The 55910-nt window shown below is 62.5% G+C and carries 54 protein-coding genes (1 of these 54 running past the window's edge); 30 read left to right on the plus strand and 24 right to left on the minus strand.

Annotated features, from left to right (window positions below):
- Positions 1-108: 108 nt before the first annotated feature.
- The 10 genes from FUU19_RS02440 to FUU19_RS02485 all read right to left on the minus strand — a co-directional run bounded on the left by FUU19_RS02440 (position 109) and on the right by FUU19_RS02485 (position 12273).
- Positions 109-2289, minus strand: coding sequence for a carbon starvation CstA family protein (locus FUU19_RS02440; RefSeq protein ID WP_048795356.1), 2181 nt, complete (start codon positions 2287-2289; stop codon positions 109-111).
- 261 nt (positions 2290-2550) lie between these two features.
- Complete coding sequence (locus FUU19_RS02445; RefSeq protein WP_230489544.1) at positions 2551-3435, minus strand: LysR family transcriptional regulator; 885 nt, start codon at positions 3433-3435, stop codon at positions 2551-2553.
- Between the two features lie 27 nt (positions 3436-3462).
- Positions 3463-4155, minus strand: a complete 693-nt coding sequence (locus FUU19_RS02450; protein ID WP_047569513.1) for an MgtC/SapB family protein — start codon at positions 4153-4155, stop codon at positions 3463-3465.
- Positions 4156-4267: 112 nt separating this feature from the next.
- The gene (locus FUU19_RS02455; RefSeq protein WP_230489545.1) at positions 4268-5047 is read right to left on the minus strand and encodes an ABC transporter ATP-binding protein; all 780 of its coding nucleotides are present in this window, start codon (positions 5045-5047) and stop codon (positions 4268-4270) included.
- Positions 5048-5633: 586 nt separating this feature from the next.
- Complete coding sequence (locus FUU19_RS02460) at positions 5634-6716, minus strand: porin (protein WP_230489546.1); 1083 nt, start codon at positions 6714-6716, stop codon at positions 5634-5636.
- 32 nt (positions 6717-6748) lie between these two features.
- Complete coding sequence (locus tag FUU19_RS02465; RefSeq protein ID WP_230489547.1) at positions 6749-7540, minus strand: ABC transporter ATP-binding protein; 792 nt, start codon at positions 7538-7540, stop codon at positions 6749-6751.
- A gap of 15 nt (positions 7541-7555) precedes the next feature.
- Positions 7556-9166 (minus strand): ABC transporter permease, encoded by a 1611-nt coding sequence (locus FUU19_RS02470; RefSeq protein ID WP_230489548.1) that lies wholly within the window; start codon positions 9164-9166, stop codon positions 7556-7558.
- A gap of 594 nt (positions 9167-9760) precedes the next feature.
- Entirely contained in the window at positions 9761-10450 is a 690-nt protein-coding gene (locus tag FUU19_RS02475) for a trehalose-6-phosphate synthase (protein WP_141957852.1), read from the minus strand.
- 13 nt (positions 10451-10463) lie between these two features.
- On the minus strand, positions 10464-10874 hold the full coding sequence (locus tag FUU19_RS02480; protein WP_230489549.1) for a GNAT family N-acetyltransferase: 411 nt from the start codon (positions 10872-10874) through the stop codon (positions 10464-10466).
- A 28-nt stretch (positions 10875-10902) separates the two neighbouring features.
- Complete coding sequence (locus tag FUU19_RS02485) at positions 10903-12273, minus strand: glutamine synthetase family protein (RefSeq protein ID WP_230489550.1); 1371 nt, start codon at positions 12271-12273, stop codon at positions 10903-10905.
- 245 nt (positions 12274-12518) lie between these two features.
- Here FUU19_RS02485 and FUU19_RS02490 point away from each other — a divergent pair, with 245 nt between their 5' ends.
- Positions 12519-12818: a hypothetical protein gene (locus FUU19_RS02490; protein ID WP_197759249.1), complete on the plus strand. Its 300-nt coding sequence runs from the start codon at positions 12519-12521 to the stop codon at positions 12816-12818.
- A gap of 15 nt (positions 12819-12833) precedes the next feature.
- Here the strand turns inward: FUU19_RS02490 and FUU19_RS02495 are convergent, their stop codons facing one another.
- Entirely contained in the window at positions 12834-13235 is a 402-nt protein-coding gene (locus tag FUU19_RS02495) for a putative T6SS immunity periplasmic lipoprotein (protein ID WP_230489551.1), read from the minus strand.
- A complete protein-coding gene (locus FUU19_RS02500; protein WP_025305148.1) occupies positions 13232-13771 on the minus strand; it encodes a hypothetical protein in 540 nt (179 codons plus the stop codon). The genes FUU19_RS02495 and FUU19_RS02500 overlap by 4 nt, the downstream gene beginning before the upstream one ends.
- A gap of 288 nt (positions 13772-14059) precedes the next feature.
- Here FUU19_RS02500 and FUU19_RS02505 point away from each other — a divergent pair, with 288 nt between their 5' ends.
- Positions 14060-14359, plus strand: coding sequence for a helix-turn-helix domain-containing protein (locus tag FUU19_RS02505; RefSeq protein WP_230489552.1), 300 nt, complete (start codon positions 14060-14062; stop codon positions 14357-14359).
- Here the strand turns inward: FUU19_RS02505 and FUU19_RS02510 are convergent.
- Positions 14349-15266: a LysR family transcriptional regulator gene (locus tag FUU19_RS02510; protein ID WP_049272489.1), complete on the minus strand. Its 918-nt coding sequence runs from the start codon at positions 15264-15266 to the stop codon at positions 14349-14351. The genes FUU19_RS02505 and FUU19_RS02510 overlap by 11 nt on opposite strands.
- A 168-nt stretch (positions 15267-15434) precedes the next feature.
- Between FUU19_RS02510 and FUU19_RS02515 the strand changes: the two genes are divergently transcribed.
- From FUU19_RS02515 to FUU19_RS02545, 7 genes are all read left to right on the plus strand, one after another.
- Positions 15435-16133: a CoA transferase subunit A gene (locus FUU19_RS02515; RefSeq protein WP_049212496.1), complete on the plus strand. Its 699-nt coding sequence runs from the start codon at positions 15435-15437 to the stop codon at positions 16131-16133.
- Positions 16134-16144: 11 nt separating this feature from the next.
- Complete coding sequence (locus tag FUU19_RS02520; protein WP_197767065.1) at positions 16145-16798, plus strand: CoA transferase subunit B; 654 nt, start codon at positions 16145-16147, stop codon at positions 16796-16798.
- A gap of 14 nt (positions 16799-16812) precedes the next feature.
- Complete coding sequence (locus tag FUU19_RS02525; protein WP_230489553.1) at positions 16813-17997, plus strand: acetyl-CoA C-acetyltransferase; 1185 nt, start codon at positions 16813-16815, stop codon at positions 17995-17997.
- An 18-nt stretch (positions 17998-18015) separates the two neighbouring features.
- The gene (locus tag FUU19_RS02530) at positions 18016-18939 is read left to right on the plus strand and encodes a 3-hydroxyacyl-CoA dehydrogenase family protein (protein ID WP_043136227.1); all 924 of its coding nucleotides are present in this window, start codon (positions 18016-18018) and stop codon (positions 18937-18939) included.
- A 45-nt stretch (positions 18940-18984) separates the two neighbouring features.
- Entirely contained in the window at positions 18985-20376 is a 1392-nt protein-coding gene (locus tag FUU19_RS02535) for a GntP family permease (RefSeq protein ID WP_033641736.1), read from the plus strand.
- 12 nt (positions 20377-20388) lie between these two features.
- Positions 20389-21159, plus strand: coding sequence for a 3-hydroxybutyrate dehydrogenase (locus FUU19_RS02540; RefSeq protein WP_230489554.1), 771 nt, complete (start codon positions 20389-20391; stop codon positions 21157-21159).
- Between the two features lie 370 nt (positions 21160-21529).
- The gene (locus tag FUU19_RS02545) at positions 21530-22666 is read left to right on the plus strand and encodes a porin (RefSeq protein WP_033641738.1); all 1137 of its coding nucleotides are present in this window, start codon (positions 21530-21532) and stop codon (positions 22664-22666) included.
- Between the two features lie 34 nt (positions 22667-22700).
- On the opposite strand, the gene FUU19_RS02550 is transcribed toward FUU19_RS02545, so the two are convergent.
- Entirely contained in the window at positions 22701-23522 is an 822-nt protein-coding gene (locus FUU19_RS02550) for an AraC family transcriptional regulator (protein WP_230489555.1), read from the minus strand.
- 120 nt (positions 23523-23642) lie between these two features.
- Between FUU19_RS02550 and FUU19_RS02555 the strand changes: the two genes are divergently transcribed.
- The 5 genes from FUU19_RS02555 to idi all read left to right on the plus strand — a co-directional run bounded on the left by FUU19_RS02555 (position 23643) and on the right by idi (position 27043).
- The gene (locus FUU19_RS02555) at positions 23643-24020 is read left to right on the plus strand and encodes a hypothetical protein (protein ID WP_141971165.1); all 378 of its coding nucleotides are present in this window, start codon (positions 23643-23645) and stop codon (positions 24018-24020) included.
- Between the two features lie 10 nt (positions 24021-24030).
- On the plus strand, positions 24031-24906 hold the full coding sequence (locus tag FUU19_RS02560) for a helix-turn-helix domain-containing protein (RefSeq protein ID WP_141971163.1): 876 nt from the start codon (positions 24031-24033) through the stop codon (positions 24904-24906).
- Between the two features lie 232 nt (positions 24907-25138).
- A complete protein-coding gene (locus tag FUU19_RS02565; RefSeq protein ID WP_038878352.1) occupies positions 25139-26059 on the plus strand; it encodes a L,D-transpeptidase family protein in 921 nt (306 codons plus the stop codon).
- A gap of 139 nt (positions 26060-26198) precedes the next feature.
- Positions 26199-26426 (plus strand): non-oxidative hydroxyarylic acid decarboxylases subunit D, encoded by a 228-nt coding sequence (locus FUU19_RS02570; RefSeq protein WP_230489556.1) that lies wholly within the window; start codon positions 26199-26201, stop codon positions 26424-26426.
- Between the two features lie 41 nt (positions 26427-26467).
- On the plus strand, positions 26468-27043 hold the full coding sequence (gene idi, locus FUU19_RS02575) for an isopentenyl-diphosphate Delta-isomerase (RefSeq protein ID WP_230489557.1): 576 nt from the start codon (positions 26468-26470) through the stop codon (positions 27041-27043).
- A 55-nt stretch (positions 27044-27098) separates the two neighbouring features.
- Here the strand turns inward: idi and FUU19_RS02580 are convergent, their stop codons facing one another.
- Positions 27099-27401, minus strand: coding sequence for a DUF5862 family protein (locus FUU19_RS02580; RefSeq protein ID WP_004933246.1), 303 nt, complete (start codon positions 27399-27401; stop codon positions 27099-27101).
- A gap of 542 nt (positions 27402-27943) precedes the next feature.
- On the opposite strand from FUU19_RS02580, the gene FUU19_RS02585 reads away from it, so the two are divergent.
- From FUU19_RS02585 to FUU19_RS02605, 5 genes are read left to right on the plus strand one after another with little or no spacing between them, the layout of a single operon-like run.
- A complete protein-coding gene (locus tag FUU19_RS02585) occupies positions 27944-28351 on the plus strand; it encodes an ExbD/TolR family protein (protein WP_141971157.1) in 408 nt (135 codons plus the stop codon).
- 1 nt (position 28352) lies between these two features.
- Positions 28353-29099, plus strand: a complete 747-nt coding sequence (locus FUU19_RS02590; RefSeq protein WP_141971155.1) for an energy transducer TonB family protein — start codon at positions 28353-28355, stop codon at positions 29097-29099.
- 39 nt (positions 29100-29138) lie between these two features.
- Positions 29139-31379, plus strand: a complete 2241-nt coding sequence (locus FUU19_RS02595) for a TonB-dependent receptor family protein (protein WP_230489558.1) — start codon at positions 29139-29141, stop codon at positions 31377-31379.
- 46 nt (positions 31380-31425) lie between these two features.
- Entirely contained in the window at positions 31426-32076 is a 651-nt protein-coding gene (locus FUU19_RS02600; RefSeq protein WP_230489559.1) for a MotA/TolQ/ExbB proton channel family protein, read from the plus strand.
- Positions 32069-33319, plus strand: coding sequence for a phospholipase D-like domain-containing protein (locus tag FUU19_RS02605; RefSeq protein WP_230489560.1), 1251 nt, complete (start codon positions 32069-32071; stop codon positions 33317-33319). Before FUU19_RS02600 ends, FUU19_RS02605 begins: the two co-directional genes overlap by 8 nt.
- A 37-nt stretch (positions 33320-33356) precedes the next feature.
- Here FUU19_RS02605 and FUU19_RS02610 read toward each other — a convergent pair whose 3' ends face one another.
- The 4 genes from FUU19_RS02610 to aptA form a co-directional block, all read right to left on the minus strand.
- On the minus strand, positions 33357-34466 hold the full coding sequence (locus FUU19_RS02610; RefSeq protein WP_230489561.1) for a DmpA family aminopeptidase: 1110 nt from the start codon (positions 34464-34466) through the stop codon (positions 33357-33359).
- Between the two features lie 2 nt (positions 34467-34468).
- Positions 34469-35845 (minus strand): APC family permease, encoded by a 1377-nt coding sequence (locus tag FUU19_RS02615; RefSeq protein WP_025305170.1) that lies wholly within the window; start codon positions 35843-35845, stop codon positions 34469-34471.
- A 126-nt stretch (positions 35846-35971) separates the two neighbouring features.
- Complete coding sequence (locus FUU19_RS02620) at positions 35972-37480, minus strand: CoA-acylating methylmalonate-semialdehyde dehydrogenase (protein WP_230489562.1); 1509 nt, start codon at positions 37478-37480, stop codon at positions 35972-35974.
- Positions 37481-37490: 10 nt separating this feature from the next.
- Positions 37491-38831, minus strand: coding sequence for an omega-aminotransferase AptA (gene aptA / locus FUU19_RS02625; protein ID WP_230489563.1), 1341 nt, complete (start codon positions 38829-38831; stop codon positions 37491-37493).
- Between the two features lie 135 nt (positions 38832-38966).
- Here aptA and FUU19_RS02630 point away from each other — a divergent pair, with 135 nt between their 5' ends.
- Positions 38967-39896, plus strand: a complete 930-nt coding sequence (locus FUU19_RS02630) for a LysR family transcriptional regulator (RefSeq protein WP_025305173.1) — start codon at positions 38967-38969, stop codon at positions 39894-39896.
- Positions 39897-40031: 135 nt separating this feature from the next.
- On the opposite strand, the gene FUU19_RS02635 is transcribed toward FUU19_RS02630, so the two are convergent.
- The gene (locus tag FUU19_RS02635) at positions 40032-41159 is read right to left on the minus strand and encodes an iron-containing alcohol dehydrogenase (protein ID WP_060434128.1); all 1128 of its coding nucleotides are present in this window, start codon (positions 41157-41159) and stop codon (positions 40032-40034) included.
- A gap of 229 nt (positions 41160-41388) precedes the next feature.
- On the opposite strand from FUU19_RS02635, the gene FUU19_RS02640 reads away from it, so the two are divergent.
- The 3 genes from FUU19_RS02640 (at position 41389) to FUU19_RS02650 (ending at position 43934) form a co-directional block, all read left to right on the plus strand.
- Positions 41389-42147 carry a helix-turn-helix transcriptional regulator gene (locus FUU19_RS02640; RefSeq protein WP_230489564.1) on the plus strand — a complete coding sequence of 253 codons (759 nt, stop codon included), beginning with the start codon at positions 41389-41391 and terminating at the stop codon, positions 42145-42147.
- A 101-nt stretch (positions 42148-42248) separates the two neighbouring features.
- The gene (locus FUU19_RS02645) at positions 42249-43550 is read left to right on the plus strand and encodes an NAD(P)/FAD-dependent oxidoreductase (protein ID WP_230489565.1); all 1302 of its coding nucleotides are present in this window, start codon (positions 42249-42251) and stop codon (positions 43548-43550) included.
- Positions 43551-43568: 18 nt separating this feature from the next.
- A complete protein-coding gene (locus tag FUU19_RS02650) occupies positions 43569-43934 on the plus strand; it encodes a cupin domain-containing protein (protein ID WP_015376517.1) in 366 nt (121 codons plus the stop codon).
- A gap of 46 nt (positions 43935-43980) precedes the next feature.
- On the opposite strand, the gene FUU19_RS02655 is transcribed toward FUU19_RS02650, so the two are convergent.
- The 4 genes from FUU19_RS02655 to FUU19_RS02670 form a co-directional block, all read right to left on the minus strand.
- Positions 43981-44787 (minus strand): alpha/beta hydrolase, encoded by an 807-nt coding sequence (locus tag FUU19_RS02655; RefSeq protein ID WP_230489566.1) that lies wholly within the window; start codon positions 44785-44787, stop codon positions 43981-43983.
- A 96-nt stretch (positions 44788-44883) separates the two neighbouring features.
- Complete coding sequence (locus tag FUU19_RS02660; protein ID WP_167324818.1) at positions 44884-45996, minus strand: class II histone deacetylase; 1113 nt, start codon at positions 45994-45996, stop codon at positions 44884-44886.
- On the minus strand, positions 45993-47180 hold the full coding sequence (locus tag FUU19_RS02665) for an MFS transporter (protein WP_167324819.1): 1188 nt from the start codon (positions 47178-47180) through the stop codon (positions 45993-45995). The genes FUU19_RS02660 and FUU19_RS02665 overlap by 4 nt, the downstream gene beginning before the upstream one ends.
- A gap of 139 nt (positions 47181-47319) precedes the next feature.
- Positions 47320-47967, minus strand: coding sequence for a helix-turn-helix transcriptional regulator (locus FUU19_RS02670; RefSeq protein WP_141971129.1), 648 nt, complete (start codon positions 47965-47967; stop codon positions 47320-47322).
- 482 nt (positions 47968-48449) lie between these two features.
- Between FUU19_RS02670 and FUU19_RS02675 the strand changes: the two genes are divergently transcribed.
- The 7 genes from FUU19_RS02675 to FUU19_RS02705 form a co-directional block, all read left to right on the plus strand.
- The gene (locus tag FUU19_RS02675) at positions 48450-50162 is read left to right on the plus strand and encodes an arylsulfatase (protein ID WP_230489567.1); all 1713 of its coding nucleotides are present in this window, start codon (positions 48450-48452) and stop codon (positions 50160-50162) included.
- Positions 50159-51343, plus strand: a complete 1185-nt coding sequence (locus FUU19_RS02680; RefSeq protein WP_141971125.1) for an anaerobic sulfatase maturase — start codon at positions 50159-50161, stop codon at positions 51341-51343. Before FUU19_RS02675 ends, FUU19_RS02680 begins: the two co-directional genes overlap by 4 nt.
- Before the next feature lie 129 nt (positions 51344-51472).
- Positions 51473-52966: an APC family permease gene (locus FUU19_RS02685; RefSeq protein WP_096242785.1), complete on the plus strand. Its 1494-nt coding sequence runs from the start codon at positions 51473-51475 to the stop codon at positions 52964-52966.
- The gene (locus tag FUU19_RS02690) at positions 52941-53531 is read left to right on the plus strand and encodes a DUF3156 family protein (protein ID WP_096242786.1); all 591 of its coding nucleotides are present in this window, start codon (positions 52941-52943) and stop codon (positions 53529-53531) included. The genes FUU19_RS02685 and FUU19_RS02690 overlap by 26 nt, the downstream gene beginning before the upstream one ends.
- On the plus strand, positions 53524-54306 hold the full coding sequence (locus FUU19_RS02695; protein WP_043136148.1) for an SDR family NAD(P)-dependent oxidoreductase: 783 nt from the start codon (positions 53524-53526) through the stop codon (positions 54304-54306). Before FUU19_RS02690 ends, FUU19_RS02695 begins: the two co-directional genes overlap by 8 nt.
- Positions 54307-54317: 11 nt before the next feature.
- Positions 54318-55115 (plus strand): molybdenum cofactor biosynthesis F family protein, encoded by a 798-nt coding sequence (locus FUU19_RS02700; protein WP_141971121.1) that lies wholly within the window; start codon positions 54318-54320, stop codon positions 55113-55115.
- 4 nt (positions 55116-55119) lie between these two features.
- On the plus strand, positions 55120-55910 hold the 5' portion of the coding sequence (locus tag FUU19_RS02705) for an SDR family oxidoreductase (protein WP_230489568.1). The gene runs 1 nt beyond the window's last position; the window shows 791 of its 792 coding nt (coding positions 1-791); its start codon is at positions 55120-55122; its stop codon straddles the right edge of the window (only 2 of its three bases are visible, at positions 55909-55910).

The following is a 55910-nucleotide window of genomic DNA, read 5'->3' on the forward strand; positions in this document are numbered from 1 at the left end:
TCGCTCACTTGCCGCCTTGCTGCGGCCCGAAATCCTTTGGGTACCGGTTAGCTTTCATGTCGGTACTGCATAACTGATTTTATTATGCAGGGTATCCGTTAAATCACATCAATGCTGGGTCGAAACTTTGACCTCCCCCTCAGTTACGCCGTCTGCGGGCGCGGCCTGCGGCACCGGCACGTAAGGCGTTTCCTGGTCGGTGCGTTTCGGGTTTTTGTGCGCCGCCATCGCGGTTTTCACCCCGTAGAAGATGATGCTGTACACCACCAGCAGGAACAGAATGCTCAGCCCGGCGTTGGTGTAGTTGTTCACCACGATGTGGTTCATGTTGGCGATCTGCTGGGCGCTCAGCTCGGCGCCGCCTTCGGCGATCTTGCGCTTGTACTCGCCGGCCAGGAAGAAGAAGCCTTCCAGCTGCGGGTTGTCGCTGAACAGCTTCAGGCCCAGCGCGTAGGTGGTGCAGATCAGCAGCCACACCGCCGGCAGCACGGTCACCCAGATGTATTGGGCGCGTTTCATCTTAATCAGCACCACGGTGCCCAGCACCAGCGCCACGGCGGCCAGCATCTGGTTGGAGATGCCGAACAGCGGCCACAGGCTCTTCACGCCGCCGAGCGGATCCACCACGCCCTGATACAGCAGGTAGCCCCACAGCCCGACGCAGCCGGCGGTACCGACGATGCCGGCCACCAGCGAGTCGGTTTTCTTCAGAAACGGCACGAAGTTGCCCAGCAGGTCCTGCAGCATAAAGCGGCCGGAGCGGGTGCCGGCGTCCAGCGCGGTCAGGATGAACAGCGCCTCGAACAGAATGCCGAAGTGATACCAGAAGCCCATGTTGGCGCCCGGAATGATCTGGTGGAACACGTGGGCGATGCCCACCGCCAGCGTTGGCGCGCCGCCGGCGCGGTTCAGCACCGAAGGTTCGCCGATGTCGGTGGCGGTCTGCAGGATCTGTTCCGGGCTGATGACGAAGCCCCAGGAGCTGACCGCCGCCGCCGCGTGCACGGTCACGTCCTTCAGCGAAGCCATGATCATCGGCGCGTCTTCGGTGCCCAGGCGATGCAGGTCCGGCATGGTGATGCCCAGCGCCGCCGGCGGGGTGTTCATGGCGAAGTACAGGCCCGGCTCGATGATGGACGCCGCCACCAGCGCCATGATGGCGACGAAGGACTCCATCAGCATCGCGCCGTAGCCGATGAAGCGCGCATCGGTCTCATTGGCCAGCAGCTTCGGCGTGGTGCCGGAAGCGATCAGCGCATGGAAGCCGGAGACCGCGCCGCAGGCGATGGTGATGAACAGGAACGGGAACAGGGTGCCTTTCCACACCGGGCCGGTGCCGTCGACGAACTGGGTGACCGCCGGCATTTTCAGCTCAGGGTTGAGGATCACGATGCCGATCGCCAGCCCGACGATCACGCCGATTTTCAGGAAGGTGGCCAGGTAGTCGCGCGGCGCCAGGATCAGCCACACCGGCAGCAGGGCGGAGACAAAGGCGTAGCCGATCAGCGTGAAGGTGATGGTGGTGTCTTTAAAGGTCAGCGCCGGGCCCCAGTACGGGTCGTGCGCCACCACGCCGCCGAACCAGATGGCGGCCACCAGTAGCACGATGCCGATGATTGACACTTCACCCACGCGGCCGGGGCGCAGGTAGCGCATGTAGATGCCCATAAACAGTGCGATTGGCACGGTGGAGCAGACGGTGAACACGCCCCACGGGCTTTCCGCTAGCGCTTTCACCACGATCAGCGCCAGCACCGCCAGGATGATGATCATGATCAGGAAGCAACCGAACAGCGCGATGGTGCCCGGTATCGGCCCCATCTCTTTTTTGATGATCTCACCGAGCGAGGCGCCGTTGCGGCGCGAGGAGATGAACAGCACCATAAAGTCCTGCACCGCCCCCGCCAGCACCACGCCGCCCAGCAACCACAGCGTGCCGGGCAGGTAGCCGACCTGCGCGGCCAGCACCGGCCCCACCAGCGGCCCGGCGCCGGCGATGGCGGCGAAGTGGTGGCCGAACAGCACGTTCTTGTTGGTCGGCACGTAGTTCAGGCCGTCGTTGTTGACCACCGCCGGGGTGGCGCGGCCGGCATCCAGCTTCATCACCTTGGTGGCGATGTACAGGCTGTAGTAGCGGTAGGCCACCAGATACACCGCCACCGAAGCGACGACGATCCACAGCGCGCTGATGTGTTCGCCGCGGCGCAGCGCCACCACGCCGAGGCAGGCTGCGCCGAGTATCCCCAGCAGCATCCACGGAATGTGCTTTAAAATCCCCTCTCGTTTCATGAGGTATCCTTAATTCCAGTCTGCAAAATATGAATGAACTCATCCGCTTGTAAGAGATGTCAGAGTGGCGCGGTGAGCCGTAGCGTCTTTCCCGAGGTAAGGCGGGTTTAGGAACAGCTCATCATCGCCGGGGGTAAGGGGGGAAGACAGGCGTATTTCGCTCAGCGGTCAGATCCGCCGGGTGAACGGTTGGATTGGCGGGGTGAGCGGTTGGCGGCCTGAGCCAGAGAGTCGGCCGCCGGCGGGCGGCGGCCTGTCTCCTCAAACCGTCTGCATGGCCTGCAGCAGGTGGATAAACGCGGCGCTGAGCGGCTGCGTGGCCGGTTCATGGCGGGTAAAGACGTAAAAGCGCGCGCTGATGTCGATCTCGTGCGTCGGGATTTTCTGCAGGTGCAGCTGCGGGGCGTAGTGCGCGACCACCCGATCGCTCAGCAGCGCGATATAGCCCTGCTGCCTGACCAGGCACCAGGTCGCCAGAAAGGAGTCGGTCTCGACGATCTGGCCGTGCTGCGTATAGCGTTCGGCGATCTCGCGGATGGCGGCATGCCCCACCGAGCAGGAACGCGGCACCACCCATTTGGCCTCGGCCGGCGGCTGCCCGGCCGCGCTAAGGTCGCCTCCCTGATAGAGCGAGAAGCGCTCGCTCTTCAGCGACTGCATCGCCAGATCGGCGCCGCCCGCCGCGCCGTTCAGGCTGCTGACCGCCAAATCCAGCTCGCAGTTTCGCAGCCGGGCCAGCAGGCCTTCCGGGCCGTCCTCCACCACCGTCACCCGGGTATGCGGGTAGCGGCGGTTGAAGCCTTCGAGCACCTGAGGCAGGTAGCACAGCAGCGGATCGACGCTCATCCCCACCCGCAGGCGCTTCTCGCCGTCGGCACTCAGGCCGCGCAGCTCGTCAAACGCGTTGAGCAACTGATTGGTGGCGGCGTCTATCCGCCGGTAAAACAGCTCGCCGACCGCCGTCAGGCGTACGCCGCGGTTGCTGCGCTCCAGCAGCCGCGCGCCGATGGTCATTTCCAGCTCTTTCAGCACCCGGCTGAGCGTCGGCTGCGAGATGGCCAGCTTTTTCGCGGCCTCGTGCAAGCTTCCACAGTGGACAATGTCTTTGAACATCGTCAGATGCGCCAGCTTTGGCATGGTTTTCATGGTTGATCTCCCTGGAAGTGAACGGCATTAGCCGGAGCCGGCGATGCGGCTGTAATAGGCCTGTTTCATCATGCTGTCGTTCAGCAATTTATTGATGGTCTGGTCGAGCACCGGCGTGGTGACGGAAGCCGGCATCAAGGTGGCGGTGATCTCCACGTCGTCGTCGCCAAAGGGTTCGATATCCAGATGCGAGATAAAGCAGTTTTCCCCTTGCAGCACCTGTTTGAATTTGGCCAGCGCTTCACGCTGTTCATGCTCGAAGGCAATGACGCAAATCTGGTAGGTAGACTCGCCGTTAAGGTCATTGAAGGGCTGTTTGTTGACCATATTGACCAGCGGGCGCAACAGGGTATTGGCGGCGAGCACGAACAGCGTGGCGGCCAGCGCATCGCCGTACAGGCCGCAGCCGGCGCAGGCGCCGACCGCCGCGGAGCCCCAGAGCGTGGCGGCGGTGTTCAGGCCGCGGATGTTCATCCCTTCTTTCATGATGGCCCCGGCGCCGAGAAAGCCGACGCCGGAGACCACGTAGGAGATGACGCGCACCGCGCCGCCGCTGCCGTCGATGGTCATGGCCAGATGGACGAAGATCGCCGCGCTGGTGGCCACCAGCGTGTTGGTGCGCAGCCCGGCGGTGCGCTGGCGGAACTGTCTTTCGTAGCCGATGGCTGCGCCCAGGACGGACGCGGTCAGCAGCGTCAGCAGTGTATGAATGAAATGCATGATAATAACTCGATGTATTATCCGCTTATCATGAGCCACCCGTGGCGGGGTAACTCTTGATAAACAGGTAGTTAAGTTGGCGGGGTTCCGTCCCGCCAGGCCAGGGCGGCGCTCAGTGCGCGGCGGCGATCTGCCGGCTGAGCGTCTCGCTGATTTTGTCCGTCAGCGGCTGCATCCCCTCGCGGGTGCGCGCCTCGCGGCGCTGCGTGATGTGATAGCAGCCGTCGAGGGTGCCGGCGCCCAGCAGGAGGATGCGGTCAGACATCATCACCGCCTCCTCTACGCTGTGGGTGACCAGCACGATGGAGCGGGTTTTGATCTGGCGCGTGCTCCAGATACGCAGCAGATCGCTGCGCAGGTGTTCGCCGGTATAGACGTCCAGCGCGGAAAACGGCTCGTCCAGCAACAGCAGCATCGGTTCTACCGCCAGCGCGCGCGCGAAGCCGACCCGCTGGCGCATGCCGCCGGAAAGCTCGCGCGGGTAGGCGTCGCGGTAGGGCGTGAGCCCGACCAGTTCGAGCATTTTCAGCGTCTGGGTTTCGACCACCTGCGGCGGCAGATCCTGCGCCTGCAGCCCAAAGGCGATATTTTGGTAGACGTTCAGCCATGGGAAAATGGCGAAGGTCTGGAATACCATGTTGATCTGCGGATTCGGCCCCGAAACTTTTTTATCCCCCAGCATCACGGTGCCCAGATCCGGCGCGATCAGGCCGGAAAGCATGCGCAGCAGGGTGGATTTACCCGAGCCGGACTGCCCCAAAATGCTGACGACCTCGTTGTCGTAAAGGCGCAAATTGATTTCATTCAGCACCAGACGTTTTTCTTTACCGGTAGGCTGAACGCTTTTGCTGACGTTATTGACCGTCAGCAGCGTGGTTTTTTTTACCATCATGATCCGTCTCCACCCAATTTAAAATATGAGCATGGAAAAAAGGGCCGATATTTATCGCCGGGCAGGCGTGAAATAAATGCGGGTGCAAATAAGCCTGACCGTTATCGGACTGTTAATACGCTTATGCTGGAGGGGGTAGCCCATCGGGCGTGCCGGTGCGGCGTGCGCGCAGGCCAGAGGCTGAAGGGTAAAGCGAAGGGATGCTGTAACTGACTCATATCCTGACACTTTCAGGATGCAATGGGATGACTATTGCTCCTGTGACCTCAGCGATTCCAACAATAAAATAAACAACCAACTGTCGCCGTCCATATCATTCTCCCGTTATTTTTCGTGTGGCCATAATACGCGTGCCATAGCCTATTGTTCAATGTGGTTGCACCGAATTATGGCGGCAAAATGTAATTTAATATGAATGCGGGAAAGATTTTCTTTATTCATTAAACGGGGCGTAAACAGAAAGCGCGATAATGAATATAGGCGTCATTTTATGGAAATATAAACCTGAATTAAACGAGAGAATAAGGGGCGGGCGGAAAGTCGAATCATGAACCGGCCGGAGAGCGCCCTCCGGCCGGGATGAGGATCAGAACTGATACATGATGCCGGTTTCGACGATGTCGTCGGCGCCGGCACCGACGGCGTTCTGCCGTTGCAGCAGGTTGAGTTTGTACTCCACGTAGGTCGACATGTTGGCGTTGAAGCTGTAATTCAGCGCCAGATCCAGGTATTTGACCAGATCGGCGTCGCCAATGCCGGGCAGGTTGCGGCCGCGCGTTTGCAGGTAGGCCAGCGAGGGCGTGACGCCGGAATCGAAGTGATACTGCGCGACCGCCTCGACGGCGTCTGCGCGAGGGGCGAAGCCGGCGTAGCGATCGCCGTCGACGTAGGTCATGTTTTCGGTGCGCGCGTAGCTTGCCGCCAGGTAGAGGTTGTCCTGGTCGTATTTCAGCCCCAGCGTCCAGGCCCGGGCGCGATCGCCGTCAGCCAGGCCGAAGCGCTGTTGTGCCAGCGTGCGCGCAGAGTTGGCGTAGGCGCCGCCCACGTTGAGCCCCACGCCGGTGTCGTAGGTGGCGGAAAAGGCGTAGCCATCGCCGTTTTGCGTCTGGATATCCTTCGCCCGTTGAGCGTCGTCCCCCCGATTCTTCCCCTGATATTGCAGGCCGAGATCCAGGCCGTCGACCAGGCCGCCCAGGCTGCGGTTGTGGTAGGTCAGCAGGCCGTTGGCGCGGCCGGTCATAAAGTTGTCGGCCGCTTCGTAGCTGTCGTTGCCGAATTCAGGCAGCACGTCCGTCCAGCCGGCCACGTCATACAGCAGGCCATAGTTGCGGCCGTAATCCAGGCTGCCCCAGGGGCCGAACGTCAATCCGGCGAAGCCCAGGCGGGTATAGCTGTCGCCCGGCCCGGCGCTTTCCGGCTGATCGAGCCCTGCCTGATATTCCCATTGGCCATACCCTGTCAGCGCGTCGCCGATCTGCGTCTCGCCTTTGAAACCGAAGCGGGTATAGGAGCGGTCGCCGTTATTGTCGGCGTCGCTGCTGAAGTAATGCACGCCGTTCAACTGGCCGTACAGATCCAGTTTATTGCCGTCTTTATTGACGATTTCTGCCCCGGTGGCGGCGGCCGGCAGCAGGATGATCAGCGTCATCAGCACGCTTTTATGGTTCATTTCAGTTCCCCAAGTGGATGAAAACAGGGCCGTTAACCGGCCGATTGCGCTTGCGCGATTTTTTTGTACAGGCAGCTGCGGATCCGATCGGTGAGGTGCCGCAGGCTGTCCCGGTTGCGCGCCGCACGCGGGATATTGACGCTGAATTCGTCGTCGATCCGTTTGCTGGCCGCGTCCAGGATCAGCACCCGATCGGACATCAGCACCGCTTCTTCGACGTCGTGCGTCACCATCACCATGGCGCGCGTGCGCAGCCGGTTGTCTCCCCACAGCGCCAGTAGGTCGCCCCGCAGTTTTTGCGCGGTAAAGATATCGAGGGCGGAGAAGGGTTCGTCCAGCAGCAAGAGGTCGGGCTCTACCGCCAACGCCCGGGCGAAGCCCACGCGCTGGCGCATGCCACCCGAGAGCTCGCGCGGCCAGGCGTGCTCATAGCCGGTCAGGCCCACCAGGCGCAGCAGCGCCCCCAGCCGCTCGGCGATCGTCTGCGGCGGCAGCCGTTGCGCCAGCAGCCCGAAGGCGATGTTGTCGTACACCGTTAGCCAGGGATAGAGCGCGTAGGACTGAAACACCATGCCGACGTTAGCGCTCGGGCCATTGATCGGTTTGCCCGCCAGGGTGAGCGTGCCGTTGTCCGGTGGGATCAGCCCGGCCAGCATGCGCAGCAGCGTGGACTTGCCCGAACCGGATTGCCCCAGAATGGTGACGAACTCGCCGGCGTGCACGGTCAGCGATACGTCGCGCAGCACGGGTTTGGGGCGTTTATTTTCGCCGATAAACGTCTTGCTCAGCCGGCGGGCGCTGATAATTACCTCTTGAGTCACCATGTGGCTCCCCCTTGATCAGTCATATTTGAATTTGGTTTCCGCGATGCGATACAGCGGTTGCCAGACGAAGATGATGCACAGCGCCACCAGCGCGCACATGGCGGCGCAGCCCAGCGCAGACTCCGGGTTCTTGCCGGCGTCGGTGACGACGGAAATGAACGCGCCCAGCCCGGTGGCGCTGAGGGTGGTACTGCCCCACTGGATCACCTCGGCGGCGATGGCGCTGTTCCAGGCGCCGCCGGCGGCGGAGATGATGCCCGTCACGATGTAGGGGAAAATTGCCGGCAGCATGTAGTAGCGCCACCAGCGGAAGCGGCGCAGGCCGAAGGTTTCGCTGACTTCGGTGATCTGTGTTGGAATGGCGGAAACGCCGGCGATCACGTTGAACAACACGTACCACTGGGTGCCCAGCATGATCATCGGGATGGCCCACCAGCCGAGATCCTGATGATAAATGGCGATGAAGGCGGCGATCAGCGGGTAGAAAATGTTGGGCGGAATGGCCGCCAGGATCTGGATGATCGGCTGGAAGATCTTCACCAGCCGCGGATTCATGCCGATCCACACCCCCAGCGGCGTGAAGATCGCCACGCTGAGCAGCATGGCCGCGGCCACGCGCGCGGTGGTGAGCAGCATCCATTCCGGCAGCATGGCGAAGTACTGTTTGGGGAAGTATTCCCACAGCCGGTAACCGAACCAGACGCAGGCCAGCACCACGCCGAGATACCACAGGCTGCGCCACAGCCAGTTCCCCTTGGCGGCGAGCTTGAACAGGCGGTGCAGGCCGAGGGCGTACCACAGCCGCGGCAGCTTGAACAGCCACAGGTCAGCCAGCGCGCGCAGCGTGCGGCCGAGCGCCGCGCCGACGTGCGAGAAGGCCAGGCTGTTGTAGAACCACGGATTGCCGAGCGGGCGATTGGCGGTGACGTCCTCATATTTGAAGCGCGCGGTGTAGCGCACCAGCGGGCGGAAAACCAGCTGATCGAGCAGCACGATGTTGGCGGCCAGCGCGACGATCGCATACAGGATCGCCGGCACGTTCTGCTGCGCCAGCGCTTCGGCGATATAGGAGCCGACGCCGGGCAGTTCGACCGAGCGATCGCCGACCGGAATGGCCTCGGAGGCCACCAGGGCGAACCAGGCGGCGGATTGCGACACCATGGCGTTCCACAGCAGGCCCGGCACCGAATAGATGAACTCCAGCCGCCAGAAGCGTTGCCACGGGTTGTAATTGAAGCTGCGGGCGGCTTCGTCCAGCTCCTTGGGCACGATGCGCAGCGTCTGATACAGCGTCAGCATCATGTTCCAGGCCTGGCCGGTAAACACCGCGAAGATGGCGGTGCACTCCAGCCCCATCACGCTGTGCGGGTAGAGGTTGAGAAAATACACGGTCGTGAAGGTCAGGAACCCCACCAGCGGCACCGACTCCATAAAGTTGACGAAGGGCAGGATCACCCGGCGCAGCGGCGCATAGCGCGCGGCCAGCACGGCGAATACCACAGAAAACAGCAGCGACCAGGCCATGCCGAGGAGAAAGCGCATGCTGGTTCTGAGCGAATAATAAAGCAGGTTCCAGGCATCGAGATTAATGGCAGAGACGTTTTGTTCATTGAAGTCAGCGTGCATGTCACCCCAGGCACGAATAAAAAAGGCAATGAAAAAAACACCGATGGCGATAACGATAAAGTCATTTAAATAAGACTTTTTGAAAACAGATGTACCCCGGTTATTTTGCATAACGCAATACCTTATTTTTCCCATAAGAAATCCGTCGCCGCTCGGGGAATATGCCCGGCGACACCAGATAAATACCGCTGTAGCGGTTGAGACAGACGTTGTTTTCGCAGCGGAGCGATGGGCGGGCAGGCAGAGCGGGAAAACCGTCAGAAGGGGAGCGGATGCCGCATTCTGTGTCTTTCAGAATGCAACGCGGATGGCATTACTGAAAGACGCCCAATAGCATTAGCGTAAAACTAAAACTTTCATCGCCCATGGGGCCCTCCTCGGTTTAAATATGGCAGGGAGAGGGTAATGTGTTTCGCTAATAAAAAGCAATTGGCGGCGTAGGGTTTTTACGGTTGATATGTAACAGGATGAATATTCATTTTTTAATCGCTATATTCATAAAATGAAATAACGCATGGTGATGGCAATAAAAACGGTAAAAATAAATCGCGGCGAAATAAAACGGCGCGCCTGAAGGGGGCGCGCCGCCGTAAATCAATAAACCTGCCTGCCGTTGATGCCGGCGGGGAAAATGCCGGTGGCGAACAGATGCCCGTTGGCCTGGATCTGGTCGTCGGGCAGCATCTCCAGCGGGAACTCGGCCGCCAGGCAGCTGAGAAAGGCGTTGCGATCGTCGGTGGTGGTAAAGCCGATCAGATCGTAGAACAGCAGCGACGCGATCAGCTGGCGATGTTCCGGGATGCGCCGCAGCAGCGCCGCCGACGGGAACGGCAGGTGGAAGAAGAACGCGCAGGCGTTCAGCAGTCCTTGCTCCTTCAGCGCCTGGGCGCAGGGCAGCAGCTGATAGTCGTCGATGCAGACGATGTCGCCGGGGCACAGGTGCTCGCAGGCGATATCGGCAAAACGGAGGTTCAACTGCCGGTAGGCGCGGTAGTTTTCCGGCGTGAAGTGCGCCTTCTCCGGCTGGTTGTGGAACACCGGCCATAGGCCGTCGTGGTAATAGCCCTGATAGTGACGGCGAAACTCCTCGATCGACAGCGGAAAGGTCACCTGATCGTAACCGGCGCGTTGGCGGCAACTGATCGGGCGCTGCGCGAAATTCTGCACGTCGCCGTTCCAGCCGAGCCACAGCCCCGGTTCGGCGTCGGCCGCCAGCGTCTGGCCGGCGCAGGCCAGGTCCTTACCGTCGCACTGCTTGTTGGAAATCAGCACCAAACGAGACATGGGGGTCTCCTTATCAGTGAAGGGCGCGCAGGGCGTGCGCCGCACCGTCGGCGCGCCAGGGCGCCTGCAGCGCGGGCAGCGTGACGCGCAGGCCGCGCAAGGCCGGATGCGCCAGGCAGCAGCGCGTCAGCCAGCTTCCCAGCCCGACGCCGCGGTATTCGGCACTGACGAACAGTTCGCTCACCGACGCGAAGGTGGCGTAATCGGTCACCATGCGGGCGAAACCGAGCAGGTGGCGCTTGCGGTACAGCCCGAAGCACAGGCCGTGGTGCACCAGGCGCTCGGCCGCCGCCCGATCCGGCAGGCAGAGGAAACGCTGGATCGCCTCGATATCCAACAACTGCCGATCGGTGCTGATATGAAAAACGCCTTTGCGCCAGCAAAGCAGCGGCTGCACGGGCGCCCGTTGCGGTTGCATATTCATGATTATCCTTAGGTTAATGAACCGGGGGTTACAGCATCCAGCCGAGTTCGGCGGCGGTGACCTGTTCCTCGAAGCGGCGCAGTTCGGCGCTTTTGCAGGTGTGCCACAGGGTGCAGAACGCCGGGCCGAGCAGCTCGCGCAGCGGATCGCTGTGGCGGAACAGTGCCAGCGCTTCCTGCTGGCCGAGTGGCAAGGGCGCGGCGTTATCGCTCTCGCAGCCGTTGGCGGCGGGCGGCAGCGGCAGCGGGTTTTCCAGCCCGTGCAGCAGGCCGCCGAGCATCACCGCCAGCGCCAGATAGGGGTTGGCGTCGGCGCCGGCCAGGCGGTATTCGATGCGCTGGTTGGCGCTGTCGGCGCAGGGCAGGCGCAGCGCCACCGTGCGGTTGTTGTGGCCCCAGGAGGCGCGCAGCGGCACGTGCATTCCGGGGCGGAAGCGGCGAAACGCGTTGATGTTGGGCGCCAGGATCGCCATCGACGCCGGCATCAGCGCCAGCATGCCGGCCATCGCCTGCTGCATGTTGTCGCTCAGTTCGCCCGGCGCGCCGGTCAGCAGGTTCTCGCCGTGCTCGTCCTGCAGGCTGATGTGGAAATGCAGCCCGCTGCCGGCGGCGTGGGCGCAGGGCTTGGCCATAAAGCAGGCGTGCTGGAGATGTTGCTCGGCAATCTGCCGCGTCAGGCGTTTTAGCGCCATGATCTGGTCGCAGGCTTCCAGCACGCGCCGGCTGTGATGCAGATTCAGCTCGTACTGGCCGGAGGCGGCTTCGGCCACCACGCCGGTCAACGGCAGGCTCTGCAGCCGCGCGTGCCGTTCGATGTCGCTCAGCAGCGCATGGTGGCGCTCGGGCGCATCCACCGCGAAGCTCTGCGTTGGGCAGGTTTCCGCCTCGGCGGGATGCTGCGGATCCTGCAGGTAGAACTCCAGTTCGGCCGCCACCACCGGGAAGCAGTTGCGTTCGTGCAGGCGCTTCAGCACCCGTTGCAACACCACGCGCGGCTCCAGCTCACAGGCGCCGCCGTCGGCGTTTTGCATCGTCAGCAGCAGCTGGGCGTGGCGTTCGGGATCGCGCGCACAGGGGCGCAGCGTGCCGGGCACCGGCAGGCACAAGCGGTCCGGCTCGCCCGCCCGTTGCCCCAGCCCGCTTTCTTCAATCACCCGGCCGTGCAGATCCAGGGCGTAGATCGACAGCGGGAAGTAGCAGCCTTTTTCCAGCCCAAAGGCTTCGGCGATCGGCAGCCGCTTGCCGCGCAGCTGGCCGTTCAGATCGTGCAGATAAATATCCAGCTGTTCGGTCTGCGGATAGCGCTGCAGGTAGTGTTCCAGCTCTTTGTGGAAGGCGCGCGTTGGCGAAGCGGGCAGCTCCGCCAACAGCGGATTGAAGCCGATGATATTAGCATGCATGGCTCGCTCCAGAACGGCGACCGGTCACGGCCAGAGGCAGGGATAAACGCATGGGACAACTCTCTTGTGAGGCCATAGTGGCGATGTGAAAAGGGTATCTGCGGCGGCAAAAACTGTCTGTAAAAACGCCGTAACGTTAACGGGGCGCGGAATAAAAATGCCGTAAAGAGCGCGGCGGCGTTGGCGGGTTGGCCGCGCCGGCACGGTCTATACTGGCGAGATGGGCCGTTGAAGGGGAGGCAATGATGAAGAGAATAGGGCTGCTTATCGCCGCGCTGGCCGCGTTCAACGCCACCGCGTCTTCCCCGCAGGCGTGGGCCGAGAGCGAACGGGCGATGCGCGCCGCCTGCCTGAAAGCCAGCGGGCTAAAAAACGCCAGGGTGGAAGGGGCGATCGTTCACTACGGTGACGACGTCGGCTATTCGGCGCTGTTTATCGGCGGGCGCTACCCGCAGCCGTTTATGAAAAACCAGCCGGGCAGGGAGCTGTGCTTATATCAGCGTGCCACGCAGAAGGCGGCGGTGCAGGCTGTGGAGGGGGAATAAATAATCCCAGTCTCCTTACTGTAGCTGTATTTCTCCCTTGGGATTAATTCTTAAGTTGAATTCTTTCATGTATTTACGCCTTTCCGTATCGTTATTCATCGAGACGCCGAGCAAGACCGAGTATTCTCCCGCAGCCCAGTTTACCTGCGGATAAGTGACGCATTGTCCTGGTTTCAGGTCAGGCAACGGAGTGATTTCTGGTGAGGTCCAGACGATATGCCATCGCCGTTGTTCCTGTCGTGAGACGAGCACTCCCCGGTTTTGCAGGCTGTCGCCGCTGCGAACACTGTTGATAGGCACTGCAAAGCAAGGTTGGTTGTCTTTTAGCGAGACATCCAACGGATGGTACCAGGGTTGAGTGGATTGACAGCCGTTCAGTAGCAGTGCGCACAGTAACGAGAGATAAAGTCTTATCATGACAAGGTGTTCCGGTTCTTTGGATTGTTCAGGAAAGCTCGCAATACCCATTCATAGCGTTTTTTGATGTCTGGCCCAATAATGCCGCTGTAGTTGGTGATTACTTGAAAGCCATTGCGTCCGAATTTAGTTAGGTAGAAATAGTCAGCAATGATACTTGCCTGTGCCTCCATTCCATAATCGGATAGAAGATGATAATTGGGCAAGGAATACTGATAGGAAACCGCCCAACTAGCCAACCCGCGCAGGCGTACGTTCATGCCTAATTGATATTGCCAGACATGCGCCATTTCATGGATAAACCAATGCTGATCGTAGGCGTTTGCCGTGGCAAAGTCTTCTTGAAAGTGTTTGGGCATAAAATAGAGCGTGCCATTTGGTGTTACGGCCGTATCTTCATGCTGTAAGCCGAAGGGGAAATAGCTGCCGTTATGGACGCGAACGCGGGAGTAATCGACAGCATTTTTGTAGAGCAGTCTAGCCAATGTGATTTCACCGGCCGTAAGTTTTCTGGCGTTTCCTTGAGTTGTGGCCATGGTTTTAATCCGTTAAAACATGAAAAAAACACCATAGCGAAAGTTCAGACATGATTAACCCACTTTGTCACAATCTTTTGCGTTCGCTCACAAGACGGAAAGGCAAAGGCGTGCTTGGTGTAATTAATTGATTGATATGGAGAATGATTTATTATTTTTATATTAATTCATAAATAAAAAATCGGGTTGCGTGCTTCATTACCTCGCCAAATCCGCATGTTTTCTTCTCTGCCCATCGCGGATGCGCAGTTCACCCAATATTTGATGTGTTATTTCAAGGAGTAACCCATGAGTACCTTAAAGCAACTGCTGGCCTCCCGCACCGCGGAGAGCCGCCGGTGCATCGAGGAAATGGCCGAAGAGATGCTGTTTGAAGCGCACCTGCATCAACTGCGGGAAGCGCTGAATATTTCCCAACAGGAATTGGCGAAAACGCTGGGTATTTCCCAGCCTTCGGTCGCGGCCATCGAAGGGCGCGGCAATGAGCTGAAGATTTCGACCCTGAAACGCTACGTGGAAGCGATGGGCGGCACGCTGCGCCTGGACGTTGAACTGCCGAACGGCAAGCACGTCGGATTTACGGTTTAAGCGCAGGCTGCCCGCCACTCCCCGCCATTTCCCGTTCGATCACCGTCGCCAGCGCCTGCGCGGCGGAAGAGAGTTGGTGCTGCGCCAGGCGGATCAGGCCCACGCGCCGTTCGATAATCGGGCCGATCAGCGGCACGCAGACCGCCCCCAGCTCATCCATCTGTTTCTCGCACAACGCCGGCACCGCGCTGGCGCCGAGGCCGTTGGCCACCATGCGCCCGACCGTCACCAGCTGGTGGCTTTCAAACGCCACCTCCAGCGTTCGCCCGCTGCGGGCCAGCTCCTGCTCCAGCAGCAGCCGCACCGCCGATGGCCGCTGCAGGGTGATGAAATCCAGCGTCAGCAGCTCCTTCCAGCTTACCTGCGCCTTGCGCGCCAGCGCCGAATCCTTCGGTACCACCGCCAGAAAGCGATCGCGGCACAGCGGGGTGAAGTGCAGGGTGTCGCTCGGCTCCGGCTCGAAGGCGATGCCCATCTCCACCCGCCCTTCGCGGATCATTTCAAACACCTGCTCGTTGATGACGTCGTGCACCGCCACGTTGATGCCGGCGTAACGATCGCGAAACGCCTTGAGGATCGGCGGCAGCGGGTTGCCGGCGAACGACGGCATGGCGGCGATCGCCACCTTGCCCATCTGCAGGGTGAAGCGCTGGCGCATCGCCTCTTCCGCGTTGTCCCAATCCGCCAGCAGCTGGCGCGCCATCGGGAAGAAGGTTTCCCCCTCCGGCGTCAGCGTCACTCGGCGGGTGGTGCGCAACAGCAGCGGCCCGCCCAGCGCGTCCTCCAGCCCACGGATCGCCAGGCTGAGCGCCGGCTGAGAAATATTCAGCCGCTCGCTGGCCTGGGCGAAATTCAGAGTGTGAGCTACCGCTAAAAACGCGCGTAACTGTTTGATGCTCATTTTCATTTTGGCTTTCGTTAACTCTTTGTTAATTGTCGGTTAACGACTGATTAATAAAAATTCTAAATGAATGCGGCATAAAAACAAAATTAACAAATCATTTTTGTGACCTGAAGATGCCCTCACGCAAGCCAGGGCATTTCGCCCTGCGCCGCAACATGCAGGGGCAACGATATGGCAGGGCTCGACAAACGCGTCGGCAGCTACCAGGAAGCGCTGGCAGGCCTGACGGACAACATGACGGTGCTGGCGGGCGGCTTTGGCCTGTGCGGTATCCCGGAAAATCTGATCGAAGAGATCCGCCGGCGCGGCGTGCGCGGGTTGACGGTGGTCTCCAACAACTGCGGCGTCGACGGGTTCGGTCTCGGGCGGCTGCTGGAAACCCAGCAGATCCGCAAGGTGGTGGGATCTTACGTCGGCGAAAACGCGCTGTTCGAGCAGCAGGCGCTCAGCGGCGAACTGGAGGTGGATCTCACCCCACAGGGCACGCTGGCGGAGAAGATCCGCGCCGGCGGCGCCGGTATCCCGGCGTTCTTCACCGCCACCGGTTACGGCACGCCGATCGCCGAAGGCAAAGAGGTGCGCGAGTTCAACGGCCGCCCTTACATCATGGAAACCGCCATCACCGGCGATTTCGCCATCGTTAAGGGCTGGAAGGCCGATCACTTCGGCAACGTCATCTACCGCCACACCGCACAGAACTTCAATCCGCTGATGGCGACCGCCGGGCGCATCACGGTGGTGGAAGTGGAAGAGATCGTCGCGCCGGGCGAGCTGGATCCGGCGGCGATCCATACCCCCGGCATCTATGTCGATCGGTTGATTCAGGGCACCTTCGAAAAGCGTATCGAACAACGCACCCTGCGGGCATAAGGAGAATTCGCATGCTTACCCGTGAACAAATGGCGCAGCGCGTGGCGCAAGAGCTGAGGGACGGTTACTACGTCAACCTGGGCATCGGCATCCCGACGCTGGTGGCCAACTACGTGCCGGCGGGCATGGACGTGATGCTGCAGTCGGAAAACGGCCTGCTGGGGATGGGCGAGTTCCCGACCGAGCAGCAGCTGGACGCCGACATGATCAACGCCGGCAAGCAGACGGTCACCGCGCGCCTCGGCGCGTCGATCTTCGATTCGGCGCAGTCGTTCGCCATGATCCGCGGCGGCCACGTCGATCTGACCGTACTGGGGGCGTTTGAAGTGGACGTCGGGGGCAACATCGCCTCGTGGATGATCCCCGGCAAGATGGTCAAGGGCATGGGCGGCGCGATGGATTTGGTGGCGGGGGCGGAGAACATCATCGTGGTGATGACCCACGCCTCGAAGGGCGGCGAGTCCAAGCTGCTGCCGCGCTGCACGCTGCCGCTGACCGGCGCCAACTGCATCCGCAAGGTATTGACCGATCTGGCCTATCTGGAAATTGAAGACGGCGCCTTCGTGCTGCGCGAACGCGCGCCGGGCGTCAGCGTGGCGGAGATTGTCGCCAAAACCGCCGGCCGGCTGATCGTGCCGGAGCATGTGCCGGAAATGCGTTTCTGAAACGGGAGGTGAATGTGCAACAACGTGAAGTGGTGATTGTGGCGGCGACGCGCACGCCGGTCGGCAGTTTTCACGGCGCGCTGGCGCCGCTGACGGCGGTGGAACTGGGCACGGCGGCGGTGCAGGGGCTGCTGGCGCAAAGCGGCGTGGCGCCGCAGCAGATCGATGAAGTGATCCTCGGCCAGGTGCTGACCGCCGGCTGCGGGCAGAATCCGGCGCGCCAGACCGCGCTGAATGCCGGGCTGCCCGTGACGACGCCGGCGCTGACCATCAACAAGGTGTGCGGCTCTGGTTTGAAGGCGGTGCATCTGGCGGTGCAGGCGATCCGCAGCGGCGACGCCGAGGCGGTGATCGCCGGCGGCCAGGAGAGCATGAGCCAGTCGCCTTACCTGATGGCCGGTGCGCGCGCCGGCCTGCGCCTCGGTCACGCGCAGATGGTGGACAGCGTGATCCACGATGGCCTGTGGGACGCGTTCAACGACTACCACATGGGCATCACCGCCGAGAACCTGGCGGAGAAATTCGCCATCAGCAGGGAAGAACAAGACAGGTTCGCGCTGCGCTCGCAGCAGAAGGCGCAGGCGGCGCAGCAGGCCGGGCGTTTTGTGCAGGAGATCACGCCAGTGACGGTGCCGAAGCCGAAGGGCGAAGCGTTGCTTGTTAAGCACGACGAACAGCCGCGCGACACCAGCCTGGAGGCGCTGGCGCGGCTGCGCCCGGCGTTCAGCAAGGAGGGCACGGTAACCGCCGGCAACGCCTCGTCGCTCAACGACGGCGCCGCCGTGGTGCTGCTGATGAGCGCGGAAAAAGCCGCCGCGCTGCGCTTGCCGGTGCTGGCGCGCATCGCCGGTTACGCGTCGTCGGGCGTCGATCCGGCGATCATGGGCATCGGCCCGGCGCCGGCCGCGCGCCGCTGCCTGGAGAAAGCCGGCTGGCGGCTGGAGGAGGTCGATCTGATCGAAGCCAACGAAGCCTTCGCCGCGCAGGCGCTGGCGGTGGGCAAAGAACTGGGCTGGGAGGCGGAGCGGGTCAACGTCAACGGCGGGGCGATCGCGCTGGGGCATCCGATCGGCGCGTCCGGCTGCCGCATTTTGGTGTCGTTGCTGTTCGAAATGCAGCGCCGTGGGGTGAACAAGGGGCTGGCGATGCTGTGCATCGGCGGCGGGCAGGGCGTGGCGCTGGCGGTAGAGCGCCCGTAAACAACCGAGGAGGGCACCATGCAGTCATCTGACTATGCGGTACTGGGCGCCGGGCTGATGGGGGTGGGTATCGCCACCCACTTTATTCGCCACGGCCATGAGGTGCTGCTGTATGACCCGGATCCGCAGCGGCGGGTGGAAGCGCCTGCGGTGGCGAGCGGCATTCTGGCCGAGCTGAGCGACGTCGGGCAGTTTGATAACGCTGAGCGCGATGCGGCGCTGGCGCGCCTGCGTGTGACCGGCGATCTGAACGACGTGGCGCGCGCCCGGCTGCTTATCGAGGCGATCCCGGAACGGCTCGAGCTGAAGCACGCGCTGTATGAGCAGTTGGAAGGGCTGATCGCCGACGACGCGGTGATTGCCAGCAACACCAGCGGCCTGCCGCCGGACGAGTTGGCGGCGCGCATGACCCATCCGCAGCGCCTGCTGATCGCCCACTTCTGGCACCCGCCGCACCTGATCCCGCTGGTGGAGATCGTGCCCGGCCGCGCCACCGATCCGCGCCATCTGGCGGCGGTGCAGGCGCTGCTCGGCGGGATGGCGTTGGAGGCGGTGCTGCTGGAGCGCGCCGCGCCGGGGTTTGTCGGCAACCGGCTGCAGTTTGCGGTGCTGCGCGAGGCGCTGCACATCGTCCACAGCGGCATCGCCAGCGCCGAGGTGGTGGATCAGGTGATGCGCGCCTCGCTGGGGCGGCGTTACGCCATGGTCGGCCCGCTGGAGGCCGCCGACATGACCGGGCTGGCGACGGTGGCGGACATCGCTCGCCACCTGTTCCCGGAACTGGCGACCGGCGACGAGATGATGGCGCTGGTGGAACAGCGGCTGCAGCGCGGCGATACCGGCCAGCGCAGCGGCCGAGGATTTTATCTTTGGGATGAAGCCCGCAGGGAACGCATTCAACGGCGACGGGCGCATCAGCTGCGCTTTGCGCTGAAACCGTAATTTCGCACTCCGTACCTGACAATAACAACGATAGCGAGGTGTCCGATGAGCGTTTTGATTGCCCTGGCAGCACTGGGATTACTGATGCTGGCCGCCTATCGCGGCTACAGCGTGATTTTGTTCGCCCCGATCGCCGCGCTGGGCGCGGTGCTGTTGACCGATCCCGGCGCGGTGGCGCCGACCTTCACCGGGCTGTTTATGGAGAAGATGGTCGGCTTCGTGAAGCTCTACTTCCCGGTGTTCCTGCTGGGGGCGGTGTTCGGCAAGCTGATCGAGCTGTCCGGCTTCTCCCGTTCGATCGTCGCGGCGGCGATCCGCATTCTCGGCCGGCGTCACGCCATTCCGGTGATCGTGCTGGTGTGCGCGCTGCTGACCTACGGCGGGGTGTCGCTGTTCGTGGTGGCGTTCGCGGTCTATCCGTTCGCCGCCGAGCTGTTCCGCCAGAGTGGTATCCCCAAGCGGCTGATCCCGGCTACCGTGGCGCTCGGCGCCTTCTCCTTCACCATGGACGCCTTGCCCGGCACGCCGCAGATCCAAAACATCATCCCGACCAGTTTCTTCGGCACCAATGCCTGGGCCGCGCCCTGGCTGGGGTTGATCGGCTCGCTGTTCATCATCGCGGTCGGTCTGCTGTATCTTGAACGCCAGCGGCGCAAGGCGCAGCTGAAGGGAGAAGGGTACGGCACCGATCTGCTGAACGAGCCGGAAACCCCGGACGACATCAACCTGCCGAATCCGCTGATCGCCATCCTGCCGTTGATTTTGGTCGGGGTATTCAACCTTGGCTTCACCCATTGGATCCCGCAGTGGTACGGCGCCAGCCACGAGCTGACGCTGCCGGGGCTGGCCAAGCCGATCACCACCGACGTGGCGAAGATCACCGCCATCTGGGCGGTGGAAGCGGCGCTGGTGTCGGGTATTCTGCTGGTGGTGGTGTTCGGCTTTCGCAATATTCGCGGCCGGCTGGCGGAAGGCAGCAAGACGGCGGTCGGCGGCGCGATCCTGGCGGCGATGAACACCGCCTCCGAATACGGCTTCGGCGCGGTGATCGCGGCGCTGCCGGGCTTTTTGGTGCTGTCGCAGGCGCTGTCGGCGATCCCCAACCCGCTGCTGAACGAAGCGATCAGCGTTACCCTGCTGGCCGGCATCACCGGATCGGCCTCCGGCGGCATGAGCATCGCGCTGGCGGCGATGTCCGACAGCTTTATCGCCGCCGCCCATGCGGCACAGATTCCGCTGGAGGTGCTGCACCGTGTGGCCTCGATGGCCAGCGGCGGCATGGACACCTTGCCGCACAACGGCGCGGTGATCACCCTGCTGGCGATCACCGGCCTTAGCCACCGGCAGGCCTATGGCGGCATCTTCGCCATCACCCTGATCAAGAGCGCCGCGGTGCTGTTCGTGATCGGCGTGTTCTACCTGACCGGCATTGTTTAAAGGAGCGATACCATGAGTGTACAAGGCAAAACCGCGCTGGTGACCGGCTCGACCAGCGGCATCGGCCTCGGGATAGCGTCCGTGTTGGCCGCCGCCGGCGCGCGCGTGATCCTCAACGGCTTCGGCGACGTGGCGCAGGCGCAAATGCAGGTCGCGCGGCTGGGCGCCGCGCCGGGGTATCACGGCGCCGATCTCGGCGATGCGGGCCAGATAGCGGACATGATGCAGTATGCCGAACGCGAGTTCGGTGGCGTGGACATTCTGGTGAACAACGCCGGCATTCAGCATGTGGCGCCGCTGGATCAGTTCCCGGTGGAGAAATGGAACGCCATCCTCGCCATCAACCTGTCGGCGGTGTTCCACACCTGCCGATTGGCGCTGCCGGGGATGCGCGAGCGTAACTGGGGGCGCATCATCAACGTGGCGTCGGTGCACGGGCTGGTGGCGTCGAAAGACAAGTCGGCCTATGTGGCGGCCAAGCACGGCGTGGTGGGGCTGACCAAGACGCTGGCGCTGGAGACCGCGCGCACGCCTGTCACCTGCAACGCCATCTGCCCCGGCTGGGTGCTGACGCCGCTGGTGCAGCAGCAGATCGACAAACGCATTGCCGCCGGGACTGATCCGCAGCAGGCGCGCGATGAGCTGTTGGCGGAGAAGCAGCCTTCGCAAGCGTTCGTCACGCCTGAGCAGCTCGGCGAGCTGGCGCTGTTCCTGTGCAGCGATGCGGCGGCGCAGGTGCGCGGCGCCGCCTGGAACATGGACGGCGGCTGGCTGGCGCAGTAGTGAATTCTCTCTCCCGGAGCGCGCGACGCGCTCCGTCGTTATTTCCCGCCTTTAGTTAATTCCCCTGCGTGACGGTTTACCTGCGGCAATAATATTTATTTGTTATTTGCTATTTTTATTCCCGGATAATCACGCCGGGTTATTTTGGGTGAAACGTGCGGATTGGTTTATTTTGTGCTGCGGTTATTGCATTATTTTTCTTCGCGTTACAGATGAACACGTTTTTGCTGAAATTAAATCCAACCTGAAATAATGACAGGTTATGTCGTGAATTTTTATATCTTGCGTGCGCTGTTTACATCGGGTAATTATTTCCGCGTGGCTTAAGACCACCGTGTTTATAACAATAATTTTTCGGGCAGGGGTAATAATGAGAAAAAATACAACGCCAATATTCATTGGCGGCGTCTTGCTGTCGGCGTTATCCGCCGGCGCACAGGCCGAGATCACCATTCTGGATAAAAACCCGCAGAGCAATGTGTTGCTGGCGCCGCTCAGTGTCAAGGTGGGCGGCAGCATTCGCCCCGAGTGGATCTTCAATAACGGCCCGGAGCCGGGCTATGACAAAAATGGCCACGACGGCGGCACGCGTTTTCGCTTCAGCGGCGACTATGCGCTGACGCAGGACACCTCGATCATCGGCTATTACGAGTGGGGCGTGGATCTGGCGCACGCGCTCAGCTGGGACGGGCACTATAACGAAGACGGCAAGCGCGACTATCAGCGCCAGCTGTACGCCGGTTTCAAAGACGATCGTTACGGCACCCTGACCTACGGCCATCAATACGGCATCTATTATTCGGTGGTCGGCATCAAAAGCGACGTCTGGGATAACGATGGCCATGCGGGCGGCACCGGCATCGGTATTTCCGGCGATTATGACGGCGGCAATAAACCGAAAAACAGCCTCAAGTACACCAATGATTTCGGGCCGGTGACGCTGTACGCCAACTATTTATTGCCGGAAGACGATCTGCACACTGCGGATAACCTGATTTATCGCCGCAAGGGCGGGGGTGGGTTGGGCTTCGATTACAAGGTGACGAAAGACTTCACCTTCAGCGCGGCCTACAGTTATACCGACGCGAAGATCAAAGACAATCTGTACAGCGAAAAGGATTATCACCAGCAGCTGTCCGGCACCGCGTTAACCTGGCAGCCGAACAACTGGTACATCGTCGGCACCGCCAGCTATTACAAAGACTATGTGCCGAGCACCCGCCAGCGCACGCTGTCGCACTTCTTCGCCGGTGACGGCTACGGGCTGGAAGGCTTTGTCGGTTACACCTTCAATATCGACAAGCCGTTCCTCAAATCCGTCCAGCCTTACGTGGCGGCGGACTCGCTGCGGCTGAAGGGGGACGAGGCGTATCACGCCAACCACGTCTATCTCGGCGCGGGCACCACCATCGGTTACGGCCTGTCAGTGTATGTGGAGCGCACGCTGGCCAACAGCAGCGACAACGAGCCGGATTCCACCTGGATTACGGTGTTCTACGACTTCTGATCGGTGTCTTGCCGGGCCGGCATTCGCCGGCCGTTCACATGCTGATCGCGCCGCCCAGGGGTTGCCCAGAGGCGTTGCGTTCCGCCAGATAACGCGCCGGCGGTTTGCCCACTGCCTTTCTGAACATGGTGACGAAGCCGCTGGCGCTTTCGTAGCCCAGATCCAGCGCCACCGTCTGTACGCTCTCACCCTGCGTCAAGCGCTGCAGCGCCAGCATCACGTGTAGCTGGCGCCGCCAGTGGCCGAAGCTCATGCCCATCTGCTGTTGCAAGGTGCGGCTGAGGGAACGCTCGCTCATGCCGATGCGCTGCGCCCACTGCCCGAGGGTGGATTTGTCCGCCGGGCTGTTCAGCATGCCTTCGGTCAACTGCCGGATGCGCGCGTCGTCGGACACCGGCAGGTGCAGATTCTCGATCGGCGCGGCCACCAGCTGATCCAGCAGTACCGCCGTCAGGCGTCCTTCGGCGCCCTGTTCGTCGTAGAGCGGCTCGAAGGTGGTGGCCTGCAGCAGCAGTTCGCGCAGCAGCGGCGAGACCGACAGCGTGCAGCAGCTTTGCGGCAAGCCGGCGACGACGTGTTGATCGACGAACAGGCAGTAAGCCTCGCTCGAGCCGGCGCCCTGGGCGTTGTGCAACACGTTGCCCGGCATCCACAGCGCGCACTGCGGTGGCACCAGCCACAGGCCGTTTTCCACTTCGCAGCGGATCATGCCGCGCACGGTATAGATCAGCTGCGCCTTTTGATGACGGTGCGGCTCGACTTCCCAGTCCTGTTCGATAGTGGAACTCTGTACGGCGAACAGCGGGCGTGGCACCTGATCGATATCGATATTGCGGCGAGGGATCTGTACTTTCATGAGAACAATTCTCAATTTGGCGGAATTGAAAAGTATTATGTCCTGATTGCGCAATGTGGTCTAGCGCCGGTGCCGATAAAGTAAGCGCCAGTCCTAAACCCTTTCGCGAGGAAACTGATTATGTCACTCGATACCGCCACTTTTCCGCTGGTGTGGATGCGCCGCAACGGGCGCGATACCCAGGCCGAGCTGGCTGAATTCAGCGCGCTGTTGGCGCGCGCCGAACCTTTTGTCTTGATGACCGACCGCAGCGTCGGCGATGAAGGTGAAGAACACGATCGTGATGCTCGCACCCAGGTGGCGCTGTGGAAACGCGATAACCGCGAGGCGCTGAAGCTGTGGGTGAAAGGCATGATCATGCTGGAGCCGGACGATGCCAAACGCGCGGCGGCGGAAGAATTCGCCGAATACGGCGCCAAATTCTGGGGCTATCCGATACTGGTGGCCGCCGATGAGGCCGCAGGCCGGGTATTGGCGCAGACGTTACTGTTAAAATAAGGGGAATACCATGCACCAGCAACAGGTGATTGAACAGCTGCTGGCCTGGATCGAGCAGAGCCTGGATCAGCCGCTGACGCTGGACGACATCGCCGCCAAGTCCGGCTACTCCAAGTGGCATTTGCAGCGGATATTCAAGCAGCATACCGGCCATATTCTCGGCACTTACGCGCGTCGCAGAAGGCTGACCGCCGCTGCGCGCGAACTGCGCCTGACCGGCACCAGCGTGGCCTGCATCGCCGATACTTACCAGTTCGATTCACAGCAAACCTTCACCCGTTGCTTTCGCAAGCAGTTCGGTCTGCCGCCGGCCAGCTATCGCCGCAGCCAGGATTGGTCGAGCTATGGCCTGCAGCCGCCGCTGCGGCTGACCGAGGCGCCGTTGCCGCAGGCCGACATCGTGACGCTGCCCGCCATGCAGCTGGTGGGCAACACCCAGCGCCGCAGCTTCACGCTGGGGCAGTTGGCGGATTCCAAATGCGAGCTGCGTCGCCATGCCTGGCGGCAGCTGCTGCGGCCGCAAGCACTGCCGGAGGTGGTGTACGGCCTCACTAGCCTGGAGGTCGACAGGCAACGCCGGGGCTGCCCGCGCATGGCCTATACCGCCGCTCTGCCGGATGAAGGGGCGATGGGAGAGCGGGTGACTATCGAACAGGGGGAGTATGCCCGTTTCACCTATCAAGGGCTGGCGGAAGGGTTACAAAACTTTATCGTGCGGCTGTATGACACCGCGATGCCACAGATGAACGCCATCCGCCGGCCGGGGCAGGATATCGAGCGTTTCTACCCGGCGCAGGAGGGCAGCTGCCCGCTCGGCGGCGCGGCGATCCGCTGTGAATATCTGATCCCAATCCGGCGGGTGGAAGCGTTGGCCGCCGCCAGTTAGGCGGCGGTTCTCGCAAAAAATCGCCTTCGTGGCGCGTCAGGTTACAAAAAATTGCGATATTACATCGGTAATGGTTCACACTTTGATTGATGTGCACATATAATGCGCATCCGGTCAAACCCCCCTGGCTTTTCAGGCCGCAGCGCCGTTGGCTGCCGGCTGAAATTCAGCGGGGCAAAGTGGCCGTAGAAACCGATACCCATAATCGCCAGTGGCCTTGACCAACACGAAGATGAAAATGAGCATTCGCGCGTTACTAACCCTGTTTACGGCACTGGTTGCATTCAGCCAGGCTGCCTTCGCCGTCGTCTACCCGCTGCCGCCAAAAGACAGCCGTTTGGTGGGCGAGAATATCCAAATCACCGTACCGGAAGACAGCAAACTGCCGCTGGAAAGCTTCGCCGCCCAGTATCAGATGGGGCTGAGCAACATGCTGGAGGCTAACCCGGGCGTGGATCCGTTCCTGCCGAAGGCCGGCAGCACCCTGACCATTCCGCAGCAGCTGATCCTGCCGGACGCGCCGCGTGAAGGCATCATCATCAACAGCGCCGAGATGCGTCTGTACTACTACCCGAAAGGTTCCAACACCGTGGTGGTGCTGCCGATCGGCATCGGCCAGCTGGGTAAAGACACCCCGCTGAACTGGACCACCACCGTGCAGCGCAAGAAAGACGGCCCGACCTGGACGCCGACCGCCAAGATGCGCGCTGAATATGCGGCTGACGGCGAGATCCTGCCTGCGGTGTTCCCGGCCGGCCCGGACAACCCGATGGGGCTGTATGCGCTGTATGTTGGCCGCCTGTACGCCATCCACGGCACCAACGCCAACTTCGGTATCGGCCTGCGCGTGAGCCACGGCTGCGTGCGTCTGCGTGCCGACGACATCAAGTACCTGTTCGAGAAAGTGCCGGTCGGCACCCGCGTGCAGTTCATCAACGAACCGATGAAAGCCACCGTCGAACCGGACGGCTCGCGCTACGTGGAAGTGCACAACCCGCTGTCGGCCAACGAAGAGCAGCTGCAATCCAAAGATCCGGTGCCGCTGACCATTTCCGCCCCGGTCGGCAAAGTGCTGATGGACGCCGGTGTTAACCAGAGCGAAGTGGACGCGGCGATCAAAGCCCGTTCCGGTATGCCGGTGAAAGTGAACTGAAAGCCTTCCGGCCCCAGTGAAAATGCCAAGAAGACGCCTGCGGGCGTCTTTTTTTATGATTTTTGTACCCTCTGATGAGGCCGGCCTGGGGGGGATACAATTGACCGCCATGCCGGCTAACCGTCCTTAAGGCGATCCTATGATTTGCCCTTGTCGGGCCGATAAACAGACAGACATCATGATACATTCACCGATGAAGGGCGTAGGGACGGTATATCAATGCCAGCACTGTCTTTATACCTGGCGGAATACCGAGCCTGCTGGCAGAACGGAACGGGAACATTATCCGCCTGAGTTTCGCATGACTCAGCAGGATATCGATAATGCGCCGGACGTGCCGGCCATTCCTCCTCTTCTGACGAAATGAGACTGAAGGCGGGCAAGCATCCGTCTTTTATGGAAATCGCAATGATGAATAACGAAGACGTCGTTTTGCTCGATGCCGCCTGGCAGCCTTGCGGAACGATGCCGAAAAATCAGGTGCACACGCACCATACGCCGCTGCATTTGGCCTTTTCATGTTACCTCTTTACCCCAGAGGGCAACGTGCTGGCCACAAGGCGCGCATTGAGTAAAACCGCGTGGCCGGGCGTTTGGACCAATTCCTTTTGCGGCCACCCCTTGCCGCAAGAGGCGCTGGCACAGGCGGTGAGGCGCCGCGCCCAGGTTGAACTGGGCACGGAGGTGGAGCAGATAATGCTGTTGAGCGAGGCATTCAGCTACCAGGCTACCGACGCGTCCGGCGTGATGGAGAATGAAGTTTGCCCGGTATTTGCCGCGCAAATTAAAGGCACGCTCCATGGCAATCCGGATGAGGTTGCGGATTATGCCTGGGCCGAGCTCAATCATTTAATGGCGGCGGTAAAATTAACGCCTTTCGCTTTCAGCCCGTGGATGGTTTCGCAATTGAATACCGAGGCGATAACCTCAGGCTTGAAAGAATATCGGGATGCGATAATGATAACGCGTTCAGCGGGCGCGTAGGGTGAGGTTGGCAATAAAATAAATAGCCACCGCGAGGGTGACTATCTATTCGTGCTTATAGGCTGCCGCCGACCGAGGTCGAGGTGGAGCCGATAGTTTCGCGGAAATGTTTTGCGTAGTCCGCCACTTCCTGCTGCGTATGCGTCAGGCCATACAGCCCCAGCCCCACGCCGCCTGCGACGCCGCCGATAATGGTACCGACCAGTTGGCCGACGGCGCCGGCAATAAAGCCGCCGGCCCCTGCGGATTTGCCTGCAATCAGCGCGCCGGTCATAGCGCCGTCCAGCAACCCATCCCAGGCCGCGTTCAGATCGCCACCGCTAACGTACTGCTCTTCATATTGACTAAGTACTTTCATATACAATCCTTATAAATAAAAGGGTGACTTAGTGAGTTTAATTAATACCGAAAATAACGCTGACGCGCTATTTCAATTTAAAAATATAACAGCTGATAAGCCGTTGGCAATAATATATCCAACGTGGAATATTGTTTGGTTATATATGCGAGTATTTATTTTCTGTCGATATTTTTATGACGGGAATTGAGAATCTTCTTGGCTAAAAAAGGTGATATCACTGGAGGCAGCGGTGGAAAGCATCATAATGCCCTTATTGCGGACGGGCTGAGGCGATTTCTTCTCGTCGTTGCCCTGGGCCCGGTGCGGCTGTCACTATTTTCACATTTCAGGCTCTGCTACCCGTTAGGCGAGTGCGTCCGTCCTGTGATTATTCCATTAAAAACTATAGCTAATTAATAAGTTATATCTTCTTCGTTATCGCCTGCCATTGAAAGAATTCTCGCAAAAAATCCACGCTGTGAAAATAAGATCACACAAGCGTAACAAAAGGTAAACAAACCCCTCCTATATTGGCTGCTTCGCTTTTGGGAGGGAGTGTCATGCGTAACTGGAACGAACCGAAAAAGAACAAAGCGCACATCGAGCTGATCCCGATGATCGACGTGATGATGTTTTTATTGGTGTTTTTCGTCTTGATTAGCCTGAACGTCATTCCGGCGCTCGGGCTGAAAACGCAGCTGCCGTCTGCCGGCAGCGCGCAGCAGCTGAAACCGCAGAAAAAAGCGATCGTCACGCTGGGGGCCGACGAACAGCTGCAGCTGGATGGCCAGCCGATCGCGCTCGACGCGTTGGTCAACACGCTGAAGCAACAGCAGCAGGCCAACCAGACTACCACCATCATCGTCAACAGCGACAAGGGCGTGTCGGTCGAGCGGCTGGTGGCAGTCATGGACAACCTGCGCCAGGGCGGTTTCTTCTCCGTCTCCATCGCGACACGGAAGCTGTGACATGTATCTGCTCTATCGCTCACGTCATCTTTTCAGCTGGTTGCCGGCGCTGATTGTCGCCGGTTGCCTGCTGTTCGCCAGCCAGCAGGCGGCGCTGAAGATCCAGCCGCGCTACGACGAAACCGCCATCGAGCTGGCGCTGGTGGAGCCTGAACCGGCGCCTGAACCTCAACCGGAAACGCCGCCGGAACCCCAGCCCGAACCGCCGCCGCCCGAGCCGGAGCCGATCCCCGAACCGGTGGTGCCGGCGCCGGAACCGATCGTGGAAGCCAAGCCGGTGCCGAAACCGCAGCCGAAGCCCAAACCCAAACCGGTGAAAGAGAAAGCCAAACCGGTAGAGAAGCCTAAACCGACGCCGGTGCCTGCTGCACCGCGCGCGCTGGTCAGCAAACCGGCGACGCAATCCGCACCGGCTGCCCCGGCGGCGCCGAAGGTGAATGCGCAGGCGATTGAAAACGGCTATCTGCTGGCCTTACGCCGCGAGCTGGAACAGCGCAAGCGCTACCCGAGCGGGCGTCAGGCTTCGCTCGAGCGCCCGCAGGGCAACGTCGAAGTGTGGCTGGAGGTCGATCGCAGCGGGCGGGTGCTCTCTTCCGGCATCGCCAACAAAGCCGCCAGCATGCTGCTGAACCGCGCGGCGATGGGCAGCTTGCAAAGCATCAGTTCAGTAAAGCCGTTCCCGAGCGAGGCATTCGCCGGGCAAACAACCAAAAGATTTACCGCGACGTTCAATTATCAGGCGCCTTAGCGCAAGGGTTAATCGTTTGATTTTTATGGGATGCACACAATGAAATCGTTTAATCGTTCTGGGATCTATCTGGCGGTGATGTCGGCGATGCTGCCGGGCGCCGCGCTGGCGGCCGACGCCACCGATGTCGGCACCATCAGCGTCAAGGGGCAGTCGCTCGGCGGCGGCATGATGGTGCAGGATGACAGCGCCAAGGCGCGTTCTACCGTCACCAAAGAGGCGATGGACAAAATGCCGTCGGCGGCCAATGCCATCGATAAGCTGAAATACACGCCGGGCCTGAACGTCAACAGCAACGACGCCAGCGGCCTGAGCGGCGTGGACTACACCATGCGCGGCATGAACTCGGATCAGATCGGCCTGTCGATGGACGGTATTCCGATCAACGACTCCGGCAACTACGCGGTATACCCGAACCTGCTGGGCGATGCGGAGAACCTGGAAGAGGTGTTCGTCACCCAGGGCTCTTCCGAAGCGGACGGCCCGCACATCGGCTCCAGCGGTGGCAACATCGGCCTGGTGACGCACCGCCCGGCGAAAGACTTCGGCGGTTTCGTCAAGCAGACGCTGGGCAGCAACAGCCTGAGCAAAACCTTCGCCCGCCTCGAGACCGGCGAGTACAACGGCTTCAGCAACTGGCTCTCCTATTCGCACACCGAAGCGAAGAAGTGGCGCGGCGAGGGGCGACTGTATTCCGACAAGTTCGAGATGAACTCGCTGTATGAAGACGGCAACGGCAACAGCAGCAATCTGGTGATGAAGTACAACCGCCAGAACAACACCAACTACAACACCCTGAGCAAGGCGCAGTTCCAAAACGACGGCCGTGACACCGACTACGTCACCACACCGGAGTACAACAACAAAGGGCAGTTGAACAAGTATTACAAGATTGAACGCAACCCGTTCGAGAACTTCACGCTGTCGTTCACCCAGAAGCTGCAGTTGCGCGATAACCTGTCGCTGACTCTGCAGCCGTATTACTACTGGGGCAACGGCGGCAGCTTCAACGGCCAGACGGCCTCGGTGCTGTCCAGCACCTCCAGCAAGGCCGGGCAGTACGATCTCAGCAACCTGAAGTCCAACACCTACTACCGCCCGTCGTGGACCCAAACCTGGCGACCGGGCATCACCACCAAGCTGAAGTGGGACATTAACGATCAGCACAGCCTGGATATCGGCTACTGGTATGAGCGCGCGCGTCAGCTGCAGACCCAGCCGTTCATCAGCATCAAGGGCGACGGCAACCCGTCGCAGATTTGGGGGCAGCCGGGCGGTTCCGATCAGGTGAAAGACGCCAACGGCAATACCGTGCAGGGGCGCAACCAGTACACCATCACCCCGGCGCAGAAGGTGTGGCTGCAGGACACCTGGTTCGCCACGCCGGACTGGACCTTCGTCGGCGGCCTGGCCTATCAGTACGTGGAGCGCAAAGGGGACAACCGCGGCAGCCTGTACAACGTGCCGGAGAAGCGCAAAGCCACCTATCACGAATTCCTGCCGAACTTCAGCGCCAGCTATAAGGTGAACCAGGAAAACCAGGTGTTCTACAACCTGACGCGCAACATGCGCACGCCGCCAAACTACGTGCTGTACAACGTCGGCGACTCGCTCAGCACCAAGCCGGAGCTTAGCTGGAACCACGAACTGGGCTGGCGTTTCCAGCAGGAAGACATGCTGCTGAGCGCCACGCTGTTCTACATGCGCTACAGCGATCGCCAGATCTCCACCACCAACTCGGCCGGCGACTACGAGATGATGAACATCGGCAACGTGGAGAACAAAGGGCTGGAGCTGGAGTGGAGCGGCCAGCTGCCGCATAACTTCAACTACTACACCTCTTATACCTACACAGAGTCGAAGCAGAAGAGCGACATCGTCAGCAACGGGCTGCCGCTGCCGACCTCCGGCAAAGAGGTGCCGAACGTGCCGAAAAACCTGCTGAACATGACGCTGGGTTATGACGACGGGCTGTATTACGGCAGCGTCAGCGGCAAGTATGTCAGTTCGTTCTACGGCGATCTGACCAACGACGAGAAGATCGGCGGCCGCACGGTGTTCGATCTGGCGGCGGGGGTGCATCTGCCGGTGGACAAGAAAATCGTCAAGAGCGCCGCGCTGCGCTTTGGCATCAGCAACCTGTTTGACAAGGAATACCTGACCTCGGTGCGCACCACCACCTTCAACGCGGCGCCTTACGGCGGCGTGAAGGCCAGCACGCCGTATTACAACGTCGGCGAAGAACGCACCTTCAGCGTCTCGCTGGAAGCCACCTTTTAACTGAATACCCCGCCGCCTGCCCGGCGGCGGGGAAGAGGAGCCCTGTATGGACGCCAATCTGTTGCACGACATTATTTTCTACGTGATGTACGCCGCGTTGGCGATCGCGCTGGTGATCATCATCGAACGCACGCTGTACTTCGCCTATACCCAACGCCAGGCGCGCCGGCTGGAGCAGGCGCTGACGCCGGACGTGCGCCGCGCCGCCGATCTGCCGGACGAGCTGACCCAGCGCAACAGCCTGCCGATGGCGGTGATCGCGCCGGTATTGGCGCAGAAGCACCGCGCCGGCGATCGTGAAACGATCGGCGATCTGATCGACGCCCAGTACCTGCTGAGCAAGCCGCCGATGGCGCGCGGCCTGTGGCTGCTGGAAACCGTGGTCACCGCCGCGCCGTTACTGGGGTTGCTCGGCACGGTGATGGGGATCATCGAAACCTTCAAGGCGCTGGCCGCCTCGGGGGTGTCCGAGCCGAGCCTGGTGTCGGCCGGGATGGGCACCGCGCTGTATGCCACGGGGCTGGGCATAGCGATCGCGCTGCTGTGCCTGGTCGCCAACAACTTCCTGCAGAGTCGCATGGAGCGCATCAACGAGCTGCTGAAGGTACTGCTGATCCGCGCCGGCCAGCCGGCCAGCCGCCCGGAGAACGGCAGCGGCGAACAATGGGTTGACAGCGGAGCGCCGCGCTATGCCTAATGGCCATCCAGTACGGCGGCCGCTCGGCCGCCTTTATACGGCATTGTGGGGCGGTTGTTTGTTGATGTTGAGCCAGAGCGCTGCGGCGCGTTTTGCGATTCCCGGCTATGAGCTGGTGTACACCGCGCCGGTGGAAACCGCGCTGCAGGCCGACGACCTGCGCAACACCGCCGAGGTGTGGCGCGAGATGTTCGACGCGGCGAAAACCCGCATCGATCTGGGGCAGTTCTACGTGGCGAATCAGGACGGTTCGCTGCTGGACGGCGTGCTGCAGCACCTGAAGGCGGCCGGCGAACGCGGGGTGAAAATCCGCTTTTTGGTGGAAGAGAAGGGCATTCGCATTTCTACCGCCGAAACGCTGGAACAGCTGAAGGCAATCCCCAATCTGGAGTTGCGCATTATTCCTTACCAGAAGCTGAGCGGCGGCATCCTGCACGCCAAGTATCTGCTGGTGGACGGCGAGCAGGCGTTCGTCGGCAGCCAGAACTTCGACTGGCGCGCGCTGGAGCATATTCACGAAACCGGGCTGCGCATAAGCGACGCCAAAGTGGTGGGACAAATTCAGGCGATCTTCGAACAGGACTGGCAGGCGCAGGCGCTGCTGGCGCAGGATAAGCCGGTGCCGCCGCTGTCCGATTCGCCGACGACGGCGCCGACGCAGGGCAACTATCTGGTGGCCAGCCCGCGCGCCTACAACCCGGCGGGGGTGATTGACTCGCAGGCCGAGCTGCCGCGCCTGCTGGCCGGCGCCAAGCGGCGGGTGCGGGTGCAGGTGATGGACTACGCGCCGCTGTCGTTCGGCCCGGAACGCAGCCGCCCCTTCTACGCGGTGATCGACAACGCGCTGCGCGGCGCGGCGGCGCGCGGGGTGCAGATCGAGCTGATGGTGGCCAACTGGAACACCAAAAAGCCGGATATCGCCTGGCTGAAGAGCCTGGCGCTGGTGCCGAACGTGCAGATCAAAGTGGTGACCATACCACCGGCCAGCAGCGGCTTCATTCCGTTTGCCCGCGTGATCCACAGCAAGCTGATGACCATCGACGATGAGATTGCCTGGGTGGGCACCAGCAACTGGACCGGCGGCTATCTGGACAACTCGCGCAATCTGGAGCTGGTGATGCGCAGCGCGGCGATGAGCGGGCGGTTGGACCAGCTGTACCAACAGCTGTGGAACAGCGTCTACGCTGAACCGCTGCGGGTGGATTACGACTACCCGACGCCCAAGCCGGGCGGCGAATCCTGATAAGCAGGGCGCGGTTAATCCCCGCGCCCTGTGTTTTTTACCGTCGCCAGCCGGCCTGCTCCAGCGCCGTCACCAGCTGCTCGGCGCTCAATCCTTCCGCCCGGTGGCCGTTGCCGCTGACGGTATTGGCCGCCAGCAGCGCATTCACGATCGCCTCTTCCACCGCTTCCGCCGCCGCGGCGAACAGCGCCGAAATGTAGTCGTTGTTCACCATGCGCAGCGGCGTGGTGAAAGCGCCTTTATTGGCGTAGTCGGCGGGCGGCAGGCCGTCGTTGCCGGTGGCGAAGGCGATGAAAATGTCGCCGCTCGAGTCCTCGGTGCCGCCGCCGGTGCGGGCGATGCCGATGCTGGCGCGCTGCGCCAGTCGCGCACACTGGTGCGGCAGCAGCGGCGCGTCGGTCGCCAGCGCCACCACGATGGAGCCCATGCCGGGATGCGGCAACTGCGGCGTGAACGGCGAGGGGAGATGCCCCAGGTGCCGGCCTACCGGGTAACCGCCGACCAGCAGCGACTCGCGCTTGCCGTGGTTGGCCTGCACGATGGCGCCCACCGTCCAGCCGCCCTGATCGGCGGGCAAGCGGCGCGACGCGGTGCCGCTGCCGCCTTTGAATTCATGGCAGATCATGCCGCTGCCGCCGCCGACCGCGCCTTCCTGCGGTAAGCCGCCCTGGGCCGCCTGCTGCGCCTGGCGCACGTGCTCGGCCTTGACGTGAAAGCCGTTGATGTCGTTGAGCAGGCCGTCGAAGGTTTCCATCACCACCGGCATATTCCAGTACACCGCATTGTCGCTCGCGGGCAGCGCTTCACGCTCCAGCGCGATCAGCGCATCGCGCACTACCCCCACGCTGTGGGTGTTGGTGAAGGCGATCGGGCTGGTCAGCAGGCCCGCTTCGCGCACCCATTCCAGGCCGGTGGCGTCGCCGTTGCCGTTCAGCACGTGCACGCCGGCGAAACAGGGGGCGTGGCGGGCGGAGCCGGGGCGCGGTTCGATCACCGTCACGCCGGTGCGCACGCTGCGCCCGTCCGCTAAATCGGCATGCAGGCTGGCATGGCCAACGCGCACGCCGGGCACGTCGGTGATGGCGTTCAGCGGGCCGGGCGTGCCCTGTCCGATGATGATGCCCAGATCCTGAGCGCGCTGCGTCATGGTTATTCTCCTTCTATTGAGGGGGCGGCGAGGGGCGCCGTCTGGCGGCCGCGCAGATGGTTCAGCGCCAGCCCGAAGCCGATGATGCCGGCAATGATAATAAAGTCTTTCAGGCTGCTGGCGATCAAAATCGTCCACAGCACGTACAGGCAGCACAGCAGCGCCACCACCACCGGCAGCGGCCACAGCGGCATCAGGTACGGATGGTGGAAGTGGCGGCGACGGCGACTGATCAGCGCCGCCACCGCCATGATGATGTACACCAGCAGCAACAGGATCACGGTGAACGAGGTCAGCGATTCGAGATCGGAGCAAAACGCCAGCAGCGCCGATGGCACGCCGAACAGCAGGGTGGCGATCCAAGGGGTGCCGAAGCGCGGGTGGATGATTTTCAGCGCCCGGTTGAACGCCGGCAGCCAGAAGCCGTCACGTCCGCTGGCGAACATCATGCGGCTGAACTGCGCCACGATGGCGATAATGGCGTTGAACACCGACAGATAGATTGCGCCACTCACCACCCGCGCCAGTGTCGGGCCGCCGAGCTGGGTGACCACGTAGCCGACCGGATCGGCCTGTTTGGCCATCTCCGTCAGCGACGGCGAGCCGATCAACAGGGCGGTGAACGGCACCAGTTCCACCAGCACCACGATGACCAGCGTCAGCATGATCGCGATCGCCATCGGCCTGCCCTGTTCGCGCATGTCTTCCGCCATGTACACCGCCGCGCCGTAGCCGTTGTAGGAGAACAACGCGACCCCGACCATGGCGACGATCAGCGGCAGCGATACCGGCGCCAGGCTGCCCTGCGCGTCCAGCATCACCGGCGCGGTGAGGATCTCCGTACTCTGATGCGGGTGGCTGAAGCCGAGCCAGGCGATCAGCGCCAGCACCGCCACTTCCACCACCAGGAAGGCGCCGGTCAGCAGGGCGTTGGCTTTGATGTTGAAAATGGCGCAGATACCGCCGACCAGCACGGTGAGCATGCCGGCGGTCGAGGCGTCGAACTGGGTGCCCAGCGCGGTGTTCAGGTAAGGCACCGCGCCGGTGGCCAGTACCGCCGGCACGAACAGCGAGGCGCTGAGGATAAACAGGTAGGTCTGCAACCCGCACAGGGTGCCGAACAGGCGCTTGATGATGCTGTATTCACCGCCGGCGCTGGGGTGTGCGGCGCCGAGCTCGGCATAGCACAGCGCGATGGCGGCGGCGACGCAGGCGGCGATCAGAAACGACAGAAAGGCGCCGCTGCCGGCGTTGGCGATCGCCAGCGGCGCGATAACGAAGATCGAACTGGCCGGCGTCACGCCGGACGCGGTGATCATCACCACGTCGAGGACGCTGAGATTGCCTTTGAAGGTGTGTTCAGGGGCGGACTCTTTCATGGGATAACGACTCCATTAACGTGTGAGTGAGTTATTGTTTTGCTGCACAGGCTGTACGCAGGAATCAAATGGAGCGCGCTAAATGCCGGGGAGCGTTGCTCCCCGGAAGTTTATTGTTCTTATGTGTTACCCCTGCCCCGATGGGAAGCTGAAGCTGGCGCGGCGGGCATCGCCGGAGGCCGGCCAGCGCTGGGTCACGGTCTTGCGTTTGGTGTAGAACCTGACGGCGTCCGGGCCGTAGGCGTGCAGATCGCCAAACAGCGAGCGCTTCCAGCCGCCGAACGAGTGGTAGGCCACCGGCACCGGCAGCGCCACGTTGATCCCCACCATGCCGACCTGAATGCGGCTGGAAAAGTAGCGCGCCGCTTCGCCGTCGCGGGTGAACAGGCAGGTGCCGTTGCCGTATTCGTGTGCGTCGATCATGGCCATCGCCTCCGGCAGCGATGCCGCGCGCACCACGCCGAGCACCGGGCCGAAGATCTCTTCCTGATAGATGCGCATGCCGGGCGTCACGCGATCGAACAGCGTCGGGCCGAGGAAATACCCCTGGCTGGGGCGGCCGTCGGCGCCGATCACGCTCAGTTCGCGGCCGTCCACCAGCAGCTCGGCGCCTTCGGCCACGCCCTGATCGATATAGCCTTTCACCTTCTGATAATGCTGTTGGGTCACCAGCGGCCCCATGTCGTTGCGGTTGTCGCTGCCGGGGCCGACGCGCATGGCGGCCATCTGTTGCCGCAGCCCGGCGATCAGCGCGTCGGCGGTGCCGTCGCCCACCGCCACCACCAGCGGGATGGCCATGCAACGCTGGCCGCAGGAGCCGAAGGCGGCGCCCATCAGCGCGCCGACCGCGCCGGGGATATCGGCGTCCGGCAGCACCACCGCGTGGTTCTTAGCGCCGCCCAACGCCTGCACCCGTTTGTTCTGCGCGCAGCCGGTGTGATAGATGTGCTCCGCCACCGGCGTCGAACCGACGAAGCTGATCGCTTTGACGCGCCCGTCATGCAGCAGCGTCTCCACCGCTTCGCGATCGCCGTTGACCACGTTGAGCACCCCCGGCGGCAGCCCGGCTTCCGCCGCCAACCGGGCGATATACAGCGCGGCGGAAGGCACGCGCTCGGACGGTTTCAGCACGAAGGTGTTGCCGCAGGCGACCGCCATCGGCCACATCCACAGCGGCACCATCGCCGGGAAGTTGAACGGCGTGATGCCCGCCACCACCCCCAGCGGCTGAAACTCGCTCCAGCTGTCGATGCCCGGACCGGCCTCTTTGCTGTGTTCGCCCTTCAGCAGTTCCGGCACATAGCCGGCGTATTCGATATTCTCGATGCCGCGCTGCAGTTCGCCCAAGGCGTCGCTGAGCACCTTGCCGTGCTCGGCGGTGATCAGTTGGCAGATGGCGTCGGCGTGCTGCTCCAGCAGATCCTTGAGCTTCATCATGATGCGCGCGCGCTTCAGCGGCGGGGTGTCGCGCCAGGCGGGATAGGCCTGTTCGGCGGCGGCGATGGCGCGCTCCACCGTGGCGCGGTCGGCCAGCTGCACCTCCTGCGCCGATTGGCCGGTGGCCGGGTCGTAAACCGGCTGGCTGCGTTCGCCGCCGGCGGCAGGCTCGCCGTTGATCCAGTGGGTGATGGTCATGGTTTTCTCCTTATTCGGTGGCGTTGAGGGCGTCGCCCACGGCGTTGATCAGCGCATCGATCTGCGCTTCGCTGCTGATGAACGGCGGCGCCAGCTGCAGGGTGTCGCCGCCGTAGCGCACGTAAAATCCGCTTTCCCAGCAGCGCATCGCCGCCTCGAAGGGACGCCGCGCCGGTTCGCCGGGCCGCGCCGCCAGCGTAATGCCGGCCGCCAGGCCGATGTTGCGAATGTCGGCGACGTGTTTGGCTCCCTGCAGGCTGTGCACCGCGCGCTCGAAGTAGGGCGCCAGCGCCTGTACGCGCTCCACCATCTGTTCGCGCTGCAGGATGTCCAGCGTCGCCAGCGCGACCGCGCAGCTGACCGGGTGGGCGGAGTAGGTGTAGCCGTGCGGGAATTCGAGCTGGTAGTTCGGCTCGCCGCCGTTCATGAAGGTGTGGTAGATCTCCGGCCGCACCACCACCGCGCCCATCGGCTGCGCGCCGTTGGTCACCTGTTTGGCGATGTTCATGATGTCCGGCGTGACGCCGAACGCCTCGGCGCCGGTCATCGCGCCGCAGCGGCCGAAGGCGGTGATCACTTCGTCGAAGATCAGCAGGATGTCATGCTGGGTACAGATTTCGCGCAGGCGCTGCAGGTAGCCGACCGGCGGCACGATCACCCCGGCGGAGCCGGAGAAGGGTTCGACGATCACTGCGGCGATCGTTGAGGCGTCGCGCAGCGCGATGATGCGGCTGAGCTCTTCCGCCAGCTCCGCCCCCTGTTGCGGCATGCCGCGCGAAAAGGCGTTGCCGGCCAGCAGGGTGTGCGGCAGGTGGTCCGCCTCGGCGCCGGCGCCGAACGTCTTGCGGTTGCCGGCGATGCCGCCGACCGAGATACCGCCGAAGTTAACGCCGTGATAGCCCTTTTCCCGGCCGATAAAGCAGGTTTTGCCTGCCTGGCCTTTGGCGCGCCAGTAAGCGCGCGCCATTTTCAGCGAGGTGTCTGCCGCTTCGGAGCCGGAACCGGTGAAGAACACGTAATCCAGCCCCGCCGGCGTCAGTGCCTTGATCTTGTTGGCCAGTTCGAACGACAGCGGGTGGCCGAACTGAAACGCCGGCGAATAATCCAGCGTCGCCAGCTGTCGCTGGGCGGCGTCGGTGATTTCCTGCCGGCCGTGCCCCAATCCGCAACACCATAATCCGGACAGGCCGTCGAAAATCTTTCTGCCGTCATGGCTGGTGTAATACGCCCCCGCGGCTTGAGTAATGATGCGCGGCTGCGCTTTAAAATTACGGTTACCGGTAAAAGGCATCCAATGGGCCTCTAACCCTTCGGCATCGAGACTATTTAGCGGGTGATTTTCAACGGCCATGTTTTCCTCCGAACAGGAAAATAAGAGCGATTAATGAAATAAACCGAGTTGTTAACGAATTGTTGTGCGAAATTGACTATGTACCGCTTGTTCTCTACTGTGAATAATCATATGTCGAAACTTACTTAAGGTTTTATGCAAGTAAAAAAGCGCGCGCTGTTAGGGCAATTGTCGGATATGGATCTGCGTTTGCTGCGGGTATTCAAGGCCGTGGTTGACTGCGGTGGCATGAGCGCCGCCGAACTGGAACTGAACATCAGCCTGTCGACCATCAGCAAACACATCAAGGATCTGGAGCAGCGGCTGGGCCTGACGCTGTGCCAGCGCGGGCGCGAGGGCTTTGCGGTCACCGACGAGGGGCTGTTGATCTACCAGGAAACGGTCAACCTGCTGGCGGCCACCGAGGCGTTCCGGCGCGGGGTGGACGAGGTGCACCAGCGCATGGGCGGGCAGCTGCACGTGGCGATATTCGACCATACGGTCAGCAATCCGCAGGCGCAGATCGGCCGGGCCATCGCGTTATTCAGCGAGCGTGCGCCGGAGGTTTCTTTGCAAATGTACGTGGAGCCGATTAATACCATTGAACGCGGCGTCATTGACGGGCAATTTCAGGTTGGCGTTATTCCTATGCACCGCAGCGCGGAAAGTTTATCTTATCATTCGTTATTCAGTGAGAGGATGTTCTTATATTGCGGCGCGCAGCATGAATTATTTTCCGGCCCCCATGAAACATTAAATTGGGATCTGCTGCACAATTATGCCTTCGCCGGATTAGGCTATCATTCGCCGAATATGGAACTGAGCCTGCAGCAACATTTGCATCGCAAGGCGACGGGGTTCGCGCAGGAGTCGATCGCCACGCTGATCCTGTCCGGCAAATACGTCGGCTTTTTGCCGGATCACTATGCGGCGTTTTTCGTGGCGCAGAATATGATGCGGGCGATCAAACCGGCGCTGTTCCGCTATCACTGCGAATATTCCAGCGTGCTGCGCCGCTCGCCGGTGCCACAGCGGGTGGTGAAGCTGTTCCATGAGTGCCTGCTGGCGGCCCACGGAACAGCGTGACGCTTACTGCTCTTTCTTCTTGCCGAAGATCCTGATCAGCGCGCCGACCAGGATGCCGACCGCGATGCCGGCGAAGATCCAGCCGATGATGCCCATTTTCTTAACTCCTGCTAGTGCGTTGATCTGATTATATAATCATTCGACGCGAAACGCCTCTTCGATCATCCGTTGCCGCTGCGCCGGCGCATAGTCGATCCAGGAATTCTTGCTGTTGGATTTCTCCAGCGCGACCGCCAATTCCTGGCCGGAAATCGGCAAATCGTCCTGCCAGAACGGCGCAATGGCGTGGCGGGTGATGAAATCGGTCAGGTAGCTCTCCGGGCTGCCCTGCCAGTGCGGGTACAGGCGCGCGGCCAGCTCGGCCATCAGTGCGCGTTGCTGCGGCTGCTCGCTGCTCTCCAGCAGGGCGAGGAACGGCAGCAGCAGGCGGCCGCAGACCTGGCCGTGGTGGTAGTCGCGCAGCGCGCCGATCTCGCCGGCTATGCCGTGGATCACCCCCAGCCCGGCGGCGCTCAGCGTCAGCCCCCCGAGGTACGAAGCTTGCATAATCGCTTCGCGCGCCGCATCGCTGCGGTTGAGCGCCGGCCAGGCGGCGAGGAAGTGGCGTATGCCGTTCAGGGACATGTCGCGCGTCATGGCGCCGGCGGTTTTCGACAGATAGGCCTCGAACAGGTGGGTGAAGGCGTCGATGGCGCAGTAGGCCAATACTTTGTCCGGCGCGCCCGCCAGCAGCTGCGGATCGAGAATGGCGGTGTGCGGCACGAAGTTATTGTGGCGCAGCGAGGCCTTCACTTTGCTGACCTGGGTATCGGTGATCACCGCGTTCTGCGTCACCTCGCTGCCGGTGCCGGCGGTGGTGGGAATGGCGATCAGCGGCAGGGTGGCGCCGCTGATTTTGCTGTCGCCGACTTTTTCCATATAGCGCAGCGTCGGCAGCGGATGCTCCACCAGCGCGGAGAACGCCTTGGCGGCGTCCAGGACGCTGCCGCCGCCGATGGCCACCACGCGCCGCGCCTGGCCGCGCCAGCGCGCCACCCAGGCGTCTATTTCCTGCGGCGACGCCTCGTGGCTGACGATCTCAGTGCCGATAAGCAGCGGCGTCAGCGATTCGCGCAGGCCGGCGTACACCGGGCCGTTGAGAAAAGATCGGCAGCTGAACAGCAGCGTCGGCTGCGGATCGGCAAGCAGCAGCGGCGGCAGTTGCTGGATGCTGCCGTGGCCGAACCAGGTCTGGCGGTTGGCGATGATGTGGCTGACGGACATGAGGTCTCCTTGACGACGTTGCAGAGCGCGATGCCACAGCATAAGCCAGCGGGCGCGGAGCGGCCACCGCTTTCCCCGCTGCGGCAACTTGTGAGTTGTTTAACATGTAAACGATCGCGTTCTTGCATTTCGGCGCGCCGGATGCTTTTTTTAACAGTACTGGCCGCCATGCGGCTAACCCCATCCGAAATCGGTAGATTGTTAATGTATTAATAATGGCGAGGCGGGTATGGAAATTCAGGTTGAACGCTTGTCTGCGGTGATCGATGCGGTGGCCAGCCCGCGCTTTTATCCCAGCCTGTTGAATTGGCTGGAGGGGTTTTTCGCCTTCGACAACGCCATCGTCTATGCCTTCGAACGCGGCCGGCCGCCGCGCTGCCTGATCAAAACCGAGCGGGAAAACAGCGATGCGGTCAACCAGATCTACCAACAGGGTGCCTACCTGCAGGATCCGTTTTACCGTGCGCTGAACGACGGCGGTGAAGGTGAGGTGCTCACGCTGCGCCAGCTGGCGCCCTGCGGGTTTTATCACAGCGACTATTACCGCAATTTTTATCGCAAGACCGGCTGGCATGACGAGGCCGGCGTGCTGCTGCAGCTGACGCCGGAGCGCGGGCTGGGGGTATTCTTCGGCTCGGCGCGCCGCACGGTGGCGGTGCGCTACCCGCAGCGGGCGGATCTGCGCAGCGCGCTGACGCTGGTGAAAAGCGTGGCGCGGCTGCACGGCGAAGTGGTGGCGGCACCGGCCGAGGCCGACACGGTGAACGACGACGGTGGGCAGGTGCGTTATCTGCTGACGCCGCGCGAGCGGGAGATTGTCGATCTGATCCTCGCCGGCTGCGGTTCGCAGCAGATTGCCGACCGGCTGTTCATCAGCCTCGGCACGGTAAAAAATCACCGCAAGAACATCTACGGCAAGCTGAACATCGGCTCGCAGGCCGAACTGTTCAGCCTGTTGCTGACCGCCCCGCAGCGGCGCAGCGCGTGAATGTTAATTTTTTGTAGCAAATGTCCCTAAGGGGACATAGCAAACGATCCCACGGCTCCCGATAATCCGATGTCATGGCATAGGCAATCGGGAGTGCGGCAGTGAACAACGAAATCGAGTCCTTAACCTACTACGCGGCGACCAAAAAATACGATCTGCGCTTCCCGACGCTGGAAGAGGATCTGGATGTTGACGTGGTGATCATCGGCGGCGGCTTCTCCGGCATCAACACCGCGCTGGAGCTGGCGGAGAAGGGCATCACCAACATTGCCATTCTCGAAGGCCGCTATCTGGGTTACGGCGGCACCGGGCGCAACGGCGGCCAGGTGATGGCCGGTATCGGCCACGATCTGGAGAAGATCAAGCGCCACGTTGGCCCGGCCGGGCTGGAAACCATCTTCAAAATCAGCAACCTCGGTGCCGGCATTATCCGTGAGCGCATCAAGAAATATGACATCGACGCCGACTTCTGTTTCGGCTACGGCTATCTCGGCAGCAACGTGCGCCAGGAGAAAACCCTGCGCGGCTGGCTGAAGGAGTTCAAGGCGGTAGCGCCGCAGGAGGAAATTGAGCTCTACACCGGGGCGGAGGTGAAGCAGGTGGTGGGCTCCGATGCCTACACCTGCGCGCTGAAACACATGGGCGGCGGCCACGTGCATTCGCTTAACCTGTTGCTGGGCGAGGCCAAGGCGCTGAGCGGCTACGGGGTGAAAATCTTTGAGAACAGCAGCGTGCTCAACGTGGAGTATGGCCCGCGCATCACGGTGCGTACCGCCATGGGCTCGGTGCGTGCCAACAAGATGCTGTGGGCCTGCAACGGCTTCCTCAACGGCATGGAGCCGCAGATCTACCGCAAGACCATCAATACCTACGCCTTCCAGCTGGCCACCGAGCCGCTGTCTGACGATCTGATCCGCCAGATCAGCCCGATCCGCGGCGCCTATAGCGACATTCGCCCGGTGATCGACTATTACCGGGTGACCAACGAAAACCGGCTGCTGTTCGGCAGCGCCACCCGCCTGATCGAATATTTCCCGTCGGATCTCAAGGCCTGGAACCGCAACCTGATGCTGAAGGTGTTCCCGTACCTGAAAGACGTGAAGATCGATCTGGCCTGGGGCGGCCCGCTGTGCTGCAGCGCCAACCTGTTCCCGCAGATCGGCACGCTGCCGGATCGCGACAATGTGTTTTACGTGCAGGGCTACTCCGGCTTCGGCGTGACGCCGAGCCACATCGTGTGCAAGGTGCTGGCGGAGGGCATGAGCGAAGGGTCCGATCGGTACGATCTGATGAGCTCGATCCCGCACGTCAACATCTTCGGCAAGGACAAGCTGCGGCGGGTGATGACCACCGCCGGTAAGGTTTGGCACCAGACATCCGGCTACTGGAAAGGCCGCCGTTAACCCTCAGAGGAGAATCACATGAAACCGTTACTGCTTAAACAACCGCTGCCGGAACTGCTGGAGATCGGCAGCGTCAGCAACCTGGGCGCCACGGTGATCGCCGGCACGCCAAACGTCGGCGTGGCCAGCATTTTCGGCGAACCGACCGACAACCTGAACTGCGGCGTGTTCAGCTGCACCCGCGGCAGCTTCGTGATGGAGTACCCGTTCGCCGAGCACGCCACGGTGTGGGAAGGCAGCGCGACCCTGACCAACGAACGCACCGGCGAATCGGTGCAGTATCAGGCCGGCGATTCCTGGTTCGTCGAGAAAGGCACCCCGGTGCGCTGGGACATCACCTCGGATCGCTTCGTCAAACACTACCTCGCCATCGTCGAGGGCTGACGCCGTCATGCCCCCCTCAGCAGGCTGCATGCCGAGGGGGAGCGCCTTAGCCTAACGCCCGCGCAATAAAATCGGTCACCCGCGTGAGGATCTGATCCTTATTGGTTTCGTTAAAGCTCTCGTGCCGCCCGCCCGCATTGATCATCCGTTCGAAATCGTCGCCCTGCAGACGATCGAGCGCGGTTTGCGTTTCGCTCAGCAGCACCAGCCGATCGTCGTCGCCGTGGATCCACAGCGTGGGCAGCGCGCCGAAGCCCGGCCCGGCGTTGATGGCGGCGAGGATCCGCTGCATGGCGCGCAGGGTGGGGCGCTTGAACGGCCCGTGCCACACCAGCGGATCTTCCTGATAGGCCGCGCCAACCGCCGGATCGCGCGCCAGGGTGGCGGTATCCAGTGGCGCGTCGGGGATCGTCGGCAGTTCGGCCAGATCGGAAATCGCCGTTCTGTCGCCGAGCAGCGGGCCGGACAGCACCAAGGCGCTCACTTCCTCGCCGTGACGCTGCACGTAGCGGGTGGCGATCATGCCGCCCATCGAGTGGCCGATCACCACCAGCGGCAAGGCGGGGTATTGCTGCCGGAAATGGCTGACCACGCGCTGCACGTCGTCGACTACGGCGTCATAATCTTCGATCAGCACGCGTTCGCCCTGCGACAGGCCGTGGCCGAGGTGGTCGGGGCCGAACACCCGCGCCCCCTGCGCCTGCAGCGTACGCGCCACGTATTGATAGCGGCCGAGGTGCTCGCCGTAGCCGTGCACCAGCAGCGCCAGATAGCGCGGCTTGTCGTTGCCCCAGTCGTGCACGGCGATGTCGCCGTGACGGCCTTTGATAAAGCTGACGGTTTGTTCGGACATGTTATTGTTCTCATGGTGGGTAGGGTTGCCCTTCAGCGTAGCGGCTGGCGGCGAGGTTGTCAGGGGCGCCGGGTGCGGCGCCCACAAAGGGGGGGATTACAGGCCGAACTGGCGCGCCAACGCGTCGAGCGCTTCGCGCTGGAAGCGGTTGAAGGCGTCGCGCGGCTGCTGTTGCTGGATGAACGCCAGCAGCGGATCCTGCACTTCAGTGCGCACGCCGCTCAGCTGTTCCATCACCGCCAGCCCGCAGAACGGCACGTAGGATTCGGCGTAGCCGCCTTCATGCACCATCACCAGTTTACCGCCGCACAGCCGGTCGGCGGCGTCCTGCACCAGCGCGGTCATGGCACGGAAGCTGTCGCTGTGCAGCTGCATGCGCGCCAGCGGATCGAGGGCGTTGGCGTCGTAACCGCAGGCGACGATGATCAGCTCCGGCTCGAATTTTTCCAGCGCCGGGATGATGATGCGCCGCATGGCGTGCAGGTAGCCGTCGTCGCCGGCGCCGGCCAGCATCGGCACGTTAACGTTGCAGCCCGCCCCGGCGCCCTCGCCGCGATCCTGCTCGCCGGAATAGCCCGCCGGGAAGCAACCGTCCTGATGCAGCGACAGCGTCAGCACGTCGCCGCGCTGCCAATAGATGTGCTGGGTGCCGTTGCCGTGGTGCACGTCCCAGTCGAGCACCGCTACTTTGCCGAGGCCGTAGCGGGCCTTGGCGCGCTCGATGGCAATGGGAATATTGGCCAGGAAGCAGAAGCCCATCGATTGATCCGGCAGGCAGTGGTGGCCCGGCGGGCGCGACAGCGCATAGGCATTATCCAGTTCGCCCTGCAGCACCGCCTCTACCGCCGCACAGGCCAGCCCGGCGGAGAGTTTGGCGATTTCATAGCTGCCCGGCCCCAGCGGCGCTTCCTCTCCCAGCAGGCCGCCGCCGCTGTCGCTCACCTGTTTGAAGCGCTGCAGGTAGTGGGCGGGGTGGATGCGCAGCAGGTCTTCTTCCGTCGCCGGTTCGGCGCTCAGCAGGGTGAGCTGGCGCGACAGGCCGGATACGTCCATCAGGTTCTTCATGCGCCGTTTGGTTTCCGGCGACTCGGCGTGGCCGGCGCCCGAAGGCGGTTGTACCCAGCCGCCGACCGGCAGGGTGGTGGCGTGCAGGCCGGTGCTGTGCCAGAAACAGCGTTCATCAAACAAGAAACCGGTTGTTCTTTTCACCTTTCTCCTCCTGTTATACGGCGCGGTGCGCGCGGTGAAGCCAGCGAAATCAACAGCAGCGACAGCAGCGCGCAGCCCAGCGCGCCAAACAGCAAGGCGTTGAAACCGCCGGAAGATTCGATCAGAGAGCCGGCCAGCGTCGGACCGATGGCCATGCCGCCGCCGATCACCAGGTTGATGCCGTTCATCAGCTTGCCGTCGTTATCCAACCCGGCGACCCGCGCCAGAATGAACGGCAGCACGAAGGTCCAGGTGAATTTGAACAGCAGGGCCGCCAGGGCGAAGCGCAGCAGCAGGGGCTGGCCCGTCAGCAGCGCCACGCTGGCCAGCAGCAGGGCGTATCCCAGCACGATCAGGCGTCCGCCGCCGAAGCGCGCGCCGATCAGCGCCGCGGCCCCCGCGCCGACGATGCCGAGCAAGGTGGCGACGGCCAGCACCTGGCCGCTGTGGGCCGGCGACAGCCCGGCGCCGGCGGCGATGCCGCCGATAAAGGTCCAGACCGCGCTCAGGCTGATGTAAAAGGTCAGCACCGCCAGCACGGCGCACAGCTTGCGCGCCAGCGAGGCGGCGGGGCCGCTGCGGGCGGTGCGGGCGGCGGTGAAACCGTTGGGGAACGCCGGGATGAGCGGCAGGCAGCACAGCATGATGGCGGCCAAAATCAGGTAGACCGCCATCAGGCCGAAGTGCGCAAACAGCGGTGGCAGCACCAGCAGCCCGACCGCACCCAGCACCAGCTGGCCGAGCACCCAGAAGGCATAGACGCGGCTGGGATTGGCGGTGCCGGCGGCGCAGGTGATGCACAGGATCATCAGGGTGCCGCCCGCCAGCGAGGCGATGAAGCGCAGCGGCAGCAGCAAGGTAAAATCTTGCACCAGCGCCGAAGCCAGGTTGCCGGCGATAAACACCAGCGCCGACAGCGTAGCGACCCGCCGCCAGTTGATGCGCCCGATCCACCACCACGCCGGCAGCGTGGCCAGGCTCATGGCGCCGAGTTCGGTGGAGAACAGGTGGCCGATCTGCGCCGGGCCGAGCTGCCACTGAGTAGCGAGCTGGGCGGCCACGGCGGGGGCAGTCATCAGAATGCCCGGCGCGATGGCGGCGAAGACGATAATGGCGGTCAACAGCCGCGGCGGGCAGGGGAGCGCCGTGCCGACGGCGGGCGCGGAAACCGAATCACTGGACATAAACCTTTTCCCCGAGCGTTGAGTGACGATGAATTATCCCGCCCGGCCCGATTGCGGGCAGGGGGAGGCCGCGCCATAAATGGCGAATACGTTTTGGCGTTATTTTCCGGCCGTCGGCAGCGGCGGCCGTTATCGGGCGTTAACCGTGGGCGAGAAAGCCGCCGGCGACCAGCTCGGTGCGGTTCACCACGTCGGTTTTGGCGAAAATATTGCGCATATGGGTTTTCACCGTGGACAGCGAAATGCCCAGCTTCAGGGCGATGCGCTTATTGCTGGCGCCTTCGCGCACCAGGTTGACGATCTCTTGCTCTTTGGCAGTCAACAGCTGCGCCTCGCTGTCGGGCAGCAGATCGCGCGTCGCCAGCTCGATCAGCGGCAGCACCGCGCGCAGGCGGCCGCGCTCCACTTCGGTAAACGGCGTATCGCGGATCAGCGACACCCCGGCGACGATGCGTTTGCGTTGGCGAATGAAAATCTCCGTCATGTCGCGCATGTCGTTCGGCAGCATAAAGTCGTGGTAATAGCGGCGGTTGCCGGCGATCGCCGCCGGGCTCATGCCGACCATGGTGATGTCCTGGCGATGGAAATTGGCCGGCTGCAGCGGGTCTATCTGTTGGAAGTGGTTCAGGTACTGCTGATGCGTTTTATCGGGCATGCCGTGCAGGATGTAGTGATCTGGCCGCAGGTCGCGATCGACCAGATAAAACACCCCGGCAGACACCGGGATCAGGTGCGCAATAGTCGCCAAACAACTGTTGATAAAGGCATCGGATGCTGTGCTGTGCATGATTCGTGTTCCTCCCTTTATCGTTCAATCTGGAGAATGTTGGCGGTCAATATATGAACGATACAAGCATAGTTGTAGCAATTTGGCAACACAATAAAAACATATTAACAACGTGAGGCCGATTACAATAAAACACATAAATAACAAGATGACACTGCGTTAATCAGGGCTTTTCAGTTCGGATTTATCGCGATTTTCATTAATAGGTTAATGAAATAATTCGCCGCTTTTCCCGCTGAATTTACAGCGCTTTTCACTGCTTGCCTGGACGAAGCCCTCGCCGCCCTGCGCGTGCTACAACCGGCACGACCGTCGCCGCCCCTCGTTCTTAAGAACGATAGCCAGGCTTTTCCGCCGCTTCCTACACTGCGAATTGAAGATAGCGCCAGGCGGCGCCAAACGTATAAGACGAAAAAATGATGACCTTTCTCGGGCTGAGGCGTCGGGTTGTTCAGTCCGCATGACCATACGGGGAACGAACGATGCAGAAAAAAACGCTGGCGGTGGCGTTGAGCGGTGCCTTATCGGGCCTGGCTCAGGGGGCGGACGCCGATCGCCCCAATGTGCTGATCATTCTGGTGGACGACATGGGCTATTCCGACATCAGCCCGTTCGGCGGCGAGATACCGACCCCCAACCTGCAGGCGCTGGCCGAACGGGGCGTGCGCATGAGCCAGTACTACACCTCGCCGATGTCGGCGCCGGCGCGGTCGATGCTGATGACCGGCAACACCAATCAGCAGGCCGGCATGGGCGGCATGTGGTGGTATGAGAGCACCGCCGCGCAGCCGGGCTATGAAATGCGGCTGACCGACCGCGTGACCACATTGCCGGAGCGTTTTCGCGACGCGGGTTACGCCACCATGATGGCGGGCAAATGGCACCTGGGCTATGTCGACGGCGCCAAACCGACCGATCGCGGCTTCGAGCGCGCTTTCGCCTTTATGGGCGGCGGCACCAGCCATTTCGACGATGCGAAACCGCTGGGCACCGTGGAGGCGTTCCACACCTTCTACACCCTGAACGGCAAACGCGTGTCGTTGCCCAAAGATTTCTACTCCAGCAAGGCCTATGCCGATCAGCTGGAACAGTGGATCCGCGATACGCCGCAGAATAAGCCCGTCTTCGCCTATCTGGCGTTCACCGCGCCGCACGATCCATTGCAGGCGCCGGATGACTGGATCGCCAAATTCGACGGCAAATACGACGCCGGTTACCAGCAGGCCTATCAGCAGCGCATTCAGCGCCTGAAAGCGCTGGGGTTGATTTCCGATCGCACGCCGATGCCGACGCTGGCGCTGGATAAGGCCTGGAACGCGCTGACGCCCGAGCAGCAAAAATATGAAGCCAAGACCATGCAGGTGTACGCGGCGATGATTGCTTACATGGACGATCAGGTCGGCGCGGTGCTGAACACCCTGAAGCAGACCGGCCGCGACCAAAATACGGTGATCGTGTTCGCCACCGACAACGGCGCCAACCCGGCCAGCGGCTTCTACTACGGCTCGAAGCCGGAGTATTGGCGGCAGTTCGACAACAGCTACGCCAACCTCGGCCGCAAGGGATCGTTCATCTCTTACGGGCCGCACTGGGCCAACGTCAGCAATGCGCCGTACGCCAACTACCACAAAACCACCAGCGCGCAGGGCGGCATCAATACCGATTTCATCATCTCCGCGCCGCGGCTGAAGGGGCGCGGCGGCATCGACCGCACGCCGATGGCGGTGTATGACATCGCCCCGACGCTGTACGACTATGCCGGCATCGACGCCAACAAACCGCTGAAGGCCAAACCGACGCTGCCGATGGTCGGCGTCAGCTTCAAGCGCTATTTCAGCGGCGAGGCCGACGGCGTGCCGCGCGCGACCTACGGCGTGGAGCTGCATAACCAGGCCGCCTACGTGGACGGCATCTGGAAGCTGCGGCGGTTGGTGAAGGCCGGGCCGACGGCGCAGATGGCGCCGTGGGGGCTGTTCAACCTGCATGACGATCCGCTGGAAACGCGCGATCTGGCCGCCGCCAACCCGGATCAAGTCAAACGGCTGAGCGAGGCGTATCGCCGCTTTGCGCAGCAGGGCATGGTCATTGAGGCCAAAGGCGCAGCGATCGACTACCTCGGTGTTGACGCCAGCACCGGCGACTACATCGGCCTGGATCCGCAGACCCACAAACCGTTGCCGCAGGCGGCGCCATGAACCTGGCCCAGCTGCGCGCGCAGCAGATCCCGGTAGAGAGCGAACCGCGCGCGGCGGCGCCTTTTCATTTGCTGGTGAAGCCGATCGGCGCCGGCTGCAACCTGGGTTGCCGCTACTGTTACTACCCGCAGCGCCAGCAAGAGCGGACGCGCAAGATGGACGACGACCTGCTGGCGGAATTTATCCGCGGCTACATCGCCGCCCAGCCGCGTTACAGCCGCGAGATCAACTTCGTCTGGCAGGGCGGTGAGCCGCTGCTGGCGGGGATCGGTTTTTACAAGCGGGCGCTGGCGTTGCAGCGCCGCTATGCGCCGCCGGGCGTGCGGATCAGCAACAGCCTGCAGACCAACGGTACCCTGCTGAACGACGCCTGGTGCCGGCTGTTCCGGCAGCATCACTTTATCCTCGGCGTCAGCCTGGACGGCGATCGCGAGGTGCAGGACGCCCACCGGCCGGACAAGCGCGGCGGCGCCAGCTATGACGCCGCGTTGCGCGGCATTGCGTTGTTGCAGCGCCATCAGATCGACTTCAACCTGCTGATGGTGGTGCACGACGGCGTCGCGGATCGCGCCGAGGCGATCTACGATCATGCGGTGGCGATCGGGGCGCGTTATCTGCAGTTTCAGCCGCTGATGCTGGAAGGGGATGCGCCCACCGCCGGTTACGGACTGAGCGCCGCCAACTGGGGGCGCTTCATGCTGGCGGTATACCGCCGCTGGCGCAGCCGCGGGCATATCGGCCAGGTCTTCGTGATGAACATCGAACAGGTCTACGCGCAGTATTTCACCCACGTCAGCCTCAGCTGCGTGCACGCCGAACGCTGCGGCGGCAATCTGGTGATGGAGCCGGACGGGAGGCTTTACGCCTGCGATCATCTGATCAATGCGCAGCATCTGCTCGGCCATGCCGATCGCCACACGCCGCTCGCCACCCTGGCGACAAGGGCGGTGGAAATGCCGTTCGGTAAAAACAAGAGCCTGCGCCGCGAGTGCCAACGCTGCAGCGTGAAAAGCGTCTGCCAGGGCGGCTGCCCGGCGCATGTGGGCGAAGATCGCTACAACCGGCTGTGCGCCGGCTATTACGCCTTCTTTTCCGCGCTGCTGGCGCCGCTGCGCGCCTACCCGCGCAGCCCGCAGGGGGCGATGCAATGGCGCGCCGCCGTGAGCGCCACCGCAGGTTGAAACCGTCTCGTCCTTAAGGACGATAGTCAGCATTTTCCTTTCCTCTCTATAGTGAGATTACCGCCGCTGGCGGTGAAAAACCTGCAAGCACCTGCATGCATCAGGCCAAAACTATAAGAGGAAATAACCATGAACCTGTCGTCGCGGTTGCACGCCCACCTGGCTCGAGGCAAGGTCGGCTTTCCCACCACCCTGGCCAGTTCGGTCGGGGTGATCATGGCCAGCCCGGTGATCCTGACGGTCACCAGCGGCTTCGGCATCGGCGGCGACACCTTCGCGCTGGCGATGCTGATCGCCTTCATCATGATGCAGGCGCAGCTCACCACCTTCTCCGAAGCGGCGTCGCTGCTGCCGACCTCCGGTTCGGTTTACGACTACATCTCCTGCGGCATGGGGCGCTTTTTCGCCATCACCGGCGCGCTGTCGGCCTACCTGATCGTGCACATCTTCGCCGGCACCGCCGAGACCATTCTCTCCGGCATCATGGCGCTGGTGAACTTTGAGCACCTCAACACCCTGATGGAAAGCCACAATGCCTCCTGGATGGTCGGCGTCGGGCTGGTAATCGTGTTCGGCCTGCTCAACGCGTTCGGCATCGAGGCCTTCGGCAAGGCGGAGATCGTGCTGACCTTCGCCATGTGGAGCACGCTGGTGATTTTCGGCATCGTCGGGCTGCTGTCGCCGCATGCGGTGCCGCTCGAGGGCTGGTTCGGCAGCACGCTGAGCCTGAACGATCCCTTCGCGGTGTTCAGCCTGATCGGCATGGCGATGTTCATGTTCGTCGGCTGTGAGCTGGTGACGCCGATGGCGCCGGAGATCAAACGCTGCGATCGGGTGATCCCGCGCGCGATGGCGCTGGGGCTGTGCGGCGTGGCGGTGTGCATGGCGCTGTATGGCGCGGCGCTCAGCCATCAGGTGGAAAACGTGGTGATCGACGCCGCCAGCGGCACGCGCCTGCTGGAAACGCCGATGGCCATCCCGGCGTTCGCCGGCCAGGTGATGGGCCAGTTCGGCAAATACTGGCTCGGCGTCGGCCTGTTGTTGGCGGGCGCCGCGACCATCAACACGCTGATGGCGGCGGTGCCGCGCATTCTGTACGGCATGGCGCTGGACGGCGCGCTGCCGCGCATGTTCGCTTATCTGCACCCGCGCTTTAAAACGCCGGTGGTCGGCATTCTGGTGGCGGTGTTGATCCCCTGCGTACACGCCTTCGCCATTCAGGGCAACCTCGACAGGATCATTCCGCTGGTGCTGGCGGCGGTGTGCGCCTGGGGCGTGGCCTACCTGCTGGTGACCTGTTCGGTGGTGATCCTGCGCGTGCGCCGCCCCGACCTGCCGCGCGCCTATAAATCGCCGTGGTTCCCGCTGCCGCAAATCGTCTCCAGCGTCGGCATCGTGCTGGCCATCGTCTACATCACGCCGCCGGGGATGAACCCGAGCGACATCTACATTCCCTTTGGCTGGATGATCGGCCTGACCGCCGCCTATGCGCTGTTCTGGACGCTGTGCGTGCAGAAAGTGAACCCGTTCAAGCCGGTGCCGGTCGAGCAGGTGCTGGAGAACGCGTTCGCCAAGGGTGAAAACGAGGAGGCGCAGTTTGATCGGCTTACTTCCCTCATTTAATCGCGCCTGGCGGCGCGCGCCGTCGGGCTATCGGCCGGGCGCCGCGCTGGATCGTCTGGCGCGCAATCTGGAACCCTACGCGTGCGAACGCCTGGCGCCGGGCCTGCTGCGGCTGACGCTACCGCAGGGGCCGCAGATCGAGATCGGTGAACAGGTGCAGGGGCTGTTTATGGCACATATCGTCAGCCACCGCTTTCGGTTGCAGGGCACGTGCGCAGCGCAGCCTCCGCTGACGCTGGACGTGGTGACCGGCGGCTGGCTGCGGCGGCGCGGGGTGCGTTATCTGTTGCGCCAGCGCCATGCGGCCGCGCAGCGGGTGCTGGACGGCCTGCAGCGCTACCCGCAGATCGGCGAGACGCTGGCGCAGCTGGATTTTCGCCGCGTGCGGCTGACGGTGAACGACGGGCGCTGGCAGGTGGATATCGAGCATTTCGCCGCGTCGGAGGTGGTCAGCCGTTTACCGGCCGGCCGCCGCTATCTGCGGCTGGATGCCGAACAGCGGCGGCTGCTGTTGAGCAGCCTGCTGATGATCGGCCAACTGATGGAGAAGCTGAATCATGAATAGAGTGGTTGTGATTACCGGCGGCGGTACCGGCGTCGGCGCCGCCTGCGCCCGCCTGCTGGCGGCGCAGGGCGATCGGGTGTTCATCATCGGCCGCCGCCCGGAACCGCTGGCGGCGCTGGCGCAAGAGATCGGCGCGCAGGCGCTGGTGGGCGACGCTGCCAGCGGCGAGAGCTGGAACCACACGCTGCTGCCGGCGATTCTGCGCGACGCCGGGCGCATCGACTGTCTGATCGGCAGCGCCGGCGGCATGGGCTTCAAGCGCATCACCGAGATGACCGACGCGCAATGGCAAGGGGCGATGGACAGCAACCTCAACAGCGCTTTCGCCAGCGCGCGCGCCTGCCTGCCGGAGCTGATTAAAAGCGGCGGCAACCTGCTGTTCGTGGCCTCGATCGCCTCGCTGGCCGCCGGGCCAGAGGTCTGCGGCTACGTTACCGCCAAACATGCGCTGATCGGGCTGATGCGTTCCATCGCCCGCGATTACGGCCCGCTGGGCGTGCGTGCCAACGCGGTGTGCCCGGGCTGGGTGACCACGCCGATGGCGGACGAAGAGATGCAACTGCTGATGGACGCCCATCAGATTTCGCTGGAGCAGGCCTACCAAATGGTCTGTCGCGACGTGCCGCTGCGCCGGCCGGCCAGCGCCGAGGAGATCGCCCGCGTCTGCCGTTTCCTCTGTTCCAGCGAGGCTTCAATCATAACCGGCGCGGCGCTGGTGGCCGACGGCGGCTCCACCATCGTCGATGTGCCGACCCTGGCTTTCACTTCCCTGTAAGGAGCATTTCCATGAGTTCAGAAGCGGTATTCATTCAGGTTGGCGCGCTGGCGGAAGGCTTTGCGCCGCACAGCAATACGCTGGAACGCCAGCACGGCCTGGCGGGCACCACGCTGACGCTGCGCTTTAGCGACGGCGCGACGCAGCGCTGTCGGTTTACCGACGAGCAGACGCTGGAGTGGGGGGAGCGGCGCGGCGTCGCCTATCGCGCTACCAGCATTCGCCCTGGTGTGTTGTTCATCGATTTTCTCGATCCTGCCCGCGCCAACGCCAGCATTACGCTGGTATGCGACCGCAATCAGGGCAACTTTACTGCGGTGTACGGCCAACTGCCGGACGAAGCGCAGACGCGGCTCGACGCCTTCAGCCGGGTGGAGCAGGGGCTGCCGCTGACCGCGGTCGAGGCCGAATTCCGCTTCGGCACGCTGGACGACGCCGACGCGGCACCGCCGGGCTTTACCGACGAGCTGATCGGCATGCGCAATATGTACACCTACAGCCCGACCGAGCGGTACGAGCATATCTACCTGAACGACAACTTCTACGCCTGGCAGTGTCTGGACGGGGTGGAGAAAGGGCTGGCGGACGTCGATCGCTGCCACTACGTGAAGGTGGCGGAGCAGCTTTATCTGTTCGTCTGGCGCGAGAAGATCATCCCGACGCTGGGCGTGGTGATGATCGATCTGCAGGGCATGCGCACCGACGGTAAGATCCTCGGTTATCAGGGCAGCGATTTCAGCGCGCTGAGCAACTTTGCGGTCGGCGCCCATGCGCAGGTGCTGAACACCACGCACCACCCGCGAGGATAGGCCGATGAGCGCAACCTATGCGGCCAATGCCTTCGCGGGGCAGGTGGTGCTGGTGACCGGCGGCGCTCAGGGCATTGGGCTGGCGATCGTCAGCGCCTTTGCTCGGCTGGGCGCCGAGGTGACGATCGCGGACGTGCAGCTGCCGCAGGCGCAGGCGGCGGCGCAAACGCTGCGGGACGAAGGGCTGAGCGTACAGGCGCTGGCCTGCGATCTGGCCGAGCCGGGGCAGATTGCCGAGGGAGTGGCGGCGGTGGGTGAGCGCCGTCAACGGTTGGACGTGGTGATCCACAACGCCGCCTATTTTCCGCTGACGCCGTTTACCGCCATCGACGCGGCCTTGTTGCAACGCACGCTGAGCGTCAATCTGATGGCGCCGTTCTTTCTGGCGCAGGCGGCGCTGCCGTGGATGCGCCGTCGGGGCGGGGGCTGCATTCTGGTGACCTCGTCGGTGACCGGCCCGCGGGTGGCCTACCCGGGGCTGGCGCACTATGCGGCCTCCAAGGCCGGGGTGAACGGATTTATTCGCGCGGCGGCGCTGGAGTTGGCGGCGGAGAACATTCGCGTCAACGGCGTGGAGCCGGGGATGATCCGCACGCCGGCGATGGCCAACCTGGGCGACGCGCAGGTGAATCAGGCGATCGCCGCCTCGGTGCCGCTCGGGCGGCTGGGGGAACCGGAAGACATCGCCGCGGCGATGGTGTTTCTCGCCTCGCCGGCGGCGGCCTACACCACCGGCCAGACGCTGGTGGTGGACGGCGGCGCGCTGTTGCCGGAAACGAATTCTCTGCTTACTTG

It is taken from the genome of Serratia montpellierensis (genome assembly GCF_020858655.1).
GTDB lineage: Bacteria > Pseudomonadota > Gammaproteobacteria > Enterobacterales > Enterobacteriaceae > Serratia > Serratia montpellierensis.

Excerpts from the sequence above, each read along its gene's own strand:
- FUU19_RS02440 (WP_048795356.1), bottom strand. The coding sequence starts at position 2,289 with ATGAAACGAGAGGGGATTTTAAAGCACATTCCGTGGATGCTGCTGGGG.
- FUU19_RS02445 (WP_230489544.1), bottom strand. The coding sequence starts at position 3,435 with ATGAAAACCATGCCAAAGCTGGCGCATCTGACGATGTTCAAAGACATT.
- FUU19_RS02450 (WP_047569513.1), bottom strand. The coding sequence starts at position 4,155 with ATGCATTTCATTCATACACTGCTGACGCTGCTGACCGCGTCCGTCCTG.
- FUU19_RS02455 (WP_230489545.1), bottom strand. The coding sequence starts at position 5,047 with ATGATGGTAAAAAAAACCACGCTGCTGACGGTCAATAACGTCAGCAAA.
- FUU19_RS02460 (WP_230489546.1), bottom strand. The coding sequence starts at position 6,716 with ATGAACCATAAAAGCGTGCTGATGACGCTGATCATCCTGCTGCCGGCC.
- FUU19_RS02465 (WP_230489547.1), bottom strand. The coding sequence starts at position 7,540 with ATGGTGACTCAAGAGGTAATTATCAGCGCCCGCCGGCTGAGCAAGACG.
- FUU19_RS02470 (WP_230489548.1), bottom strand. The coding sequence starts at position 9,166 with ATGCACGCTGACTTCAATGAACAAAACGTCTCTGCCATTAATCTCGAT.
- FUU19_RS02475 (WP_141957852.1), bottom strand. The coding sequence starts at position 10,450 with ATGTCTCGTTTGGTGCTGATTTCCAACAAGCAGTGCGACGGTAAGGAC.
- FUU19_RS02480 (WP_230489549.1), bottom strand. The coding sequence starts at position 10,874 with ATGAATATGCAACCGCAACGGGCGCCCGTGCAGCCGCTGCTTTGCTGG.
- FUU19_RS02485 (WP_230489550.1), bottom strand. The coding sequence starts at position 12,273 with ATGCATGCTAATATCATCGGCTTCAATCCGCTGTTGGCGGAGCTGCCC.
- FUU19_RS02490 (WP_197759249.1), top strand. The coding sequence starts at position 12,519 with ATGAAGAGAATAGGGCTGCTTATCGCCGCGCTGGCCGCGTTCAACGCC.
- FUU19_RS02495 (WP_230489551.1), bottom strand. The coding sequence starts at position 13,235 with ATGATAAGACTTTATCTCTCGTTACTGTGCGCACTGCTACTGAACGGC.
- FUU19_RS02500 (WP_025305148.1), bottom strand. The coding sequence starts at position 13,771 with ATGGCCACAACTCAAGGAAACGCCAGAAAACTTACGGCCGGTGAAATC.
- FUU19_RS02505 (WP_230489552.1), top strand. The coding sequence starts at position 14,060 with ATGAGTACCTTAAAGCAACTGCTGGCCTCCCGCACCGCGGAGAGCCGC.
- FUU19_RS02510 (WP_049272489.1), bottom strand. The coding sequence starts at position 15,266 with ATGAAAATGAGCATCAAACAGTTACGCGCGTTTTTAGCGGTAGCTCAC.
- FUU19_RS02515 (WP_049212496.1), top strand. The coding sequence starts at position 15,435 with ATGGCAGGGCTCGACAAACGCGTCGGCAGCTACCAGGAAGCGCTGGCA.
- FUU19_RS02520 (WP_197767065.1), top strand. The coding sequence starts at position 16,145 with ATGCTTACCCGTGAACAAATGGCGCAGCGCGTGGCGCAAGAGCTGAGG.
- FUU19_RS02530 (WP_043136227.1), top strand. The coding sequence starts at position 18,016 with ATGCAGTCATCTGACTATGCGGTACTGGGCGCCGGGCTGATGGGGGTG.
- FUU19_RS02535 (WP_033641736.1), top strand. The coding sequence starts at position 18,985 with ATGAGCGTTTTGATTGCCCTGGCAGCACTGGGATTACTGATGCTGGCC.
- FUU19_RS02540 (WP_230489554.1), top strand. The coding sequence starts at position 20,389 with ATGAGTGTACAAGGCAAAACCGCGCTGGTGACCGGCTCGACCAGCGGC.
- FUU19_RS02545 (WP_033641738.1), top strand. The coding sequence starts at position 21,530 with ATGAGAAAAAATACAACGCCAATATTCATTGGCGGCGTCTTGCTGTCG.
- FUU19_RS02550 (WP_230489555.1), bottom strand. The coding sequence starts at position 23,522 with ATGAAAGTACAGATCCCTCGCCGCAATATCGATATCGATCAGGTGCCA.
- FUU19_RS02555 (WP_141971165.1), top strand. The coding sequence starts at position 23,643 with ATGTCACTCGATACCGCCACTTTTCCGCTGGTGTGGATGCGCCGCAAC.
- FUU19_RS02560 (WP_141971163.1), top strand. The coding sequence starts at position 24,031 with ATGCACCAGCAACAGGTGATTGAACAGCTGCTGGCCTGGATCGAGCAG.
- FUU19_RS02565 (WP_038878352.1), top strand. The coding sequence starts at position 25,139 with ATGAAAATGAGCATTCGCGCGTTACTAACCCTGTTTACGGCACTGGTT.
- FUU19_RS02570 (WP_230489556.1), top strand. The coding sequence starts at position 26,199 with ATGATTTGCCCTTGTCGGGCCGATAAACAGACAGACATCATGATACAT.
- idi (WP_230489557.1), top strand. The coding sequence starts at position 26,468 with ATGATGAATAACGAAGACGTCGTTTTGCTCGATGCCGCCTGGCAGCCT.
- FUU19_RS02580 (WP_004933246.1), bottom strand. The coding sequence starts at position 27,401 with ATGAAAGTACTTAGTCAATATGAAGAGCAGTACGTTAGCGGTGGCGAT.
- FUU19_RS02585 (WP_141971157.1), top strand. The coding sequence starts at position 27,944 with ATGCGTAACTGGAACGAACCGAAAAAGAACAAAGCGCACATCGAGCTG.
- FUU19_RS02590 (WP_141971155.1), top strand. The coding sequence starts at position 28,353 with ATGTATCTGCTCTATCGCTCACGTCATCTTTTCAGCTGGTTGCCGGCG.
- FUU19_RS02595 (WP_230489558.1), top strand. The coding sequence starts at position 29,139 with ATGAAATCGTTTAATCGTTCTGGGATCTATCTGGCGGTGATGTCGGCG.
- FUU19_RS02600 (WP_230489559.1), top strand. The coding sequence starts at position 31,426 with ATGGACGCCAATCTGTTGCACGACATTATTTTCTACGTGATGTACGCC.
- FUU19_RS02605 (WP_230489560.1), top strand. The coding sequence starts at position 32,069 with ATGCCTAATGGCCATCCAGTACGGCGGCCGCTCGGCCGCCTTTATACG.
- FUU19_RS02610 (WP_230489561.1), bottom strand. The coding sequence starts at position 34,466 with ATGACGCAGCGCGCTCAGGATCTGGGCATCATCATCGGACAGGGCACG.
- FUU19_RS02615 (WP_025305170.1), bottom strand. The coding sequence starts at position 35,845 with ATGAAAGAGTCCGCCCCTGAACACACCTTCAAAGGCAATCTCAGCGTC.
- FUU19_RS02620 (WP_230489562.1), bottom strand. The coding sequence starts at position 37,480 with ATGACCATCACCCACTGGATCAACGGCGAGCCTGCCGCCGGCGGCGAA.
- aptA (WP_230489563.1), bottom strand. The coding sequence starts at position 38,831 with ATGGCCGTTGAAAATCACCCGCTAAATAGTCTCGATGCCGAAGGGTTA.
- FUU19_RS02630 (WP_025305173.1), top strand. The coding sequence starts at position 38,967 with ATGCAAGTAAAAAAGCGCGCGCTGTTAGGGCAATTGTCGGATATGGAT.
- FUU19_RS02635 (WP_060434128.1), bottom strand. The coding sequence starts at position 41,159 with ATGTCCGTCAGCCACATCATCGCCAACCGCCAGACCTGGTTCGGCCAC.
- FUU19_RS02640 (WP_230489564.1), top strand. The coding sequence starts at position 41,389 with ATGGAAATTCAGGTTGAACGCTTGTCTGCGGTGATCGATGCGGTGGCC.
- FUU19_RS02650 (WP_015376517.1), top strand. The coding sequence starts at position 43,569 with ATGAAACCGTTACTGCTTAAACAACCGCTGCCGGAACTGCTGGAGATC.
- FUU19_RS02655 (WP_230489566.1), bottom strand. The coding sequence starts at position 44,787 with ATGTCCGAACAAACCGTCAGCTTTATCAAAGGCCGTCACGGCGACATC.
- FUU19_RS02665 (WP_167324819.1), bottom strand. The coding sequence starts at position 47,180 with ATGTCCAGTGATTCGGTTTCCGCGCCCGCCGTCGGCACGGCGCTCCCC.
- FUU19_RS02670 (WP_141971129.1), bottom strand. The coding sequence starts at position 47,967 with ATGCACAGCACAGCATCCGATGCCTTTATCAACAGTTGTTTGGCGACT.
- FUU19_RS02675 (WP_230489567.1), top strand. The coding sequence starts at position 48,450 with ATGCAGAAAAAAACGCTGGCGGTGGCGTTGAGCGGTGCCTTATCGGGC.
- FUU19_RS02680 (WP_141971125.1), top strand. The coding sequence starts at position 50,159 with ATGAACCTGGCCCAGCTGCGCGCGCAGCAGATCCCGGTAGAGAGCGAA.
- FUU19_RS02685 (WP_096242785.1), top strand. The coding sequence starts at position 51,473 with ATGAACCTGTCGTCGCGGTTGCACGCCCACCTGGCTCGAGGCAAGGTC.
- FUU19_RS02695 (WP_043136148.1), top strand. The coding sequence starts at position 53,524 with ATGAATAGAGTGGTTGTGATTACCGGCGGCGGTACCGGCGTCGGCGCC.
- FUU19_RS02700 (WP_141971121.1), top strand. The coding sequence starts at position 54,318 with ATGAGTTCAGAAGCGGTATTCATTCAGGTTGGCGCGCTGGCGGAAGGC.